This is a genomic window from Flavobacterium chungbukense (assembly GCF_020805785.1).
GTDB lineage: Bacteria > Bacteroidota > Bacteroidia > Flavobacteriales > Flavobacteriaceae > Flavobacterium > Flavobacterium chungbukense.
The window spans coordinates 1-57,671 of record NZ_JAJGZV010000004.1; the positions used below are offsets into that span (position 1 = coordinate 1).

The window sequence follows — 57,671 nt, forward strand, 5'->3', positions numbered from 1 at the left end:
GTATTTCTTTTTGTCTTCGCCTGTGTTTCAAAGCGGGTGCAAAAGTAGAAAACTTATTTCTAAATGGCAAATGTTTTTTGAAGTTTTTTTTAGAAAAATTTTCATTCTCATTTCTTCTCCAAATCTACCAATCTATCAATGAACTTTCCGTGTTTTGCGGGGTGCAAATGTAACATCCATTTTCAAATCTCACAAGCTTTTTTGAATCTTTTTTGAAAAAAAAATTTTCAGTTTCAATTCGTATGCCTGTCAGTATTTCAGTGAACGTCTTTCGTTGTTGCGGGTGCAAAAGTAGCACCTTTATCCAGTTAAACAAGCTTTTCAAGCCTCTTTTTTTGATGTTTTTCCGGATTATTTCTTAACTCCCTGATAACGGATTCTTTACAAAGCAGATTTTTTTGATGTTCCGTAGGTTTTTTCTGAATCGAGGCGCGGTTTTGCCAATTTCAAGGCTTTTTCGGATGCCCGTTTTATGGGATTTCCTGTATTCAGGGCTGTTTTCTGAAGAAAATTCACCTTTAGCAAAGACAGCTTACTGCCGTTTTGATCTCCAAGCGATGCGGAAAAACTGTTTTTTCCCCCTTTCAGGGCTGCTCTTCCTGCCCAAAACGTCTTTTTTTTTTCTGAAACCCCTTCTGAAAACAACTCTCCTAGCCCAGATAGAAGCGGAAATCCTTTTTGTGGCGGGGTCCGCCGCAAAAAGATTACTTCGTCAGTTCGCTATCGCTCGTGTGAAGCGGATAGCGGGAAACAGCTCCTTATTATATATAAGAAACATAAGGTAAGCATGAGACGCACTGCAGTGCGTCTCTACCGAAAATTGGGGAATTATTATTCTCTACATATATGTGCAAAAACAAACCCGACAGGTTTTGATAAACTGTCGGGTTAGTCGAATGAAATTTAATCTTATATATAATATACTTATATATGTATACTTTGATTTAAGCTATCGATTACTTCTTTTGTGATCTGAATGCTTTTCAATTTTGCTTCATGGTTGAAAATTGGGCTCGTTACCATAAGTTCGTCGATTTGTGCATAGTTAATAAACTTTCTCAAATCTGTTATTAATTGTTCTTTGTTTCCTGTAATTGTTCCACCTGTCATTTGATTTACGTGGAAACGTTCTGTCTCATTCATAATATCATCTAATGATGGAACTGGAGGCTGTAATCCTTTACGATCGTTTCTAATTAAATTTAAAAACATTTGATACAAGCTTGTAGATAATAATTCTGCTTCTTCATTGGTATCTGCTGCTATAATATTCAGACAAGCCATTGTTTTTGGTTTGTCTAAAAATTCTGAAGGCTGGAAGTTTTCGCGGTAAAATTCAAATGCCTGAATCATGAGCTTTGGCGCAAAGTGTCCGGCGAAAGCGTAAGGCAATCCATAAGCGGCAGCCAAAGCGGCACTGTCCATACTCGATCCCAGAATCCATATTGGAACTTTTAAGCCTTCGGCTGGGAAAGCACGTACTTTTCCTGTTGCGTTTTCACTTGAAAAATACTCTTGAAGCTTACTCACGTTTTGTGGAAAACGCTGTGCTTGTTCAAAAAAGTCTTTTCTAATAGCTTCGGCAGTTGGCTGATCTGTTCCTGGTGCTCTTCCTAAACCCAAGTCAATTCTATTTGGATAAAGTGTTTCTAGAGTTCCAAATTGTTCTGCTACTACTAAAGGAGAATGATTTGGCAACATAATTCCTCCTGAACCTACGCGAATATTATGGGTTTGACTAGCTATATAACCAATCAAAACAACTGTTGCCGTACTCGCAACATGTGCCATATTGTGATGTTCTGCCAACCAAATTCTTTTATATTCTAATTTGTCGGCTAATTGCGCAATGTCTTTTGTTTTTTGAAATGTTTTTGTTGCATCACTATCTTGATTGATAATGGCAAGTTCTAATATTGAGACTGAAATTGGTTTTTTCATATAAATTAAGGCTAAAATGCAAAATTAAGTCATTTATATGAATGCATTCCACTTTCTTCTGTTAAGAGATTTATAATATTTGTAACTACAACTATCACCACTACAATTGTATAAAAATCAATTTATGATTCGATTTGCCGTCATCTTTTATTGAAAGTTCTTTATTCGATTCGATTTCAAATCTAGAAGAGGTTTCAACATTTAATGAAATATCTCGATTTCTAAAAATTTCAGGAATATCAGGAAGCTGAATTGTTACGATTACTTCTTTGTTCTTTTGTTTGAAATTGATTTTAATTCGATCTCTCAGCCAAATATATTCATAAACTTCTTGCCATGGCGCCATCCAAATTGAATCGTTTCCTTTTAATCCATATTTATTTTGAAGTGTAGTCATATAATATTTAAACTCTGGGAAACGCATACTAAGATTCCACAAGTTTCCGTTTCCTGTTCCATGTGTAAATTCATTATACCAAATTGGGTTAGGCAATTTTGCAATTGAATCTACGGTTTTTAGAAAACGATCCATGGTCTTAAAAGTCGTTGTATCTTTTGAACTCAACACAAAAGTTCGAGCGGTAATCATTTTAGCTAAATCTATTTTTGAATATACTTTTAAAATTGGACCAACACCTGTGTAAGATGCTACAGACAAATGACCGTTTGCTAATGCATTTTTCTCATATTCGTAACGGTAATTTGGGTCTCCTTCTCCTCCAGGAACCACAAAATGAGACATAGTAAAATCTAGATTGTGTTTAATAGAAGCTGTATTTTCGGTTACCTCTGTTAAGAAATTGGTTCCAGGTTTTGTGAAATGATGAAAACTATGATTTAAAATATCCCATCCAGCATTGTACATTTCTTTTACCTCTGACCAAGAAAGATGCCCTCGATTCTTTGGCAGATCACCAATAGAAGCTCCGTTGATTGCTAATCCTAATTTGAACGGAATTTTATTCCCCATTCCATCTGAATAAAATAGTCCTTCTGAAATTGTTCCGTCTCCTCCTTGATCGATTTTCCACTCATTAATAGAAGAGCTACTTATCTTACCGCCATTCAATAATGGAAATGCAGTCAAATAAGCCGACCTGTACCCATCGTCGAGAGTAAAACTATACGCGAAATGTTTGTTGTACTTTAAAGGAGAAACTGCAATTTTGATTTTGTCTGTCGACTTTAGTTTTATTTTGAATGAAATAGTTTTCGATTTGGAAGAATCTTTTTTAATAATTTCGTTTGAAAAACTAGTAAAACTACCAATTATTACAGCAGTTATTAAAAGGATAATTCGTTTAGACATAATTTTTAGCGGTTTATTTTCGATTTAAAAATACATTTCTTTTTGAAAACAAAATTTTAAAACTGAATATACCATTAAAAATAATTTGTTCCGAATCAAAAAAGCGAACTAATTTAAAACCTAAATTTGTACATCAAATTTGGTTTTAGCTTAACTGTAAAAATGACACACAAAATTTTAATTATAGACGACGAAGAAAAACTGAGAAGTCTGCTGGCACGCATTATAAAATCGGAAGGATTTGAAGTTATCGAAGCAAAAGATTTAAAATCAGGTTTTAAGAAATTAGAACAAACCGAAATTGATGTTGTCTTATGTGATGTTAAACTTCCGGACGGAAATGGTGTTGATTTTCTACAAAACATAAAAGGAAGTTTTCCTTTAACAGAAGTTATTCTTTTAACCGCTTTCGGGAATATTCCTGATGGCGTTCAAGCAATGAAAAATGGTGCTTTTGATTATATTGTAAAAGGTGACGATAACGATAAAATTATTCCGCTTCTTTATAAAGCTGTTGAAAAAGTGCATTTGCAAAAGAAAGTAGAACAACTTGAAAAACGCATTAATGACAAATATTCTTTTAGTACCATTATCGGAAAATCAAAAGGAATTGAACAGGTTATTGATTTAGCTCAAAAAGTAGCCCAAACCGATTCGACTGTTTTATTGACAGGTGAAACTGGAACTGGAAAAGAAGTTTTTGCGCAGGCTATTCATGAAAACAGCAATCGTGTTGGAAAATCTTTTGTGGCATTAAACTGCAGCACCTTCAGCAAGGAAATTTTAGAAAGTGAACTTTTTGGTCATAAACAAGGTGCTTTTACCGGAGCTTTAAAAGATAAAAAAGGTTTTATTGAAGAAGCCAATGGCGGTACTTTATTTCTGGACGAAATTGGAGAAATGCCGATTGATCTTCAGGCGAAATTATTGCGTGTTTTAGAAACTTCAGAATATATTCCTGTTGGAGATACGACTCCAAAAAAGTCAAATTTTAGATTAATTGCGGCTACAAATCGAGATTTAAAGGAAGAAAGTGAAGCACACCGTTTTCGTTCAGATTTATATTTTCGTTTGAATATTTTCGAAATTAAACTGCCTTCATTACGAGAAAGAATTAAAGATATTCCTGTATTGACAAATTATTTCGTTAAACAGTTTTCTGAAAAAACAAATAAAAAAACATTAACAATCAGCGAAGATTTTCTGCAGAAATTAGAAAACTATTCTTGGCCAGGAAATATCCGTGAACTTAAAAATATTATCGAAAGATCGGTTATTTTGAGTAATGGAGATACTTTAACTTCAGATGTTTTACCTTATGAAATGCAGCATCAAGTGGAGAAAACTACCAAATCAATGTCGGCTTTCTCGATGCAGAGTGTTGAAAAACTGCATATCCAGAAAGTTTTAAATTATACAAAAGGAAATAAGGCGGAAACAGCGAGATTATTAGAAATTGGAATTGCGACTTTGTATAGAAAGTTGGAAGAATATGGGATTGAAAAAAATTAAATTTCAATTTCAATGGCAATTTCAATATCGATTTTTAAAAGCTTCGGAGAAGCGACATATTTATAGAAAAATAATTTAACCGCATTGATTAAAAGCTCCAGCGGAGCGACACCCACACAATCTAAAAAAATATGTCACCCCGCTGGGGTTCTGATAACATGGTTTCATTATTTTTCTATAAATATGTCGCTTCTCCGAAGCTTAAATAACATATCAAAACGAGAAAAGCTTATCAAAATGATAGGCTTTTTTTATGCTTGATTTTTGGCACAAAACCACATTCCTTTTATTGACAGCACTTTAGCTATAACTTAACTTTTTCGGAACATATTTTGGCATAAGGAGGAAGAACATTAAAAATTCATTCCAAATGAAAAATCAAGTAACCTCAATCTACAAACAAGCCGAACGGTTTGCTGAGATAACCAAAAAATCTATTATTTCTGGAAACATCGTTCGAGCAAAAAAATGCTTGGCACTTGCTGAACGTCTATTTATAACCGGAAGCATCGAAACTAAAAATGCCATTTCTAATGTGTATGTTTTTTCGGTTTCTTCTTTTATGGAAGTGCGTCACTGCAATATTTCACATCTTTTTCCACAAACACTTAAAGCGGAATATATCAAGCAGGTTAATGCTTCGGGAGTCTAAAAAGTTTAATCGGTTAACTGTTTAATCGTTTAATCGCTCCAAAACAATCTAAAATCTGTCCCGATGCTTCGGGACTAAAATCTAAAATAAATCCTATGATCACTTTTCTTTTACTCGGGCTAGCCGTTGTGCTCTTTGCCATTTGTTTTCTCTCTGTTGAATTTTTTGAAAAAATATAAATCATGACCGCACTATTTATTATTTCAATCGCCGTTTTCGTGTATTTGGTTTATGTACTAATCAAACCCGAAAAATTTTAAAATATGAATTTTTAGAATTTAAGATTGTCTCAAAGAAATCTAAAATCTAAAATCAACAATCTAATATTAAATATATGAACACAGAATTATTAGGCGTCATTGGTATTTTTATCCTAACCATTGTTTTAGCGATTCCTTTAGGAAAATATATTGCTAAAGTTTATTTGGGAGATAAAACACTTCTTGACCCGATTTTCAATCCAATTGAAAAATTTATCTTTAAAATCAGCGGTATTAATTCCACTGAAGAAATGAACTGGAAACAGCACTTAAAAGCACTTTTAAGTATCAATATGGTTTGGTTTTTTCTTTGCTTTTTTGTCTTATTGTTTCAAGGATCTTTACCTCTTAACCCGGATAATAATCCCTCTCTGACGCCTGATCTGGCTTTTAATACGGCTATTTCATTTTTAGTCAATTGTAACTTACAGCATTATTCAGGCGAAAGCGGAGTTTCTTACCTTTCACAAATCGTCTTGATGTTTCTTCAATTTGTTTCTGCTGGTATCGGAATGGCTGCTGCCGCTATGATTTTTACAGCAATGAAAGAAAGAACAACAGAAAAATTGGGTAATTTTTATAATTATTTCATCAAAAGCTGTACTCGTATTTTATTACCCCTTTCTGCAATTGTAGCTGTTTCGCTAGTATTTAGCGGAACTCCAATGACTTTTGAAGGTAAAAATGCTATTACAACACTTCAAGGTGATCATGTAGAAGTTTCTCGCGGGCCAGCCGCAGCATTTATTGCTATCAAACATATTGGTACAAATGGCGGTGGATTTTTTGGAGCCAACTCAGCGCATCCATTAGAAAACCCAACTTATTTTACGAATGGAGTTGAACTTTGGGCGCAGATGATTATTCCGTTTGCAATGATTTTTGCTCTTGGATTTTTCCTAAACAAAAGAAAACTGTCGAATATCATATTTGGTGTAATGACGGTTGGTTTCTTACTCTTGGTTATTCCAACAGTTATAAGCGAAATCAACGGAAATCCTGCTATCGAAAAAATGGGTATTGCGCAGGTAACCGGAGCGATGGAAGGAAAAGAAGTTCGGTTTGGCCCAGCAATGTCAGGTTTCTGGAGTATTGCTACAACCGTAATTTCTACAGGTTCTGTAAACAGTATGCACGATAGTTCAATGCCAATGTCTGGCGCTATGCAGCTATTATCTATGATGGTAAATGCCTTTTATGGCGGTTGCGGTGTTGGTATTCTAAACTATTATATTTTCATTATTCTGGCTGTATTTATCTCCGGTTTAATGGTTGGTCGAACTCCTGAATTTTTAGGAAAGAAAATCGAAGCGCGGGAAGTAAAAATTGCTGCTTTTATCGCCATTCTTCATCCTTTATTAATATTAGCCGGAACTGCTTTAGCATCTTATTTTGCTGCGCATGACACTGCAATGGGTTATTGGTTTAACGGAAATGCAACAGGCTGGTTAAACAATCCCGGTAATCACGGATTTTCAGAAATGTTATACGAATACACTTCCAGTGCTGCCAATAACGGTTCTGGTTTTGAAGGATTGGGAGATAATAATCCGTTTTGGAATATCACTACGGGAATTGTGTTACTGCTAAGCCGTTTTATTCCAATCATTGGTCCATTGGCAATTGCAGGTTTATTGGCAGGTAAAAAATACATTCCAGAAAGTGCAGGAACTTTAAAAACAGATACCTCAATTTTCGGAATCATGACTTTTGCCGTAATCGCAATTATCGCTGCTTTATCATTCTTCCCAGCGTTGGCTTTAGGTCCATTGGCAGAATTCTTTACTTTAAAATAACAATTCATTTTTCAATGCTGAAAACATTTTAAACACATAGAAACATAGTCTTTTCTTTATCTAAAAAAGAAAATCAAAAGAAACTAGTTTCTAACACATAGCTATGTGAATGTATGCAAGTGAAACGCCTTTACCACAAAGTAAAAATCTATGTCTCTATGTGTTTAAAAAAAATCAGTTAAACAAAATAATATAAAAAATGACAACTAATAAATCCACATCATTGTTTGAAAGTAAACAGGTAAAAGAAGCCTTAGCGCAGTCTTTTGTGAAGCTGAACCCAAAAATGATGATCAAAAATCCGGTAATGTTTACCGTAGAAATTGGAACTGCCATTATGTTTGCCGTTTGTATTTCCATTTTAATGGGAGCAACTGACCAAGGTAGTTTTATTTATAATTTAATTGTGTTTTTAATTTTACTGGCAACGCTTTTATTTGCCAATTTCGCCGAAGCAATTGCTGAAGCAAGAGGAAAAGCACAAGCCGATAGTTTGCGAAAAACAAGAGAAGAAACTCCTGCAAGACAAATTCTTCCAAACGGAGAAATAAAAAACATTAGTTCTTCGGCATTAAAAAAAGACGATATTTTCGTTTGTGAAGCTGGCGATTTAATTGCTGCCGATGGTGAAATTATCGAAGGTCTGGCTACAATCGACGAAAGTGCCATTACCGGAGAAAGTGCTCCTGTAATTAGAGAAGCTGGTGGAGATAAATCTTCAGTAACCGGAGGAACAAAAGTATTATCTGATAAAATTAAAGTAAAAGTAACTTCTGAACCAGGCGAAAGCTTTTTAGATAAAATGATTGCTTTGGTTGAAGGTGCAAGCCGTCAGAAAACACCAAACGAAATTGCCTTAACCATTTTATTAGCCGCATTTACTTTAATTTTCGTGATTGTGTGCGTTACGCTAAAACCGTTTGCCGACTATGCCAACGCACCCATCACGATTGCGGCTTTTATTGCCTTGTTTGTATGTTTAATTCCAACTACAATTGGAGGATTACTTTCTGCTATTGGTATTGCGGGAATGGACAGAGCTTTACGAGCTAACGTAATTACAAAATCGGGTAAAGCGGTTGAAACTGCTGGAGATATTGATGTTTTGCTTTTGGATAAAACGGGAACCATTACCATTGGAAACAGAAAAGCAACCAATTTTTACCCAACAAAAGGAATCTCTTTTGATGATTTCGTTAAATCGGCTGTTTTGAGTTCGCTTGCTGATGATACTCCGGAAGGGAAAAGTATTCTCGAATTAAGTGAAATGTTAGATGTAAAAAATGAAACGAAAGCGAGCTTTTTACAAACTACTTCTGACATCGCGCATACCATCAAATTTACTGCCGAAACCAGAACTTCTGGAGTCGTATTAAAAGACGGAACCAACATTAGAAAAGGAGCACAAGACGCTGCAAAAAACATTGCGCAGCAAGCCGGAAATTCTTTTCCTGAAGATACTGCGCAACAAGTAATCACAATTTCGTCTAACGGAGGAACTCCATTAGTAGTAATCAAAAACAATGAAGTTCAAGGTGTTATAGAACTTCAGGATATTATCAAAACCGGAATGAAAGAACGTTTTGAGCGCTTGCGCAGAATGGGAATCAAAACGGTTATGGTTACTGGTGATAATCCGCTTACTGCAAAATTTATTGCTGAAGCAGCTGGTGTTGATGATTTTATTGCCGAAGCTAAACCTGAGGACAAAATGAATTACATTAGAAAAGAACAAGCAGAAGGAAGATTGGTTGCTATGATGGGTGACGGAACAAATGATGCTCCTGCCCTTGCCCAAGCTAATGTTGGAGTTGCCATGAACAGCGGAACTCAAGCGGCAAAAGAAGCCGGAAACATGGTCGATCTTGACAATGACCCAACCAAACTAATTGAGATTGTTGAAATTGGGAAACAGCTTTTAATGACTCGAGGTACTTTAACTACTTTTTCTATTGCAAATGACGTTGCGAAATATTTTGCTATTGTTCCTGCTCTTTTTATTACTGCGATTCCTGCGCTTCAAGGTTTAAATATTATGCATTTGCATAGTCCTGAAAGTGCGATTTTATCGGCTGTAATTTTCAATGCGATTATCATTCCGATATTGATTCCGCTTGCGCTGAAAGGTGTTGATTACCGACCAATTGGAGCGAGTGCCATCTTAAAAAGAAATCTTTTAATTTATGGTCTTGGCGGATTAATTGTTCCTTTTATAGGAATAAAAGTTATTGATTTACTGGTTGCCTTATTTATGTAAAAATCAAACCTGACAGGTTTACAAAAACTCAATAAAAACATAGACTTTAGATTACTAAGCTTCAAAGAAAAAACTTAGAACCTTAGCAACTTAGTCCCTTAGAATCTCAAAAAAATGAAAAATCTATTTTCACTATTAAAACTTACCGTATTTACTTTGATTTTGTTTGCGGTTATTTATCCTTTAGCGATTTACGGAATCGCACAATTGGCTCCGAATCAAGGAAAAGGGGAAATTATTTCGGTTAACGGAAAAGTTGTTGGTTATCAAAAAATTGGTCAGAAATTCGATAAGTCGAATTATTTCTGGGGAAGACCTTCGGCTGTTGATTATAATGCTGCCGGAAGTGCCGGCAGCAACAAAGGGCCAAGCAACGCCGATTATTTGGCTTTGGTTCAAAAAAGAATTGATACCCTTTTATTGGTTCATCCGTATTTGAAGAAATCTGATATTCCATCCGATATGGTTACGGCTTCAGGAAGTGGTTTAGACCCGAATATTTCTCCGCAAGGGGCTTTGATTCAGGTGAAACGAATTGCTAAAGAAAGAAATTTAGCTGAAGCTAAAGTAAAAGCTTTGGTTGAATCTAAAATTAATACGGCTGTTGTTGGGCCTGAAACGGTGAATGTTTTGGAATTGAATGTGGCGCTGGATGCGCTTCGCTAAGATGCTATCCCGAGGCTTTGGGACTAAGATACTGAGATTCTAAGTTTTTCTATGCGCATTCTTGTCATTTCGACGAAGGAGAAATCTTCACAAGAAGCTCCACAAAGAATGTCAAATCTGTGGCGATCTAGCAACGAAGATTTCTCCTTCGTCGAAATGACAAACTATGGCGGGAATTGAAATAGAAAAACTAAACTTACAATAATACCTAACAGGTTTTGGAAACCTGTTAGGATATGAAAACATTAAAATACAAAACGCCTTTTTACCCCAAATGCCCTAGCCCCGATAGTAGTGGAAATCCTTTTTCTGGCTTCTTTAACCAGGAAAAGATTGAAACGTCCCGAAGCTTCGGGAGCGGGATTAGATCCTAAAAAATCTACTAATAAATAATTGAATACCACAAAAATGAAAAAAATAATACTTACTGCTTTAATCGCTTTTGGTTTTAGCAATTTACACGCACAAGAAGAATCAAAAAGTCCGTTTACGTTTTCAGGATATATAGACGCTTATTATAGTTATGATTTTGCAAAACCGGAAGATCATATGCGCCCGGGATTTTTTTACAGTTATAATAAAAGCAACGAGGTAAACCTGAATTTAGGAATGGCAAAAGTGAATTATTCGAAAGAAAATATTCGGGGGAATTTTGCCTTAATGGCGGGAACTTATGCCGAATATAATATGGCTGCCGAGCAAGGTTTATTGAAAAATGTTTACGAAGCTAATGTTGGTGTAAAGATTTCAAAAAGTCATAATTTATGGATTGATGCGGGAATCATGCCTTCGCATATTGGTTTTGAAAGTGCGATTGGAAAAGACTGTCAGACTTTAACGAGAAGTATTCTGGCTGAGAATTCTCCTTATTATGAAACGGGAGTTAAAATTGGTTATACATCTGAATCTGGAGAATGGTATTTAGCGGGAATGTACTTAAATGGCTGGCAGAGAATTGAGAAAGTGGAAGGCAATCAAACGCCTGCTTTTGGAACTCAAGTTACCTACAAACCATCTGATCGGATTGCTTTGAACTGGAGTACGTATGTTGGAAATGAACAGCCGGATATTGATAAAAAATGGCGTTATTTCAACAACTTTTACGGACAATTTAAAGTAACGGAAAAGACAAATATTACTGCTGGTTTTGATATTGGATCTCAGCAATCGGCTAAAGGAAGTGATAAATATGATACTTGGTTTTCGCCCGTTTTAATTCTGCAATATAAACCAGTTGACAAGATTCAGCTTGGGGTACGAGGTGAATATTATAGTGATGAAAAAGGTGTAATCATCTCAAAAGAAACACCAAACGGTTTTAAAACTTACGGATTTTCAGCTAACTTTGATTACTTAGTTACTGATAATGTTATGTTTAGAATTGAAGCCAGAAATCTTTCGAGTAAAGATGAAATTTTTACCAAAAACAATTTGCCAACGGACACAAATACATTTGTAACAACAGCATTAGCTATTAGTTTCTAGAAAAAGATCTTATTGATTAAAATTTATTTCACGCAGATTCTACAGATTAAAGCAGATTTAAATGGATTTTTAATTAAATAATCTGCGAATATCTGCTTAAATCTTTTAAAATCTGCGTGAAACAAAAAACTTGGCGACTTAGCACTTTGTGGCAAAAAACATGAAAGAAGAAAAAGAAAATAATGCACAGCACTTTCTCGATTTAATTCAGAAATCACGAAAGGGAAAGTTCAAAATCTACATTGGAATGAGTGCCGGTGTGGGCAAGACTTTTCGTATGCTTCAGGAAGCGCATTCGTTATTGAAAAACGGAATCGATGTAAAAATTGGCTACATCGAAACGCACATGCGAAAGGAAACGCATGAATTATTAGCAGGTTTGCCTATAATTCCGAGACGGACCATTTTCTATAAAGGAAAAGAACTTGAAGAATTGGATGTTCAAGCCATAATCAACCTTAGACCAGAAGTGGTTATTGTTGACGAATTGGCGCATACAAATGTTGAAGGAAGTAAAAATGAAAAACGCTGGCAAGATGTTTTAGAAATTTTGGAAGCTGGAATTAATGTGATTTCGGCGGTGAATATTCAGCATATTGAGAGTTTAAATTCAGCTGTAAAACGCATTACAAATATTGATGTTCAGGAAAGAATTCCGGATAATGTTTTGCGATTGGCGGATGAAGTCGTGAATATCGATTTAACATCTGAAGATTTGATTGCGCGTCTGAAGGAAGGAAAAATTTATACTCCGGATAAAATTCAGACGGCTTTAACGAACTTTTTTAAATCGGAACAGATTTTACAACTTCGAGAATTGGCTTTGAAAGAAGTAGCGAGTCAGGTCGTTCGAAAAGTTGAAAATGAAGTTCCGAATCTTCATGCTTTACGACATGAAAAATTGTTGGCCTGTATTAGCAGTAATGATAAAACGGCCAAAATTGTAATTAGAAAAGCGGCACGACTGGCTAGTTATTATAACGGATCGTGGTATGTTTTGTATGTAGAAACACCGCAGGAAAGCAGTACGAAAATTGCTTTAGATAAACAGAGACATTTAATTAATAACTTTAAAATCGCCGTACAATTAGGTGCCGAAGTTATTAAATTAGAAAACAAAAATATTGCCGATGCAATTTTGATTACGGCAGAAGAAAAACAAATTACAACTGTCTGCATAGGAAAACCGCATTTGAATTTATTTAAAGTAATTTTGTCTACAACAATTTTTAGGCGTTTGCTAAACAAACTGTCTTTATCAAATGTTGATCTTGTTATTTTGTCTTGAAAGATTTTTAAACCATATAAGTTATATAAGTTCATTTAAATTCGGGGCGTTGAAGTTTAACCGCAAAGGCGTTAAGTTTTACGCAAAGTTCACTAGAGTTTTTGATCGCAAAGTCGCAAGGGCGCAAAGTTTTTTTGTCTGTACTATGAAAAAAATCTTTGCGTGCTTTGCGAAACCTTAGCGTCTTTGCGGTTAAAAAAAGAAACTCTAATATTTCCTTATATCACTTATATGGTTCAAAAAAAATTAAATGTTTTATAAAATGAGAATTAAAACCAAATTGAATCTGGGAGTTGGATTGTTATTTTTAATGATCATTATACTTTCATTAGTTAGCGGCTATTCTGTTTTTTTAATAAAAGCAGATACTGAGAATATTCTGAAAGCGAATTATAATACGCTGGAATATTCGCGAAATATGATTTTGTCTTTGGATGAAATTAAAGCCAGTCCTGATAGCAAGATTCATGTTTTCAAGGAATATCTTGAAAAACAAACACAAAATGTCACCGAACCTGGAGAAAAAGAAGCGACTGCAAATCTGGAAAAAAGTTTTACGCTTTTAGAACAAAATGGTGCCAACGAAGCCATAAAAGCACAGATCAGACAGGATATTTTTGCCATTATGAAATTGAATCTGGATGCCATAAAACAGAAAAGCGACATTGCAAAACTAACTGCCGAAAATGCTAATTTATGGATTGCCATTGTGGGAAGTTTATGCTTTTTGATTGCTTTTAATTTACTGGTCAATTTACCTAATAACATTGCCAATCCGATTAAGGAATTAACGCTGAGTATTAAGGAAATTGCCAATAAAAACTATTCAGAACGTGTTCATTTTACGAGTCATAGCGAATTTGGAGATTTGGCCAAATCGTTTAATACGATGGCGCAGAAACTTCAGGAATATAACGATAGTAATTTGTACAAACTCTTTTTTGAAAAGAAACGACTGGAAACTTTAATCAATAATATGAACGATCCTATTATTGGATTAGATAATGAAGGAATTGTATTGTTTGCTAATGATGAAGCCTTGAAAATTATTGGTCTGAAATTGGAAGATGTTATTGGGAAATCGGCTTCTACTCTAGCCTTGTCGAATGATTTAATTCGTTCTTTGATTTTGAAAGATGAATCAGATTCTCTTAAAAAGCAACCGCTTAAAATTTATGCGCATGGAAAAGAAAGTTATTTTGAAAAAGAAATTCTGAATATTACCATAATTCCAACCGGTGAAGAAAAAGAAATTAATATTGGAGATGTTATTATTCTGAGAAACATTACGCTTTTTAAAGAACTTGATTTTGCGAAAACCAATTTTATTGCAACGGTTTCACACGAATTAAAAACTCCTATTGCGTCTATAAAATTAAGTCTTCAATTGCTTGAAAACAATAAAACAGGCGAAATGAACGATGATCAGAAACAATTGGTCGAAAGCATAAAAGATGACAGTCAGCGATTGCTTAAAATTACTGGTGAATTGCTTAATTTATCACAATTGGAAACTGGCAATATTCAGCTGAATATGGAAAAAAGCAATCCGCATCAAATTGTAAATTATGCCGTTGAAGCGGTAAAAGTTCAGGCTGATCAAAAGCAAATCAAGCTTTTAATTGATGCTGATGAAAACCTTCAAGACGTAAAAGCGGACAGCGAAAAAACAGGCTGGGTTTTGATTAATTATTTGTCGAATGCAATAAGATATTCTTCTGAAAAAAGCACGATTATCATCAAATTAAAAAAAGAAAAGAATCAAATCGTATTTCAGGTTATCGACACTGGAAAAGGAATTGACACACGATATAAAGACCGAGTTTTTGATAAATATTTTCAAGTTCCAGGAAGTCAGAAATCTGGAACTGGATTAGGTTTGGCTATTAGTAAAGAGTTTATTGAAGCACAGAATGGAAGTGTTGGAGTTGAGAGTAATTTGGGATTGGGAAGTACGTTTTGGTTTTCTTTGAAGGTTTAGATTTTTCTACCACAAATCTTCACGAATTATTGAAAAAGAGCCGTTGGCTCGAACCATATTGTAGGGCTGGATTTTAATCCAGTTGACAAAGAAATTCCGTAATACAAAAAGAGCCGTTGGCTTAATCATTAATAGACTGGATTGAAATCCAGCCCTACAATATGAATCGTCCCTACGGGACTTTAAATCTAGAAATTTTAGCCAATCTTAATTCAACTACCTCATTTAAAACTAACAAATTAAAGTTCGCTTAAGGTTCAATTAAGAGCAAAATACAAATTTTGAACATTCGTTACTATTGCAAAATATAACTACAAACAATGTTCAGTAAAACGATTTTCCTTGTATTTCTGTTCGGATTATTTTCTGCGAATGCACAAAATGATTCGATTACAAAAATTGACAGTACTTCACATCATTTAAAATTCAATTACAAACAATTAATTATTCCATCAGTTCTAATTGGTTATGGTGTAATTGGTTTAGAAAGTGATCAGCTTTTGAGTTTCAATCATCAAATTAAGGCGGAAGTTACTGAAGACATTGACGAGAAAGTGACTATTGATGATTTCTCGCAATACGCACCTGCTGCATCTGTCTACGCATTGAATGCTTTTGGCGTAAAAGGCAAAAATAATATGCGAGATCGTTCGATAATATTCTTGACTTCGTATGTTATTATGGCTTCAACAGTTTTGGGTTTAAAATCGATTTCACATGTAGAAAGACCTGATGGAAGTTCAAACAATTCTTTTCCTTCTGGACACACTGCAACTGCATTTATGGGTGCCGAATTTTTATATCAAGAATATAAAGACAAATCGATTTGGTACGGAATTGCTGGTTATGCCATTGCCACAGGAACAGGATTATTTAGAATTTACAACAACCGTCATTGGCTTACTGATGTTGCGGCAGGAGCTGGAATCGGAATTCTGAGTACCAAAATTGCTTATTGGATAAATCCTTATATCACTAAAAAGTTATTCAAATCATCAGCTGAAAGCAAATCAACTTCTATGATAATGCCTTTTTATAATGGGCAGCAATATGGTTTGGGATTTGCGAAAGTCTTTTAGTTTTTTTTTAGCCACAAAGGCGCTAAGTCACAAAGTTTTTTAAGCCACAGATTTCACAGATTAAAAGGATTTTAAATGGTTTTGATTTATCCGCCACGACCCGAGCGATAGCGAACAGGCGAAGCAATTACACAAATTTCCACGAATTATATTTGATAAAAAATTAGTGCAAATTTGTGTAATTCGTGGCAAAAAAATAATCCTTTTAATCTGTGCATCCCGATAGCTATCGGGAGTGGCCATCTCTTTTATGTATTCGACGTATTATTCTTAATCTCTCGAACTTCCCTTTTCAATTCCAAAAGCAAATCTTTCATTGCTCCAGTTTCTGTTATTTCTTGTTTTTTATCCGAACGGCCGATATTACATTCGTATTCCCAAATCTCTAAAATATCAGAAGCTTTCACTTCATAATTCGGATAAAAACTATTATCTGATTCTAGAACCAAAGCGTTCTTTTTGTTTTTATTGAGACGCTTATACACCATTCCTTCATTTTTAGTAATAAGAATATAGGTTTTGCCGTCCATCACCTCTCCTAGTTTTTCCACATAACGACCAATAATAATAGAACCGTCTTCGTGTGGAGGCATTGAATCGCCTTCAACGGGAAATCCGCGGTGTTTTCCAGGTCCTAAAAAAGGGAGTGTAATTTGCTGTAAACTTTCAATATATTCTGGATCAGCATATCCGTTTAGATAACCTGCTTTTGCTTTTTGAGATACAATTTCAATAAAATTTTCTCCAAAACTATCCACTTGAATGGGTAAAATAAGTCGGTTACCTTCTAGTTTTATCAAATTTTGCACATCAATTTTACGGATATCGACAGATAATATCAAATCGATACTCATATGAAAATATAATGCAATCTTCTTTAAAATGTCATACGGTGCTTCCGAAGTTCCGTCTTCGTATTTAACGTATCTTCCTCTTGTAATACTCAGGTTTCCAGCTAATTTCTCTTGTGATATTTTATGCTTAACCCTCAATGCTCTGATGTTATCTGAAAATAAGGACATAATTAATTTGTTATAATTTGGAACAGCAAATATACAAAAAAATGTTCTTGTCTGTGCTAATTTTGTTCCATACAAAAACAAAAGGAAAATGGCACGGGCAATTGTACATATGGATCTGGATACCTTTTTTGTATCCTGCGAAAGACGCACAAACTCTGAACTCAACGGAATTCCGCTTATTATAGGTGGCGGAGATCGTGGTGTTGTGGCTTCTTGCTCTTATGAAGCCCGTAAATTTGGAGTACGTTCTGCCATGCCAATTCGTATGGCATTAAAACTTTGTCCTGACGCAAAAGTGATGAAAGGCGACATGGAATTGTACTCGCAACTCTCTCATGATGTTACCGAAATTCTTCAGGAAAAAGCACCCGTTTTAGAAAAAGCAAGTGTCGACGAATTTTATCTGGATATTACCGGAATGGATAAATTTCACGGCAGTTATAAATGGACCAATGAACTGGCTCAAAAAGTGATTAAAGAAACAGGACTTCCGATTAGTTTTTCATTATCCATCAATAAAACCGTTTCTAAAATTGCGACTGGAGAAGGCAAACCTGTCGGAAACCTTCAAATTCCGGAGCAAGGTGTGCAAGATTTTTTAAATCCGTTATCGATTCAGAAAATTCCAATGGTCGGAGCTGTTACTTTTCAGCTTTTGTCTCGAATTGGTGTTCGTAAAATTCAGACTTTGGCCGAAATGCCTGCTGAAGTTTTACAACAGATGATTGGTAAAAATGGTCTAGAACTTTGGAAAAAAGCACACGGAATTGATCACACACCTGTTGAACCTTACACAGAAAGAAAATCAATTTCTACCGAAACTACTTTTTCTCAGGACACTATCGATCTTGCCAAATTGAGAAGAATATTATTAGGAATGGTCGAGAAACTGGCTTTTCAGCTTCGTGCTGAACAATGGTTAACCTCAACCGTTACCGTTAAAATACGTTACGCTAATTTTGATACCGAAACCAAACAATGCCGAGTGGCTTATACTTCAGCAGATCATGTTTTGACGAAAAATGTAATAGAGCTTTTTGAAAAAGTCTATCAGCGTCGTATGCGTCTGCGCTTGATTGGTGTTCGCTTTAGCGGATTGGTTCGAGGTACTTATCAAATTGATCTTTTTGAAGATACTCAGGAAATGTTATCCCTTTATGAAGCGATGGACAAGATGAAAAGCCGTTATGGTTTTGATGCTGTAATGCGCTGTGCAGGAGCTTCTTTTAAACCCAATACTAAAGACGAAATTTTAAAACGTAAAAAATAATGTATCTCAATTGTCATTCTTACCATTCATTACGTTACGGCACAATTCCGCTTCAGGAATTGATTGCTGAAGCTGTCTCGTATGGTGTAAAAACAATGGCATTGACGGATATTAATACCGTTACCGGAATTTATGATTTTATAAAAGCATGCCAAGAAAAAGAAATTAAACCTCTAATCGGAATGGAATTTCGATGCAATCATCAATTTCGATATATTGGTTTGGCTCAAAATGCAGAGGGTTTGGCCGAAATGAATGTTTTTCTAACTGAACATAATTTCAGTGGAGAAACTTTGCCATTGATTGCTCCCAAATTTAAGTCGGTTTTTGTGATTTATACTTTAGAAAATGCTCCAAAAGTGCTTCGCGAAAATGAATTTATCGGCATTCGTCCTGAAGAAGTTTCGAGGCTTTTTACATCGGAACATAAAAATAAAACCTCCCAAATGGTGGTTTTACAGCCTGTAACTTTTAGAACCAAAACAGAATACAATCTGCATAAAATTCTTCGAGCTATTGATACCAATATTATTTTATCCAAACTCACAGAATCTGATCACTGCAAGATTTCTGATGTAATGCAACCTGTAGAGTCTCTTTTGCCTTTTTATGAAAAATATCCTGAAATTATAATCAATACCCAGAAAATCATTGATTCCTGCCATTTTGAATATGAATTTGGTATTCCAAGAAATAAAAAATTCTATACCGAAAGCCGTCAGGAAGATTTAGAAAAGTTGACCGAATTGGCTTGGGAAGGATTTGAAAAACGTTATGGAAACGAAAATCCAGAAGCAAAAGCCCGTGTAGAAAAAGAATTAAAAGTGATTGATGAATTGGAATTCAGCGGTTATTTTTTAATTACTTGGGATATCATTCAATACAGCAACAGTCAAGGATTTATGCACATCGGGCGCGGAAGCGGAGCCAACAGCATTATAGCTTATTGTCTCGGAATTACGGATATCTGTCCAATCGAACTCGATTTATATTTTGAACGTTTTTTAAACCTCAACCGTAAAACTCCTCCCGATTTTGACATTGACTGGAGCTGGCAGGAGCGCAACGTAATTCTAGAATATATATTTAAAAAATACGGTAAAGATCATGTTGCTTTTTGTGGCACGAATGTCGAGTTCAAGTACCGATCTATTTATAGAGAAGTGGGTAAAGTTTTTGGACTTCCAAAAGAAGAATTAGACATTTTAGCCAAAAATCCGCAAGAACTTCATCCTACAAACAAAGTAGTGAGGATGGTTCAACAATACGGAAAAATGATGGAAAAATATCCAAACCAACGTAGTATGCATGCGTGTGGAATTCTGATTTCTGAAGAACCAATTACCAATTACACGCCTTTAGAAATGCCTCCAAAAGGATTTCCAATCGTGCTTTTTGACATGCATATTGCAGAAGAAATTGGTTTTGAAAAATTCGATATTCTGAGTCAACGAGGAATCGGTCATATTGATGACAGCGTAAAACTGATTATGAAAAACCGAGGGATAAAAGTGGATATTCGCAACACTTCGATTTCTAAAGACGAAGCGGTTTGCAATTCTTATTTAGCAAAAGGCCATACAATTGGCTGTTTTTATATTGAAAGTCCCGCGATGCGTGGTTTATTACGCCGTTTGAATTGTGATAATTATAAAATTCTAGTGGCTGCTTCGTCGATTATTCGTCCCGGAGTTGCGCAATCTGGAATGATGAAAGAGTATATCTTTCGCCATAATAATCCAACACAATTTGAGTATTTTCATGAGGTTTTCAAAGAACATCTGGGAGAAACTTACGGCATTATGGTCTATCAAGAAGATGTGATTAAAATTGCCCAGCATTACGGCGGACTTCCCGCTGCTGACGGTGATATTTTACGTCGCGCCATGTCTGGAAAAGGAAGATCTCTAGAGGCGCTGCAAAAAGTAAAAGATAATTTCTTTGCCAGCTGTGCTCAAAAAGGGCATCCGTTAGAATTAAGTCAGGAAATTTACCGTCAGATCGAATCTTTTGCTGGATATTCTTTCTGCAAAGCGCACTCGGCTTCTTATGCGGTTGAGAGTTATCAAAGTTTGTATTTGAAAGTAAATTTTCCTGTCGAATTTATGACCGCTGTAATCAATAATCAGGGCGGGTTTTATAGAACTGAAGTGTATGTACATGAAGCACGAATGTCTGGCGGAACAGTTCATAATCCGTGTGTGAATAAAAGCGAATACCAAACTACTTTATACGGTACCGATATTTATCTCGGTTTTATGCACATTCAAAGTCTTGAATCGAAAACGGCACATTTAATTGAAGAAGACCGAAATAAAAATGGCGATTATATTTCGTTGGAAGATTTTATCAATCGAATTCCAATAGGAATTGAAAGCATTAAAACTTTGATATTTATGGGTGCTTTCCGTTTTACAGAAAAAACTAAAAATCAGCTTTTGGTTATTGCAAGTTTGCTTTTAAACAATTTTAAACCTGAAAATAGAGCCTTAAAACTTTTGCAGGAACCTGTTAAAGAATACAAATTGCCAACCTTGGAACGTTCTGTTTTTGAAGATGCATTTGACGAAATCGAATTGTTAAGTTTTCCTGTTTCGTGTACTGTTTTTGACATTTTACAAACCAAATATCGCGGTGATGTGATGGCGAAAGATTTAGTAAAACACCATAAAAAACAGGTTAGAATGCTGGCATATTTAATTTCCAGAAAACATGTTCCGACTAAAAAAGGTACGATGTATTTTGGAACTTGGATCGATCATGAAGGCACTTATTTTGATACAGCACACTTTCCAGATAGTTTAGAGCAACATCCTTTTCAAGGTGGCGGCTGTTATCTATTGTTAGGAAATGTCGAAGTCGATTATCATTTTCCAACAATTACAATTATTAAAATGGCAAAAATGCCTTTTATTCCAGATCCACGTTATATGGATTCAAAAGATCAATATAGAACACAAAATCAGATTAAAGAAGATATAAGCCTAACCCATAGAAAACCTTATCCGTCTGAACATGAGATTAATTTGCCGAGACATAGAATGAAGTTTTAGTGTTCAGTCTCAGTCGCAGTATTCAGTAAAACACTGAGACTGAGAACTGCGACTTAAAACTGAAAACTAAAAAAAATAACTAAAGAAGAACCTACGTTATATAAAGATGAAAAATACGGAATATGCTATAGTCGATATTGAAACCACAGGCGGAAATGCAAGTGGCAGCCGCATTACAGAAATTGCAATTATTATTCATGATGGCAAAAATGTGCTGGATCGTTATGAAACACTTGTAAATCCAGAGAAAGAAATACCACTTTCTATTTTTGGTTTAACAGGCATTAATAACGAAATGGTAGCCAATGCGCCAATTTTTGATGATATTTCGGAGAAAGTTCTCGAAATGCTGACTGATCGTATTTTTGTTGCGCATAATGTCAATTTCGATTATTCATTTGTCCATCATCAGTTAGAACAAGCCGGCTTTAAATGGTCTGCCAAAAAACTCTGTACTGTTCGTGCAGCCAGAAAAATCAGACCCGGATTAGGTTCTTACAGCTTAGGAAATCTTTGCAACTCTTTGAATATTTCTTTAGAAAACAGACATCGCGCCGGCGGAGATGCAGATGCGACTGCAATGCTTTTTTCTCTCTTAATGGAATGGGACGATGCAGGAGAAATTGAAAAAATGATCAAAAAAACGGCACAAGATCAGCGTTTGCCTCCTAACCTGCCTCCTGATGATTTTAATAATTTGCCCGAAAAACCGGGAGTCTATTATTTTTATAATCAAGCGAAAAAAGTAATTTACGTTGGAAAAGCGATTAATTTAAAAAAACGTGTCACTTCTCATTTCACTGGAAATAATATTAATCCGCAAAGACAGCATTTTTTGCGAGATATTCACGGAATCTCTTTTGAAGTCTGTGCAACCGAATTAATGGCGCTTTTACTAGAATGCACCGAAATCAAAAAATTATGGCCGACTTACAACAGAGCCTTAAAACGTTTTGAAGCAAAATTCGGTATTTACCAATATGAAGCCCGAAATGGTTATAAATATCTTGCCATTGGAAAAGTAAGTAAATTTCAGGTTTGCATTCATGAATTTAGCACTTTATACGAAGGTATCAATTTACTTCGAAGTCTGGCAGAACGATTTGAAATAGATCATCGCTTCTGCAAATATTCAAAAACTGAAGAAGGAGAATTATTCTATAATAATGAAGTAAAAAGTCTGCCTGACGTTATATCCCATAATGCACAAGTCGATAACGCAATTGATTATTTGTTAAACAACAGACCTTCTTTTGCTATTATCGACAAAGGAAAATCAAAAGAAGAACGCAGTTGTGTCTGGATTGAAAACGGACATTTTTATGGCATGGGATATCTGCCTTCTGACATTTCCATTCATGAAGCTTCAGAAGTAAAAAATTATGTTACGCCTTATAAAAGCAATCAGTATATAGAACAGTTGATTTTTACCTACGCAGAAAAACATCCTGGAAAAGTATATTTTAAAAAGCATTTCTTAACCTAAAATCAAGTTAGAGAAAAATAGAGCTATAAAAAATCAAAATTATGACACTATTTAGCGACACCGAATTATTTACGACTGGACACGCAGGTAAAAAAATATTTGATCTTCCGGACTGTGACCTGATTCTGATTGATAATTTTTTTAGCAAAGAAGAATCAGATGCTTTCTATGAAAGAATACTGCGCAAAACTAAATGGAAAGAATATGAAATGGAAGTTTATGATAAAACGTATACTGTTCCCCGCATGATATCATGGTACGAAGACAAAGATAATCCTGGCGCAGATCCAAACGGACCTGACTGGACGTATGAATTATTAAAAATCAGAAGCCGTGTAGAGAAAGAAACCAAGCTTGATTTTAATAGTCTGCTGTTAAATTTATACCGAAACGGAAAAGACGGCGTAGGCTGGCACAGCGATAGGGAAGACAAATCTGGCAAAGACCCAATTATTGCTTCTGTGACTTTTGGAGAAACAAGAATGTTTAAACTTCGTCATAAATTTAGGAAAGATATTCCGTTGGTCGAAATACCGCTTCATCATGGTTCTTTCTTACTAATGGCGGGAACTACCAATAGTTTTTGGCAACACCACGTTCCTAAAACGGCACGTAAAGTTTTACCTAGAATTAATTTAACTTTTAGGCAAACGCAACGTAATACGTAAGTCATTAGGAACTAAAAACTAGCTGATTTATTAGCTCAATACCGATGAGGAAAATTCTGTCGAAAAAAGTTAAAATACTGATTGTATGAACGTTTTATTAGGCTGAACCCTCCTTTTTTACTATTTTTGCAACCTTTTAAAAATATATAATACCGTAATGGCTTATTCAAACAACGATTTATCGCGTTTTTTAGATGCGCAAAACAAACTTTATCTTACCGCTCTTTCTGAAATCAGTAAAGGGAAAAAAGAAACACATTGGATGTGGTTTATTTTTCCGCAAATTAAAGGTTTAGGCAAAAGCGATACAGCTAATCTTTATGCCATTAACGATTTAAAAGAAGCTACAGATTACTTGGGACATCCAATTCTTGGGAAACATTTAATCGAAATTTCAGAGCTTTTATTGACTTTTAAAAGAAAATCGGCTGATGGAATTTTCGGAGATTTAGATGCTCGAAAATTACGTTCGTGCATGACTTTATTTTCAGTGGTAGAAAATGCAAATCCGATATTTCAGGAAATTTTAGAAGCTTTCTTTTCGGGAGAAAAAGATCCGTTGACTTTGTCTATTATTAATTCAACTATAAAATCATCTACTGAGCCAGTTGTCGTTTAATCGATACACTCTATTTTTGATTGTTACATCAAAAGGCATTGCTTAATTGCAGTGCCTTTTTTTTTTGAATTATCGTTTCGTAAATAATCAATGTTTAGTAGAAATTATTCAATTTAAAGGAATTAGTCCTAACTTGCATAAATTCAACCTCAAACCTAAACCACATTATGACCGAAAAAATCAAAACATTACAAATTATTCATCTTGCTATTTGTGCTGGAACCATTCTTGCGTACTTTTTTGTTGGTGAAATTTCTCTTGAAAAATTAAAAATTCCTGACGTTAGCACTCTCTCCATTATTTATACTCTAATTCCGATTTTGGCTTATATTATAAGTACTTTTTTATTCCGATCACAAATCAAACAAATTGATCCTAAACTAAAACTCGAAGACAAACTACCTTTTTATCAAGCAGCTTCTATCATGCGATGGGCTATTCTTGAAGGTGCCGCTTTTATTCTTTTATTTTTAAAACCAGACTATATTTTATTTGGTTTTCTTATTATCGTTTATCTTATTTTCTTAAGACCAACTGAAGAAAGAATTAAAAATGATTTATCTGACAATAACTTCTAAATCTTATTAGAATCATAATAAAAAAAGCGTCTTGATAGTTACAAGACGCTTTTTTTATAATTCTTTTTCAACTAAAACCTTAGTCAAATTTAGTTTTCTTTCGGTTTCGTTAAATAATAAACTGGAATTCCTGTTAACATAATCAACACACCCCAACCACAAGTTGAGAATTTAGTTATCAATAAAGAAATACAAATCGCACTTGCAACAACAATGTACAACATTGGCAGAAATGGATATCCAAAAGCTTTATAAGGTCTTTCAGCATCAGGCATTTTTTTACGTAAAATAAAAATCCCATAAATTGTAAGGATATAGAAAATCAAAACGATGATGATCACAAAGTCTAGTAAATCGCCGTACTTACCCGTAAGACAAAGAGCCGATGCCCAGACACATTGCGCCCAAAGTGCCCATGCTGGTACACTTGATTCGTTTAAAACAGCTGCTTTTTTAAAAAACAAACCATCTTTTGCCATTGTATAATATACTCGTGCTCCGGCCATAATTAATCCGTTATTACAAGCAAAAGTCGAAATCATAATCATAATTGCAATAATAAGCGTTCCAATATTTCCAAAAATGTATTGCGATGCTACAACTGCAACACGATCAGACTTGGCTGTTGCAATTTCATCCAATGGAATTACGGCCAGATACATAATATTAGTTAATACATAAATAATGGTTACGATAAAAGTTCCCAGAAATAAACTCAAACCAACATTTCGCTGCGGATTCTTAATTTCACCCGCAATAAAAGTAACACCATTCCAGGCATCACTAGAGAATAATGACCCGACCATTGCGGCTGAAATTCCTGTTATCAACGCCGTTCCGCCAATTGGCAACCATGTTCCGCTTTCTGTATCAAACGCACGAGTACTCCAAGCATCTGTCCAGTTAGCATCCCAAACAGAAGCTTTTGCCGCCAATGTTAATCCGAAGACAATCAATCCAAGCAACGATAAAATTTTGATAATGGTAAGAACGGTTTGCAGAATCTTTCCGTTTTTTACGCCACGGCTATTTATATAAGTCAATAAAATTATCGTAAAAATCGAAACAAGCTGTGCTGCATTAAGTTTAAAAAAACCGATTTCATAAAGAATATTTTCATCGCTGAAAGGTTCGTATAAATAAGCAGCAAACTTAGAAAATGCTACACCCACTGCTGCAATTGTTCCCGTTTGTATTACAGCAAAAAAGCTCCATCCGTATAAAAAAGCAATTAATTTATTATATGCTTCTTTAAGATATACATATTGCCCTCCAGCTTTTGGAAACATAGAGCTCAATTCGCCATAACTTACGGCAGCGATTATTGTAATCAATCCTGAAATAAGCCAAATCAAGGTGAGCCATCCTGCAGATCCTACACGTCTTGCGATATCGGCGCTTACAATAAATATCCCAGATCCTATCATAGAACCTACTACAAGCATAGTTCCGTCTAATAATCCGAGTTCTCTTTTAAAATGTTCTTGTTCGTTTTCTTGCATTTTTATTGGTTTTGGGTTAGTTAAAGATATACTTTTTTTGGAAATACAAATCTTTTAATTCTAAATTCGCAATATTTTGAACCTATCCCTACGAGCCGGGCTTTCGGCTATATCTTTTATTCCAGTTTCCTTACATAAAAGCCCTTATACAAACAATACAATCACCTTTTTAATTCAATTAGAAAAAGTCAAATCATATAAAAGGGCTGTTATTTTTATCATCATGCAAGCAAATAAAAATCTGTTTTACGTCTTCACGTAAGTTTATACAATTTTACCCAGTTACATTTGTAATTATCTAAACCAAAAATTTTCCCATTTAAAGTAAACTTATTTTTAAAGAACTATGACTAAACAAAATCCTACCACCAAAAAGCTGTTTTTTCTTTTATTATTTTTTCTCACTGCAATGAAAGCTTCTTCTCAGCAAGATGATGCAAAAAAAATCGAAAAATTAAAAAAGAAATATGAATACGTTTCAAAACAATCACCTGAAGGAACTTTTTTAACTGCAATCAATGCAAAAACCACAAATCGAGTTACACTAGTTTTTGACAACCTGAAAGTGGTAGATATTAATGGAAAAGTGATTAAAGAAAAAGAATTGGCTCCTTATAAATTAGAGCTAACTATGGGAGATAAAAATGAAAACTTCCCTCATATACACTGTTTTGTTGGAACAAATAACAGAGTAGGATTAATGACTACAAATGGCGACATAATTCTTCCAGCAACTTATGTCCATATAAACGATTTTAATTCAAAAGGGCAAGCCATTACTTTTTTTGGAACTGATCTTCAAGTTATCAATACAAAAGGAGAACCTCTGCTAACAGAAAAATACAAATCTAACAGCGACGATATGAATATTTATTATGGATATACACCTGATAGAAAATACAAATACAATATTATAAACAATAATGTAATCTGCAGTATTGATGAAAAGCATTATGGTATGGTAAATGTAGTGACGAATAAAGTTGTTGTTCCCTTTGAATACGATAAAATTGGAGATATACCTTTAATCGATCAGAATGATACAATCGGTTATTTTGTTTCTAAAAATAATCGAGTAACCATTTTAGATTTTAAAACAAAGAAAGAAATTGCTCCTTTTCCTTTCGAAGAAATTCAAACCGCTTTTATCTTTAACAAATCCGTTTATATAGAAGGCAAAAATAATTCTAAAACAACTCGCGACAGAAATTATTATGATGTGAAAAATAAAAAAATGGTTTTTCAAAATAACATTTCTTTAGATAAAGCGACTCCCTTAGATCAAACCTTTTGGAAATATGAAAAAAATAAAATTCAACAGCTTTACAATACTGTAAAAAATGAAATTGTTAAAACTCCAGAAGAAGCAACTAGCATTGAGAGGTTAGCAGACAATCTGGCGCTTTATACTAATTATGAAAAAAAATCATCTTTTATCTTCGACCTTGCCCAAAATAAAGTAGTCAAACAATATTCTTCTGTTGTAGATGCATATAGTTTCCAATTAAAAAATGCTACAACTTCAAAAGAATATTTTTTCATTAAAGAAAGAAAAGTACCAAATGACGGTAGCTCGGAAGGTACTACCATGTACGACAGAAACTTAAAGACTTATTTTACGGATCTTAGTTTAAGTACGTCATATTATGAAAATGATAGAATCGTAATTAAAGAACGAATTGACGGTAATTATCCTCTCACTGCATACGACATTAATGGAAATGTAATTGGAACTGCGAGAGAATACAAAATAAAATAAGCTTGATTTTATTCTAAAAGTTTAAGCGAAATAAACACAAGACTGCAGATAAAAATTTGCAGTCTTGTATTTTTTATATTCTCTTATAACTTACAGTTACTATGTAAATTTGATAATACAACTAATATAATCTTGTATTTTTCTTATCTTTAAATAAAACAATAGATTATGACTTGGGATCCAAAAAAATACAACGAATTTAAAACAGAGCGTACCAAACCTTTTGATGATCTAGTAAGTCATATTGTGGCGCTTCCAAATCTAAAAGTTATCGATTTAGGATGCGGAACAGGCGAACTCACCAAAAAACTTTCTGAAAAACTCCCAAATTCAACTATCTTAGGAATAGATAATTCTGCTGAAATGCTGGCAAAAGCTCCTATTTCTAAAAATTTGACATTTAAAGAATTACCTATTTTAGATCAATTAAAAGAAGAAACGAAATGGGATGTCATTTTTTCAAATGCCGCATTGCAGTGGATTGATAATCATGGCGAACTATTTCCTAAAATTATCGATTGTTTAAATCCAGGTGGTCAATTGGCTGTTCAAATGCCGCAGCAAAATGAAAATATTCTGAACAGAATACTTTTAAACTTAGTTCAAGAAGAACCTTTTGCTACTTATTTAAATAATTGGACACGTCCTTCTCCTGTTTTAACTTTAGACGAATATGCCAAAATCTTTTTTGAAAATGGAGGAAGAGATCTTATTATCTATGAAAAAGTATATCCTCAGATTTCATCTTCAAAAAATGATTTTTTTGATTTCATTTCTGGTTCTGCACTTACAGTTTATGAGGAGCGTTTAAAAGAAGATGAATTCAAAGAATTAGCTACTGAATTTAAAATCCGAATAAACAAATATTTTCCTATCGTTCCTTCTATTTATGCCTTTAGACGATTAATTCTTTATGCAAGATTTTAGTTAAATTCATCATCGTATTCAAAAAAACACATTCAACATTTACTTTATAATAGTTTAAACAAAAAATATACTTTTCAAAATTAACTTCTTTTTTTTGAAAAATACATAAGGTAATTTTTACTACATTTGAAAAAATCATTCTAATAACATTTTTATAATCTTAAAATCTTTAACAAGTGTTTAATTAAAAACATAAAACAATCTTTCCCCAAAGTTGGTTTACAAATTAATCAAATACGCAAAAGGCACTTTATCATTAACCTACTAATTTTAAATTTATGTCTAAGTTGCAAGCTTTAAAAAACTTTCGTTTTCCGAATGTTTTTGTTCTTATATTGATCATTTTTATCTCCTGCGCTTTACTGATTTGCATCAATTTCTTCACCATTAAAATCTTATCTGCAAATAGAGCTTATATAAATGGAGAATCTCATTATTCAAAAAGTCAGAAAGACGCCTCTAGACATCTGATTACTTATCTATATACCAAAAATCCTAATCAATGGAAATTGTATTGCGAGGAATTGAAAGTTCCTCAAGGCGATGGTATTGCTCGTATTACACTTTTAAAAGCTGGAGATAATGAAATAGCTCGAAAAGGTCTCCTTACTGGACGAAACCACGAAGAAGATTTAAATGATATTATTTGGCTTTTTGACAACTTCAAAGAGGTTTCTTTTTTATCCAAAGCAATAGAAGAATGGGGAAAAGGCGACAAACTAATTTTTAAATTATTTGTAATTGGCGAACAAATTAATGCCAAAATCAATCGTAATCTCTTAACTGCAGAAGATCAAAAGAAATTTTTAAAAGAGATTAGTTCCATCAGTGATAGTTTAACTATTAACGAGCGTAATTTCTCTAATCTTTTAGGTGAAGGAACTAGAAAAATAAAAGACCTGCTGATTTTTACAAATGTCTTTTTTGTTCTAGTTATAATCTGCAGCGTTTGCTTGTATTATTCTATTATGGTTAAAAGATTACTTATTTCTAAAAAAGAAACCGAGGCAAAAAATGAAAACTTAATCATCGTAAATCGCGAATTAGATCGATTTGTTTATAGTGCATCTCACGATTTGAGATCTCCAATAACCTCTCTAAAAGGTCTTATCGAAATTACAACTTTAGAAGATGATGTAACTCAAATTCGAAATTATCTCCAAATGATGCAGCATAGTCTGGCGAGACAAGATCAATTTATCAGTGATATCATAGATTATTCTAAAAATAAAAGGAAAGAAATAATCATGGAACCTGTAAGCCTAAAAGAGCTATTTAATGAAGCTATTCTTCAATTGATGCACATTGAAAATGCCAGCAGAATAAAATTTACACAAGAACATTTAGTTGATCAAATTGAAAGTGATGGCCTTCGTTTAAAAATCATTATTAACAATTTAATTTCGAATGCTATTAAATATTCTGACACAAACAAACAAGAAATGTTTATCTCTATAAAAACCTATTTTAGTGATGGTTTAAACAAAATTGAAGTTACAGATAACGGAATAGGAATTAATGATAAAGACAAAGAAAACATCTTTGAAATGTACTTTGGAACTAACAAAAATAAAGGATCTGGATTAGGTCTTTATATTGTAAAAGAAGCCGTAGAAAACATTAAAGGAAATATTTCTGTTATTTCGGAAAGTACTGTCGGAAGTAAATTTATAGTAACAATACCACCTTCACATGCCATCTAAAACTGACTTTTTACTAATAGAAGATAATTTAATTGATCAATTTGTAACTAAAAAACTGCTTAAAAAAGGATTAAATATTAATCCGCTGTTTATTGCTAACAATGGTAAAGAAGGAATTGAATGGCTGTTAAAGAATTTAAACCATAGCTCTTTAATTATCCTTTTAGACATTCAGATGCCAATTATGAATGGATTTGAATTTTTAGATGAATTCGCCAAACTTGCTGAAAAAATAAATGGCAAAGTAGAAATTTTTGTTCTTTCTTCTACACTAGATACAGATGAAATTAGAAAAGTGAAAGAAAACAAATATGTAACTGATTTTTGGAGCAAACCTTTTCGATTAGAAATATTAAAAAATACTTTTCTTTAATATTATTCTAAAACTCGATTTACTTGAGAAAAAGCTCTTGTATAGTATGGCTCTTTTGTAGAAGAAATCATTACGCCACCGTGAGTAGAAGAATGCACAAATTTAATTTCTCCATCGACCACCTCAACAATCATCCCAACATGATTAATATGGCGTCTTCCGTTTGTTCTAAAGAATATTAAATCCCCTTTTTGAGCTTCATCTGTAGTTACTTTTGTTCCAATACGCGATTGTTCTATGGAACTTCTAGGAAGTTTAATATCAAAATTATTAAAAGTACAAATCATTAAACCTGAGCAATCAAAACCTGCTTTTGTTGTTCCTCCCGATCGATATCTAATTCCGATATTCTCGGTCGCATTTGCAATTAGCTGGTCTATTAATTCTGAATGGCTTCCTGTTGCCATTTTTACAAATGTAGAATCTCTTTTAATCTCCGCCGCTTCTGCAATTTGCACTGGTGCATTTACTACTGCTTTTTGCGATTCTTCAAGTACTTTAGCTGATTGAATTGCATCTGCTTTTTCTTTTGGAACTCGAATTTTAAGAAGATAACCAACTGGAACTTTCCCTTTTATGGATGGATTTTGACGTTCTAATTCTGCAACTGTAATTCCATATTCTTTCGAAATACCGTATTTAGTTTCTTTCGCTTTAACTTCTCTGAAAAGTTCTACCTCCGAAGATGCAATTTCTTGTATAACTGGTTTGTCGTTTGGCAATGAATTAGCCGAAGGAATTACTATTTTCTGGCCGATTTTTAAACCTTCCGTTTCCAAAAGCGGATTTGCTTTCTTCAATTCATCAACCGTTACATTGTATTTTTTTGAAATTCCCCAAAGTGTTTCTTTTGACAGAACTTCGTGAGAACCAGAATTATCCTTTACAATTGCTTCGGATTTTGATTCCGTTTTAGCTTCTGATTTATTTTTCCCTTTGGCAATCTCTTTGTTTTTAGAAGGAATTAAAAGTATTGAATTTAATTTTAGAATCTTAGGAGCATTTGGGTTTGCATCGTTAATATCCTTTACTTTTACCCCATATTTTTTAGCTATAATAGAAAGGTTTTCACCTTGCGAAATTTTATGTTTGGTGAAATTGTCTTGTGCAAAAGCTCCAACACTACAAAAAATCAAAACTATTATAAATCTAAAAACCATAATCACTTCTTAAGTTAGTATCCCTTTTTTTTTAAGTTTAGTTACATAATTAAACTTAAAAATTATAAATATATTACCTCAAAGGCGAATTTAACTCTAAAAACAATAAAATCCATAATTTTTAACAATTAATTTCATCTAAATTAAGACTTTGAGAATAAAAATCGATCCAACTTTTTGAAATGCAGTTTTTTAAACAATTACCGTAAATTAAGATTTAATGTTGATTTAACTTTCAAAAAAAACATTCATTTATTCTATTTTTCAATTACTCAAAATATATAAGATAAATTTTCAGCTGTAGCAAATATTTATAAAAATGCTAGATCATAAAAAAAATGCCCTGAAAAAACAACAGGGCATTTTTGATTTGAATATATAAAATCTTACTATTAAGCTTTTCCGGCTGCAATTAAGTTTAATGCAGAACCTGCAACAAACCAGCCTATCTGACCAGCGTTGTAAGTATGATTTGCTAAGATTATATCTTTTGTTCCATCCGCATGAACAAATTCTAATGTCAATGGTTTACCTGGAGCAAATTCAGTTAAATCTAAAAAGTTGATAGTATCATCTTCCTGAATTTTATCATAATCAGCTTCATTCGCAAAAGTCAACCCTAAAAGACCTTGTTTTTTAAGGTTAGTTTCATGGATACGTGCGAAAGATTTCACCAAAACCGCTTTAACACCTAAGAAACGTGGCTCCATTGCAGCGTGCTCACGAGAGGAACCTTCACCATAGTTATGATCACCGACAACAATAGACGGAACACCAGCTGCTTTATATGCACGAGCAACAGCAGGAACAGCATCATACTCTCCAGTTAATTGATTTTTAACAGAATTTGTTTTTTGGTTGTAAGCATTTACCGCACCAATCAGCATATTATTAGAAATATTATCTAAATGTCCACGGAAACGCAACCATGGTCCAGCCATAGAAATATGATCGGTAGTACATTTTCCAAATGCTTTAATTAACAATTTAGCACCAGTGATATTTTTACCATCCCAAGCAATAAATGGAGCCAATAATTGTAAACGTTCTGATGTAGGACTAACTACAACCTGAACTCCTGATCCATCTGCTGCTGGAGCTTGAAATCCTGGATCTTCTGCGTAGAAACCTTTAGCAGGAAGTTCATCTCCCGTTGGAGCATCTAATCTTACTTCTTCCCCATCTTCATTGATCAATGTATCTGTTAATGGATTAAAACTTAAATCACCCGCGATAGCCAAAGCCGTTACTAATTCTGGAGAACCAACAAAAGCCAAAGTATTTGGATTACCATCTGCTCTTTTTGAGAAGTTACGGTTGAAAGAGTGTACAATAGTATTTCTTTCTTCTTTTTCTGCTCCTTCTCTATCCCACATACCAATACATGGTCCGCAGGCATTGGCAAAAACCGTTGCTCCAATTTTATGGAAAGTATCAATAAAACCATCTCTTTCAATTGTAGAACGAACTACTTCAGAACCTGGTGTAATCGTAAATTGAGATTTAGTTTTTAAGTTTTTATCTGCAACTTGTCTTGCTAAAGATGCTGCACGAGATATATCTTCATAAGAAGAGTTTGTACAAGAACCAATTAAACCAACTTGAATTTGTAATGGCCAATTATTTTTAATTGCCTCTTCTTTCATTTTAGAAATCGGAGTTGCTAAATCTGGCGTAAAAGGACCATTTAAATGAGGTTCTAAAGTTGATAAGTTAATTTCAATTACTTGATCAAAATATTGTTCTGGATTTGCATATACTTCTGGATCTCCTGTTAAATAAGAAGCTACCTTATCTGCCGCGTCAGCAACATCTGCTCTATTTGTAGAGCGCAGGTAACGACTCATAGAATCATCATACCCAAAAGTTGAAGTTGTAGCTCCAATTTCAGCTCCCATGTTACAAATTGTTCCTTTACCCGTACATGACATAGCCGTTGCACCTTCACCAAAATACTCAACAATTGCACCAGTACCACCTTTTACAGTAAGAATACCAGCAACTTTTAGAATAACATCTTTAGGAGCTGTCCATCCTGATAATTTTCCAGTTAATTTCACTCCAATTAGTTTAGGAAATTTCAATTCCCAAGCCATACCAGACATAACATCTACAGCATCTGCACCACCAACACCAATGGCAACCATTCCTAAACCACCTGCATTTACAGTGTGCGAATCGGTACCAATCATCATTCCACCAGGGAAAGCATAATTCTCCAATACTACTTGGTGAATAATTCCTGCTCCAGGTTTCCAGAAGCCGATTCCATATTTATTAGAAACAGACGACAAAAAGTCAAAAACTTCATTACTTTGAGTTTTTGCTCTGGCCAAATCAGTTACGGCATCTACTTTTGCTTGAATCAAGTGATCACAGTGAACCGTTGTAGGTACCGCCACTTTAGATTTTCCCGCATGCATAAACTGTAATAACGCCATTTGCGCCGTTGCATCTTGACAAGCAACGCGATCTGGTGCGAAGTCAACGTAATCAACTCCTCTTCCAAACGCCTTAGTTGGATTTCCATCCCAAAGGTGATTGTATAAAATTTTCTCTGTTAAAGTAAGTGGACGACCAACAATTTCGCGCGCTTTATCAACACGCGCAGGCATATTCTCGTACACTTTTTTAATCATTTCGATATCAAAAGCCATAGATTTTTTGTTTTTATTATTCTTTTTTGAACATCACAAGTTACAAAAAATAGAGCAATTATTACAAAAAAAGCCCGAGTATTATGACTCGGGCTCTTGAATTATATTGAAAAAAATCTATTGATTACATAACCAACTGTTTGTTAGATGGCGCAAACTTAGTTAAGTTGATACCTTCTACTGCAGCTGTATATTCATCCATAGTAGGAGTTCTTCCTAAAATAGTAGAAAGAACCACAACTGGCGTAGACGAAAGCAATGATTCTCCTTTTTTACCTTCTGTATCTTCTACAACTCTTCCTTGAAAAAGACGCGTTGAAGTTGCCATTACAGTATCTCCTTTTGCAGCCTTTTCTTGGTTACCCATACAAAGGTTACATCCTGGACGTTCTAAGTACAACATGTTTTCATATTCAGTACGAGCTGCACCTTTTGGAGCATTATCGTCAAATTCAAAACCTGAGTATTTTTGTAAAACTTCCCAGTCACCTTCTGCTTTCAATTCATCTACGATATTGTAAGTTGGAGGAGCAACTACAAGAGGAGCATTAAACTCAACTTTTCCTTTTTGCGCTTCAACATTTTTCAACATCTGAGCAAGGATTTTCATATCTCCTTTATGAACCATACAAGAACCAATAAATCCAAGATCTACTTTTTTCTCTCCACCATAGAAAGATAAAGGTCTGATTGTATCATGAGTATAACGTTTAGAAACATCTTTATTATTTACGTCTGGGTCAGCAATCATTGGTTCTGCAATAAGATCCAAATCTACTACCACTTCAGCATAATATTTAGCGTTTGCATCTGGAGTAAGAGCTGGTTTTTCAGCAGATTTAATTTCTGCGATTCTCTTATCTGCCTTATTGATCAATCCTTGAAGAACTTGTTTTTCGTTGTCCATTCCTTTATCGATCATAATCTGGATTCTTCCTTTTGCAATTTCCAATGATTCGATTAAAGTATCATCTTCAGAAATACAGATAGAAGCCTTCGCTTTCATTTCTGCAGTCCAATCCGTAAATGTAAAGGCTTGGTCAGCAGTTAATGTTCCAATATGAACCTCAATGATTCTTCCTTGGAATACATTTTCACCACCAAATTTTTGAAGCATTTGCGCTTGAGTTGCATGAACCACATCACGGAAATCCATATACCCTTTCATATCTCCTACGAAAGTAACTTTTACAGATTCTGGAATTGGCATAGAAGCCTCACCTGTAGCCAATGCAAGAGCAACTGTTCCAGAGTCAGCACCAAAAGCAACACCTTTAGACATTCTTGTATGAGAGTCACCACCGATAATGATTGCCCATTCGTCAATTGTTATATCGTTAAGTACTTTATGAATAACGTCTGTCATTGAATGATAAACTCCTTTTGGGTCACGAGCTGTGATCAATCCGAAATTGTTCATAAATTTCATTAATTTAGGAATATTAGCCTGAGCTTTTTTATCCCAAACAGAAGCTGTATGACAACCTGATTGATAAGCACCGTCAACGATCGGAGAAATCACTGTAGCCGCCATAGATTCTAATTCTTGAGCAGTCATAAGACCTGTAGTATCTTGAGAACCTACAATATTTACTTCTACACGAACATCTGAACCAGCATGTAAAACTTTACCTGGAGCGATACCTACAGCATTTTTGTTGAAGATTTTTTCAACCGCAGTAAGACCTTGACCTTCATTAGAAATTTCTTTAGATGGAGCAAACACATTCGGAGCTTCAACATCTAATACTTTAGCTGCAAAAGTCTGTAATTTTTTACCGAATACAATTGCATACGATCCTCCAGCTCTAATGAACTCTTTTTTCTGAGGCGTAAATGATCTAGAAATATCAATTAATTCTTGATCACCATTATATAACTTTTTAGTCTGTGTATTAATCGTAAGAACAGTTCCTGTTGCAACAGAATATGCTTCTTCAAGAATTGGTTCGTTATTTTCGTTACGAAGAATATTTCCGTCTGCGTCTACTTTTTTAACCCAGTTTTTAAGGTCAATTCCAATACCTCCAGTAACATCAACTGTAGTTAAGAAAATAGGAGAAATACCATTTGTTCCTCCAACAATTGGAGCAATATTTACGAATGGAACATATGGACTTGCCTGTTTTCCTGTCCAAAGTGCCACGTTATTTACACCTGACATTCTAGAAGAACCAACACCCATTGTTCCTTTTTCTGCAATTAACATCACACTTGCATCTGGATGTTTTGCCTGAAGCGCTTGAATTTCTTTTTGAGCTTCTGGAGTAATCATACATTTTCCGTGAAGTTCACGGTCAGAACGAGAGTGTGCTTGGTTTCCTGGAGAAAGCAAATCCGTAGAAATATCTCCTTCACCAGCAATATAAGTAACAACCTTAATTTCTTCAGCTATTTCTGGAAGTTTAGTAAAAAATTCCGCTTGTGCATAGCTTTCAAGAATTTCTTTTGCAACTGCATTATCATTTTTAAATGCCTCTTTTAAACGATCAGTATCAGCTTCGTAAAGAAAAACTTGTGTCTTAAGAACATCTGCTGCCTGTTTTGCGATTGCAACATCATTTCCTAAAGCTAAATCAAGTAACACTTCAATAGAAGGTCCTCCTTTCATGTGTGACAATAATTCGAAAGCAAAAACTGGAGTGATTTCTTTTACTTCAGATTGACCTAAAATAATCTCTTTTAAGAACTTTGCTTTTTCACCTGCAGCACTTGTTGTACCAGGTAAAGTATTGTAAATAAAAAACTTAAGAGAATCTTCGCGATGCGCGTTATCAACATCTTTAATTTGAGCAATGATTTCGCTTAATAATTCAGCTCCATCAATTGGTTTAGGGTGTAACCCTTGATTTTTTCTTTCTTCAATTTCTTGAATGTAATCCTGATAAATATTCATAATAAAAGCGGATTTATTTTTTTGAGGCAAATTTAAGCATTAAACCCGATAATTAAAAAAAATATAATAGAAGTAGCCTTTTCAAAAATTATTATTGCTAAAAAACGATTTTCACTGCTTGTTTTTGTCAAAAAATCAATTTTAAATTAAAATAATGAATTATTAATATTTAAAAATCTTTTCTTTAACAAAGTCGAAATTCAATGTTATAAAGTAAGTGAGATTTTACCTCTATTTTCACTAAGAACATTTCTAAATAAGCAATTATAACGTTATAGTTGAAATATCAAACGTCATTTCTACAAGATTATCTAACGTATAAAAAACAAAAATCCTGATAATAACTTATCAGGATCTTTATCAATATAATAGTATTTTTTACAACAGTTTTTGAATTATAACTTCTTCTGTTATACCTTCGGCATCTGCTTTATAGTTTTTAATAATTCTATGTCTTAAAATTCCAGTTGCTACAGCTTTAACATCTTCAATATCTGGAGAAAACTTACCATTGAATGCTGCATGAGCTTTGGCTGCTAAAATCAAATTCTGCGAAGCTCTTGGTCCTGCTCCCCAATCTAAATAGTTTTTCACAAAATCATTTGATAATGAATTATCTGGTCTTGTTTTACTAACCAAAGTTACCGCATATTCAATAACGTTATCTGCAACAGGAATTCTACGAATTAAATGCTGAAAATCGATAATTTCCTGTGCGCTAAACAAAGGATTAATCACCGTTTTCTCATCAGAAGTAGTTCGTTTTACAACTTGAACTTCTTCTTCAAAAGTTGGATATTCTAATTTAACCGCAAACATAAAACGGTCTAATTGCGCTTCTGGTAAAGGATAAGTTCCTTCTTGTTCAATTGGGTTTTGAGTTGCTAAAACAAAATAAGGCAAATCTAATTTGTGATGCTGACCTGCAATAGTTACCGATCTTTCCTGCATAGCTTCAAGTAAAGCAGCCTGCGTTTTAGGTGGCGTTCTATTAATCTCGTCTGCAAGGATAATATTAGAAAAAATTGGACCTTTTATGAATTTGAAATTCCTGTTTTCATCCAAAATTTCACTTCCTAAAATATCAGAAGGCATCAAATCTGGCGTAAACTGAATTCTTTTAAAATCTAAACCTAAAGCCTGAGACAATGTATTTATCATTAAGGTTTTTGCCAAACCTGGAACCCCTATTAAAAGAGCATGTCCTCCAGAAAATATGCAAAGTAAAATTTGATCTACAACGGCGTCCTGCCCTACAATGATTTTCGCTATTTCTTTTTTTAGTTCATTTCTTTTTTGAACTAAATTGTGAATTGCTGTTACGTCAGACATTTATGAATATATTTAAATTAAAAAGAGTTAGTTCTACGAATTCATAAAACTAACTCTTTTTATTATTTAATAAAAATTATTTTTTTAACCAGTTGTTTGCGAAAGCACATTCTTTATACTCTCCAATAATTTTGATGTAAGTATCTTTAATCTTTGTATCAAACCATTTTGCAATGGCATTAATCTGCTTTTCTTTTAATGCTAATTCTTTAATTTTTGTGTAATCTTTAGCGTAGTCAGCCGTGTGATCTTCGATTCTATTGGTAACTGTAATTAACTTATAAGTCTTTTTTCCTTTATCATCTGTATTTAAAAGTGGCTGAGAAACTTCGTTTCCTTTTAAATTAGAAACTTGGCTATATAACGTTGGATCCATTTTTGTCAATTCAAAACGAGTATCTTGAGTTGTAGGATTCATTAAAGTTCCTCCATTTGCTCTGGTTTCTTTCTCATCAGATTCTGTTCTAGCAGCGTCAGCAAATGAAACTTCATTTCCAACAATTTTATTTCTGATATTGGTAATTCTTTCCTTAGCTTCCTTTAAAGCTGCGTCTGAAACAGTTGGAGAAATTAAAATGTGACGAAGCTCTACTTCTTGTCCTTTTATCTTTTCTACCATTATAATATGGTAACCAAAATTAGTTTCAAACGGCGCAGAAATCTCTCCAGCTTGTAAACTAAAAGCAACATCTTTAAATTCTTTTACAAAAGGTGTTTTTCTTGTCATTTTGTAATACCCTCCATTTGGGGCAGAACCTGGATCTTGAGAATATAAAACCGCTTTAGTTGCAAAGCTAGAACCTTCCAAAACATCTTGTCTTATAGCATTTAGCCTATCAATAACTTTTTGTTTGTCTTCTTTAGAAACCTTAGGCTCAACAACAATTTGTGCAACTTCCATTTCTGCACCAAAAGTTGGTAATTCATCTTTTGGAATTTTCTTAAAGAAATTACGAACTTCCTCTGGAGTAATTTCAACATCTTTAACGATTTTATCTCTCATCTCCGATGCTAATTTTTGCTCTTTTAATATATCCGCAAAATAAGTTTTGAATTCTTCAACAGAGCTCTTTTTATAGTATTCAACAACTTTATTGATGTCTCCACCAACTTGCTGTGTCATATAGTTTAAACGCTCCTCCATCATACTTCTAACTTCAGCATCACTTACAATAATACTATCTTGTATGGCTTGGTGGGCATATAATTTATCTTCTAGAAGTTTTCCAAGCATTTGGCATCTTGTAATATCTTTAACAGATCCTCCTTGGGCAGTAATTTCTAAAAATCCTTTATCAATATCCGAATCTAATACAATATAATCTCCTACTGTGGCGATAATACCATCGATTTTCAATTTACCTCCCGAAGGTTTCTCAGCAGGTTTTTCAGCAACAACATCAGGAATTATTTCTTGTGCTGCAACAATTGGAGCAAAAAAAAGAAAAAAACAAACTGTTAGAACAAACTTGTAATCAATTGTTTTTAGCTGTAATTTTTTTAATAACATTATTTTAAATTTTATTTGAATGTAAAGCCTGCTTTAGATAACTCGCCAAAGTTATTTATATTTTTTAAAATACTTACTGAAACATAAATAATTAGTAAAGCTCTTATATAACTTATAACGAACAAAAATAACAATTCAATTACATAATACAACTATCCGATATACTATTAACAAAAAATTATAGGATAGCTTTTTTCAATCTCTTTTAAAGATTATTTTCTTCTCTCTTTCCATATTATTAATAAAGACCAGAAAATCGCTTCAATCATTACATTTTGAGCGTTAATTAAAAGCTTATAATTAGCTAAATAAAAAAAGTTCTTAACACTATAACGTTTTCGTGATAATATATTTTCTTACAAAATACAATTAAATCAAAAAAAACATACTTTAGATGCGTAATTGATAATTTACCTATACCTATAAAAACAATATTTCAATTTTATTGGCATTAAATCAACAATTACAAAAAACTATTTAACTCAACCACATCTATTATGAAAAAACCTATTTTAAAAATCTTCTGTATTACTGCGTTTACAGGATTATTATTTTCCTGTTCAACAAACGAAATCAACGAACTCGATTCAAAAGCAGAAAGTGAGCAATTTAAAATTATTGAAGTCACTCATCACGACGGAAAACCTTTTAGCACAGGAACTTCTAGTTCTTCTTCGACCGCTAAATATGTAGACAATCCTGGCGGTGGTGTTATGATGCAAGCTTTTTATTGGGATGTTCCTGCTGGAGGAAACTGGTGGAATACAATTAGCAATAAAGTAACTGCCTGGGGAAATGCTGGAATTGGATCAATCTGGCTTCCACCAGCTTCTAAAGCACAGAATGGAGCATTTTCAATGGGTTATGACCCTACCGATTATTTTGATTTTGGAGATTACAATCAGAATGGAACTACCGAAACAAGATTTGGATCAAAAAGTGAATTAGTAAGTCTGATCACAAATGCACATACTCAAAATATTAAAGTATACGCTGATATTGTAATTAACCACAACAGTGGAGGACAATCTGAAGCAAATCCGTTTACAGGAACAAATACCTGGACTAATTTTAATGGAATTGCTTCGGGAAAATTTAAGAGAACTTATGCTAACTTTTATAAAAATAGTTTTGGCAATAATGATGAAGGCTCTTTTGGAGGATTTCCGGATTTATGTCATGCAGATCCTTATGTAAAAGATTGGTTGTGGCTTCGTGCTGATGGAGTTGGTAAATACTACAAAAACACCATGAAATTTGACGGGTGGAGATTTGACTATGTAAAAGGTTTTGGCGCTTGGGTTGTAAATGCATGGAATGCCAATGTTGGAGGATTTTCGGTTGGAGAATTATGGGATTCGAATGTAAATGTTTTAAATGATTGGGCAAACGCAGCTAATAGTTCTGTATTTGATTTTGCTTGCTATTATAAAATGAACGATGCATTTGACGGAAACAATCTAGCTTTATTGAATGATGACATGATGTGGAAAAGAAATCCGTACAAAGCGGTAACTTTTGTAACCAATCATGATACTGACGAAATTTGGAGCAAAATGCTGGCTTACTCCTACATATTAACTCACGAAGGTTATCCAACAATTTTTTACAGAGATTACGAAGAATGGTTAGATAAAAATAAATTGAATAATCTGATCTGGATTCACAACAATAAAGCAACTGGAACAACTTCGATATTATATGCTGACAATGATGAATATTTGGCAAGAAGAAATGGATATAACGGAAATCCAGGCTTAGTGGTTTATATAAATAATTCTGATGTTTGGCAGGAAAGATGGATACAAACTAACTGGGCAAATACGCAGATTAAAGATTTTACAGGAAACTCAACATGGTATCCAACAACTCAAGCGGATAAATGGGTAAAAATACAATGTCCTCCTAAAGGATATTCGATTTGGTCAATTAATCAGTAATTTAAAATGACTATGATAAGGCTGTTGTATAACAGCCTTATTCTTTTATAAAAGTATCGCACGAAAATTATCTCTTTCAAATTAAGAAGTGAATATTTTTATTAAGCCGTAATTAATAGTATTTTTGCAACCTATTTATACGAAATATGAGCTTTTTAAAAGAAATACAACGCAGAAGAACATTCGGAATTATATCGCATCCCGATGCTGGTAAAACTACATTAACAGAGAAATTATTATTATTTGGAGGTGCTATTCAAGAAGCCGGTGCTGTAAAGAATAACAAAATTAAAAAAGGAGCAACGAGTGACTTCATGGAAATCGAACGCCAAAGAGGTATTTCGGTTTCGACTTCTGTGCTTGCTTTTAATTATAAAGATAAAAAAATCAATATCCTTGATACTCCAGGACACAAGGATTTTGCTGAAGATACATTTAGAACTTTAACTGCGGTTGATAGCGTAATTGTAGTAATTGACGTTGCAAAAGGGGTTGAGGAACAAACTGAAAAATTAGTATCTGTTTGTAGAATGCGCAACATTCCGATGATTGTTTTCATCAACAAGTTAGACCGTGAAGGTAAAGATGCTTTCGATTTGATGGATGAAGTGGAACAAAAATTAGGATTAAAAGTTACGCCACTAAGTTTCCCTATTGGAATGGGTTACGATTTCCAAGGAATTTACAATTTATGGGAAGAAAACATCAATCTTTTCAGCGGAGACAGCCGTAAAAATATCGAAGAAACTATTGCTTTTTCTGATGTACAAAATAATCCTGAATTAGATAAAATTGTTGGCCAGAAAGCGGCAGAAAAACTTCGTGAAGAATTAGAATTAATTGATGAAGTGTATCCTAAATTTGAACGTCAAGATTATTTGGATGGAAAAATTCAGCCTGTATTTTTTGGTTCAGCTTTAAATAACTTTGGAGTTCGTGAATTATTAGATTGTTTCGTTACTATCGCTCCGTCTCCAAGACCTAAAGATTCTGAAACTCGTTTGGTTGATCCAGCAGAAGAAAAAATGTCTGGTTTTGTTTTTAAAATTCATGCTAACATGGATCCAAAACACCGTGACCGTTTGGCTTTTATCAAAATTGTTTCTGGAACTTTTGAAAGAAACAAACCCTATTACCACGTTCGCCAAAAGAAAAATTTAAAATTTTCTAGTCCGAATGCCTTTTTTGCGGAGAAAAAAGAAATCGTTGATATTTCTTATCCGGGAGATATTGTTGGTTTACACGATACTGGAAACTTTAAAATTGGAGATACTTTAACTGAAGGTGAAGTAATGAGTTTCAAAGGAATTCCAAGTTTCTCTCCAGAGCACTTTAGATACATCAATAATGCTGATCCGATGAAAGCTAAGCAATTAGAAAAAGGTGTTGACCAATTGATGGATGAAGGTGTTGCGCAGTTGTTTACTTTAGAAATGAATAATCGTAAAGTAATTGGAACGGTTGGAGCACTTCAATACGAGGTAATTCAATACCGTTTAGAACACGAATATGGAGCAAAATGTACTTATGAAAATTTCCCTGTACATAAAGCTTGTTGGGTAAAACCTGATGATGCTAAAAATGAGGAATTCAAAGAATTTAAGCGTATCAAACAAAAATTCTTGGCTCATGATAAGTACGGTCAGTTAGTATTTCTTGCTGACTCTGATTTTACAATTCAAATGACTCAAAGTAAATATCCAACTGTAAAATTATACTTTACATCTGAGTTCGACTAAGTAAAAAACTTAAATATAAAAAAAAGCGCTAATATAAAATTAGCGCTTTTTTTTTATTCGAATTAATTCAACCTTACTAAATCATATATTTATTCTGGAAACTTCTATTATTAAGAACAGCTACTAAAGTATATCAATATCTGTCCAAAGAAAAAAATAGCCGATGAAAGTAAAGCTAAATCTGTTTAACTACACTTTAAAAAAATATAGTCATAAAAAAAGCCCCTTAAAAAGGGGCTTTAAAATTTATGCTTGTCCTGTTGGACCAAAATTAAGCGGAATTGGCGCCTGTTCCGTTTCTTTGATTTCGCCATGAGCTGCCTCAAATCTATGGATGTTTTCACCTATTGCCTTCAATAATCTTTTAGCATGTTGTGGTGTCAAGACAATTCTTGACTTTACCTTGGCTTTAGGAATACCGGGCATAATGCTCACAAAATCTAAAACAAACTCTGATGATGAGTGATTAATAATCGCAAGATTAGAATAAATTCCCTCTGCAATAGTTTCGTCTAACTCAATATTAATTTGCTCTTGTTGTTGTTTCGGATTACTCATAGTTTCCTAATTAATAAATATATTCTTCTTTATTAGCCATCATTTCATTGTAATCGTCTTTAGATCCTACGATAGTATGATCGTACTCTCTCATACCAGTTCCCGCAGGAATTCTGTGTCCAACAATTACATTTTCTTTCAATCCTTCTAAATCATCTACTTTACCAGCTACTGCTGCTTCGTTAAGTACTTTCGTCGTCTCCTGGAATGAAGCCGCAGAAATGAATGATTTAGTTTGTAACGAAGCTCTTGTAATACCTTGTAAAACTGGCGTTGCAGTTGCAGTGATTACATCTCTTGCTACAACAAGATTTTTATCTGTACGTTTCAATAATGAATTTTCATCACGTAACTCACGAGGTGTAATGATCTGACCTGGTTTCAATACTGAAGAATCTCCAGCATCTTCAACCACTTTCATACCGTATAATTTATCGTTTTGAACGATGAAATCTTTAGTGTGAATTAATTGGTCTTCTAAGAATAAAGTATCACCTGGATCCTGAACTCTTACTTTACGCATCATTTGACGAATAACTACCTCAAAGTGCTTATCATTAATTTTTACCCCTTGTAAACGGTAAACCTCTTGAATTTCATTTACCAAGTACTGTTGAACAGCAGCTGGCCCTTGAATTCTTAAGATATCATCTGGTGTAATTGCACCGTCAGACAATGGAACTCCCGCTCTTACGAAGTCATTTTCTTGTACTAAGATTTGGCTAGAAAGTTTAACTAAATACTTTTTAATCTCTCCAAATTTAGACTCGATAACGATCTCACGGTTACCTCTCTTAATTTTTCCAAAAGATACAACACCATCAATTTCAGATACAACTGCTGGGTTTGAAGGGTTACGAGCCTCAAGCAACTCAGTAATTCTTGGTAAACCTCCCGTGATATCGCCTGCTTTAGAAGAACGACGTGGGATTTTCACTAATACTTTACCTGCTTTAATTTTCTCACCATTTTCAACCATTAAGTGTGCACCTACTGGTAAGTTGTAAGAACGAATCAATTCACCTTCTTTACCATAAACTAATAAAGTTGGGATTAATTTTTTGTTTCTAGCCTCAGAAATTACTTTTTCTTGGAAACCAGTCTGCTCATCGATCTCAACCATGAACGATTGTCCTTGCTCTAAATCCTCGTAAGCAATTTTACCAGTAAACTCAGAAACAATTACACCGTTATATGGATCCCATTTACAGATTACAGTTCCTTTAGCAACAGTATCTCCATCATTAACAAAAATACTAGATCCGTAAGGAATGTTATGTGTATTTAAAACAATTCCAGTTTTCTCGTCAACTAATTTCAACTCAGTTGAACGTGAAACTACGATATCAACAGAGTTACCTTCTCCGTCTTCTCCTTTAACTGTTTTTAAATCTTCAATTTCAAGTCTACCTGCGAATCTTGTAACAATGCTAGACTCTTCAGAAATACCTCCAGCAACCCCTCCAACGTGGAACGTACGAAGTGTTAACTGTGTACCTGGCTCTCCAATAGACTGAGCTGCAATAACTCCGACAGCTTCACCTCTTTGTGTCATCTTACCAGTAGCTAAGTTTCTACCGTAACATTTAGCACAAATACCTTTTAAAGCCTCACAAGTTAATGGAGATCTAACCTCTACTTTTTCAATTGGAGAAGCTTCGATAGTTCTCATAATTGCTTCAGTAATTTGTTGGCCAGATTGAACCATTACTTCATTAGTAAGTGGGTTTATAACATCTTGCAATGCAACACGTCCTAAAATTCTTTCTCCTAATGATTCAACGATTTCCTCATTTTTCTTCAATGCAGAAACTTCAACACCTCTTAAAGTTCCACAATCTTCGATGTTAACAATAACATCTTGAGAAACGTCATGAAGCCTTCTTGTCAAGTAACCGGCATCGGCCGTTTTAAGAGCCGTATCCGCAAGACCTTTACGAGCACCGTGAGTAGAAATGAAGTACTCAAGAATCGAAAGACCTTCCTTAAAGTTAGAAAGAATCGGGTTTTCAATAATCTCACCACCACCAGCAGTAGATTTTTTAGGCTTAGCCATCAAACCACGCATACCAGTTAACTGACGAATCTGTTCTTTAGAACCCCTCGCCCCAGAGTCAAGCATCATATATACAGAGTTGAAACCTTGTTGGTCTTCTCTAATATTTTTCATTGCTAATTCTGTTAACTGAGCATTTGCTGAAGTCCATACGTCAATAACTTGGTTGTAACGCTCGTTATTTGTAATAAGACCCATATTATAGTTAGTTGAGATACCTTCAACTTGCTCTCTAGCATCTGCAATTAACTTCGTTTTTTGTTCTGGGATTCTAATATCACCTAAAGAGAACGATAAACCTCCTCTAAATGCGAATTTATAACCCATATCTTTCATATTGTCCAAGAAAGCTGCCGTTGTAGGTACATCAGTCACACTTAAAATGTGTCCGATAATATCTCTAAGGTTTTTCTTAGTCAATACGTCATTGATATATCCAGCTGCTTCAGGTACTACTTCGTTAAATAATACACGTCCTGCAGTTGTTTGAATAATTTTGTACACTAATTCTCCAGCATCATTAAAATCTTTTGCTCTAATTTTCACACGAGCATTCAATTCTAATCTTCCTTCGTTTAATGCAATGTTTACTTCTTCAGCAGAATAGAAAGTCAAATCCTGACCTAAAATAATGTGATCTTCTGTAGAAATACGCTCTTTGGTCATATAATATAGACCCAAGACCATGTCTTGAGAAGGTACAGTAATTGGAGCACCATTTGCAGGGTTCAAGATATTGTGAGAAGCCAACATTAATAATTGTGCCTCTAAAATAGCTTCTGGTCCTAATGGTAAATGAACCGCCATCTGGTCACCATCGAAATCGGCGTTGAAAGCCGTACATACTAATGGGTGTAACTGGATCGCTTTTCCTTCAATTAATTTTGGTTGGAAAGCCTGAATACCAAGTCTGTGCAAAGTAGGAGCACGGTTCAGTAATACTGGGTGTCCTTTAATTACATTTTCTAAAATATCCCAAACTACCGGCTCTTTTTTGTCTATGATTTTCTTAGCGGATTTTACTGTTTTCACAATACCTCTTTCAATCAATTTACGGATAACGAAAGGTTTGTATAATTCAGAAGCCATATCTTTTGGCAATCCACATTCGAATAATTTTAACTCAGGACCAACAACAATTACCGAACGAGCAGAATAATCCACACGTTTTCCAAGTAAGTTTTGACGGAAACGTCCTTGTTTACCTTTTAATGAGTCAGATAATGATTTTAATGGTCTGTTAGATTCTGTTTTAACAGCAGAAGCTTTACGAGTGTTATCAAATAACGAATCTACAGATTCTTGTAACATACGTTTCTCGTTTCTTAAGATAACTTCTGGAGCTTTAATCTCCATTAATCTTTTCAAACGGTTGTTACGGATGATTACACGACGGTATAGGTCGTTCAAATCTGAAGTTGCAAAACGACCTCCATCAAGTGGCACAAGAGGACGTAATTCTGGTGGGATAACTGGAACCACTTTCATGATCATCCATTCTGGACGGTTTTCGCGGTTTTCGTTAGACTCACGGAAAGACTCAACAACTTGTAATCTTTTTAAAGCTTCAGTTTTACGTTGTTTAGATGTTTCGTTGTTAGCGCTGTGTCTTAATTCATAAGATAAAGCATCTAAGTCAATACGAGCTAATAAATCCATAATACACTCTGCTCCCATTTTGGCAACAAATTTATTAGGATCTAAATCATCTAAATATTGATTTTCTTGCGGAAGAGTATCTAAAATGTTTAAGTATTCTTCTTCAGTTAAGAAATCTAATCTTTGTAATGATTCTCCATCTGCATTTTTAGCAATACCAGCTTGGATTACTACGTATCTTTCGTAGTAAATAATCATATCTAATTTCTTAGATGGAAGACCAAGGATATAACCAATTTTGTTTGGAAGAGAACGGAAGTACCAGATATGAGCAATTGGCACAACAAGGTTGATGTGTCCTACTCTATCACGACGTACTTTTTTCTCAGTAACTTCAACACCACAACGGTCACAGATGATACCTTTGTAACGAATTCTTTTATACTTACCGCAAGCACATTCGAAATCTTTTACTGGTCCGAAAATTCTTTCGCAGAAAAGTCCGTCACGTTCTGGTTTGTGCGTTCTATAGTTAATAGTTTCTGGCTTTAAAACCTCTCCTCTTGATTCTTTCAAGATAGATTCTGGCGAAGCCAATCCAATAGAAATTTTGTTAAATCTTTTTACAGGATTTTTATCTTTATTGTTTCTGTTATTCATCATAGTTTTTACTATTGATTTATTTGCAATTAAAAAATTGAATTTAGATTTATAATCTACTCTCTAAAAACTAAAGAGTTAATCATTCAGCTACTACCTCGGATTACTTCTCTAAACCTCAAAATTAAATTTGAAGTGCTAGTTATAAAATGCATTGCATTGTTATAAAAAATCGGAACGGGTTACGGGTATAAATCTTTAAAAACTTGTAACATTTAGTAAACAATCTCAGTCCCAGTTTTCAGTGCTAAACTGAATACTGAGACTGTGACTGAAATTTTTTATTTATTCTTCCAAACGAAGATCTAATCCTAGACCTTTCAATTCGTGCATTAATACATTGAATGATTCTGGTAAACCTGGTTCTGGCATAGTTTCTCCCTTAACGATAGCTTCGTAAGTTTTAGCTCTACCAATAACGTCATCAGACTTAACAGTTAAGATTTCACGTAGTGTACTAGAAGCTCCATAAGCCTCAAGTGCCCAAACCTCCATCTCTCCAAAACGCTGACCTCCAAATTGAGCCTTACCTCCAAGTGGTTGCTGCGTAATCAATGAGTATGGTCCGATAGAACGTGCGTGCATCTTATCATCAACCATGTGTCCTAATTTAAGCATGTAAATTACACCCACAGTTGCCTTTTGTGCAAAACGCTCTCCAGTTCCACCATCATAAAGATAAGTATGTCCGAAACGTGGCACGTTAGCTTCATCAGTCAAAGCGTTGATCTCGTCTAGAGAAGCACCGTCGAAGATTGGAGTAGCAAATTTTCTACCCAAGTTCATACCAGCCCATCCAAGAACAGTTTCATAAATCTGACCAATGTTCATACGTGAAGGTACCCCAAGTGGATTCAATACGATATCTACCGGTGTTCCATCTTCTAAGAAAGGCATATCTTCATGACGAACGATTCTAGCAACAATACCTTTGTTACCGTGACGTCCCGCCATTTTATCACCAACTTTTAACTTACGTTTTTTAGCGATATAGATTTTAGCCAATTTCAAGATTCCAGATGGTAATTCATCTCCAACTGTAATAGTGAATTTTTCTCTTCTTAAAGATCCTTGTAAGTCGTTCAGCTTAATTTTATAGTTATGAATTAAATCATTAACCATTTTATTAGTAGCATCATCAGCAACCCATTGACCTTTGCTTAAGTGAGCAAAATCTTCTACTGCGTAAAGCATCTTTTGAGTATATTTTTTACCTTTTGGTAAAACTTCTTCACCCAAATCATTCATTACACCTTGAGATGTTTTTCCGTTAACGATTAAGAATAATTTCTCTACTAATCTGTCTTTTAATTCAACAAATTTAGTTTCGAATTCCATTTCTAAAGCGCCCAAAGCATCTTTATCTTGAGTACGTTTACGTTTATCTTTTACGGCTCTTGCAAATAATTTTTTGTCAAGAACTACACCATGTAAAGATGGAGAAGCTTTTAATGAAGCATCTTTTACATCACCTGCTTTATCCCCGAAGATTGCACGAAGCAATTTCTCCTCTGGAGTAGGATCTGATTCTCCTTTTGGTGTAATTTTTCCGATCAAAATGTCGCCAGGTTTAACCTCTGCTCCAATTCTAATCATACCGTTTTCATCTAAATCTTTAGTAGCTTCTTCAGAAACGTTAGGAATATCGTTTGTTAACTCTTCATTTCCTAACTTAGTATCTCTAACCTCTAATGAATAATCATCAACGTGGATAGATGTAAAAATATCATCACGAACTACTTTTTCAGAAATTACAATCGCATCCTCGAAGTTGTACCCTTTCCATGGCATGAACGCAACTTTTAAGTTTCTACCTAAAGCTAATTCTCCATTTTGAGTAGCATATCCTTCTGATAATACTTGTCCAGGAATAACTCTATCACCTTTTCTTACGATTGGTTTCAAGTTAATACTTGTACCTTGATTGGTTTTTCTAAATTTAATAAGGTTGTATGTTTTCTCATCAGCATCAAAACTAACCATTCTCTCGTCTTCTGTACGATCGTATTTAATAGTAATGATATTTGCATCAACATATTCAACAGTTCCATGCCCTTCAGCATTGATTAATACTCTTGAATCTGAAGCTACCTGACGTTCTAAACCTGTACCTACAATTGGTGCTTCAGGACGGATCAAAGGAACTGCCTGACGCATCATGTTTGATCCCATCAACGCACGGTTCGCATCATCATGTTCCAAGAAAGGAATCAATGAAGCAGAAATCGATGCAATCTGGTTAGGTGCAACGTCTGTATAATGAACTACAGATGGTTCAACAACTGGGAAGTCACCTTCCTCACGAGCAATAACATTGCTAGCTGTAATTTTACCAGTTTCGTCCATTTCAATGTTTGCCTGAGCAATCATTTTACCTTCTTCTTCTTCAGCACTTAAGTAAATTGGAGTACTTTCTAAATCAACTACACCATTAGTTACTTTACGGTATGGAGTTTCGATGAATCCCATTCCGTTTACTTTTGCATAAACACCAAGAGATGAAATCAAACCAATGTTTGGTCCCTCAGGAGTTTCAATCGGACATAAACGACCATAGTGCGTATAGTGAACGTCACGAACCTCGAAACCAGCTCTCTCTCTCGAAAGTCCACCTGGTCCAAGTGCAGAAAGTCTTCTTTTGTGTGTAATCTCAGCTAATGGATTCGTTTGATCCATAAATTGAGATAACTGGTTAGTTCCAAAGAAAGAGTTGATAACTGATGACAATGTTTTAGCATTGATCAAATCAATTGGTGTAAACACCTCGTTATCTCTAACGTTCATACGCTCTCTAATAGTTCTAGCCATACGTGCTAAACCTACACCGAATTGTTGAGACAATTGTTCACCAACTGTTCTAACACGACGGTTTGATAAGTGATCAATATCATCAATCTCTGCTTTAGAGTTGATCAACTCGATCAAATATTTTACGATTGTAATGATATCTTCTTTGGTAAGCACTTGCTTATCCATAGGGATATCTAAATCTAATTTTTTGTTCATTCTGTAACGACCAACTTCACCTAAGTTATAACGTTGATCAGAGAAGAACAATTTATCTATAATACCACGAGCAGTTTCCTCATCAGGCGGTTCAGCGTTACGCAACTGACGGTAAATGTGCTCTACAGCTTCTTTTTCAGAGTTTGTTGGATCTTTTTGTAACGTGTTGTGGATAATAGCATAATCTGCTTGATTGTTATCCTCTTTGTGTAACAAAATAGATTTAACGTTAGAATCGATGATCTCTTCAACATTATCTTTGTCGATAATAGTGTCACGATCAAGGATGATTTCGTTACGTTCGATAGAAACTACCTCTCCAGTATCTTCATCAACGAAATCCTCGTGCCATGTGTTCAATACACGTGCAGCAAGTCTTCTTCCAATATATTTTTTAATTCCTGTTTTAGAAACTTTAATTTCTTCAGCTAAGTCGAAAATTTCAAGGATATCCTTATCTCTTTCGAAACCAATAGCACGGAATAAAGTTGTTACAGGTAATTTTTTCTTTCTATCGATATAAGCGTACATTACGCTGTTGATATCGGTAGAGAATTCTATCCAAGATCCTTTAAAAGGAATTACTCTTGCAGAATAAAGTTTGGTTCCATTTGCGTGGAATGACTGTCCAAAGAAAACCCCAGGAGAACGGTGTAATTGTGATACTACAACACGCTCGGCACCATTGATTACAAAAGTACCACTTGGAGTCATGTAAGGTATTGTTCCAAGATAAACATCTTGTACAATTGTTTCAAAATCTTCGTGTTCTGGATCTGTACAGTATAGTTTTAACCTAGCTTTTAAAGGCACACTATAAGTAAGACCTCTCTCTATACATTCTTGAATTGTATAACGTGGCGGATCAACAAAATAATCTAGGAATTCCAATACAAAGTTGTTTCTTGTATCTGTAATTGGGAAGTTTTCCATGAAGGTGTTGTATAACCCTTCGTTGCCTCTTTCGTCAGATTTCGTTTCTAATTGAAAGAAATCTTTAAAAGATTTAACCTGAACATCTAGAAAATCTGGATAATCAGGGATATTTTTTGTAGAGGCAAAATTCAATCTTTCAGTCTGATTTGTTATCATCAATGGACAAAATTTTGATTAAAAAAAAGTAATTTTTTTGTGTAAGACACACTGTTTAATCTATACTTTCTTATTATAATCAATACATCTTTAAAAATAAACCGTAAATGAAGTTCAATTTTTTTTCTTCGTATTGATCAAAAACTTTTTCGTATTTTAAACTATTTGATAATAAAACTTGATATATTTTATTATACGAAAAATGGTTTAGACCCTTGGATGGTTACATCCAAGGTCTAAACCTAGTTCTAAACTGTGTTTTGTTATTTTAACTCAACAACAGCTCCAGCTTCTTCTAATGATTTTTTAAGACCTTCAGCCTCTTCTTTAGAAACACCTTCTTTAACAGTACTTGGAGCACCATCAACTACATCTTTAGCTTCTTTAAGACCTAAACCTGTAAGTTCTTTAACTAATTTTACAACTGCTAATTTAGAAGCACCAGCTTCTTTTAATACAACTGTAAATTCAGTTTGTGCTTCTTCAGCAGCACCTTCTCCACCACCAGCAGCAACTACTACAGCTGCAGCAGCAGGCTCGATACCATACTCGTCTTTTAATATTGTTGCTAATTCGTTAACTTCTTTAACTGTTAAGTTAACTAATTGTTCTGCGAATTGTTTCAAATCTGCCATTTTCTCTATCGTTTAAAATGATTTGTAAAAAATATAATTTATTTATTGTGCGCTAATTAAGCAACAAGGAAGCAAGCTTCCCTGCTTCGATTATTATGCTTCCGTTTCTTCTTCGCTACCTGCGAATTTGTTTTGTAAAGCAGAAATAATTCTTTGAGCTGGAGATTGTAATAATCCAATAAGTTCTCCAAGTAACTCTTCTTTAGATTTAATAGTTGCTAATGCATCTAATTGATTATCTCCAATGTAGATTTCATTATTAATGAAAGCACCTTTTAAAACTGGTTTATCAGATTTCTTACGGAAATCTTTAATAATTTTTCCAGGAGCGTTAGCTACATCAGAAATGAAGATAGCACTATTACCAGTTAAAACTGTAGGTAAATCACCATAATCATTTGCAGAAGCTTCCATTGCTTTTGCAAGCAAAGTGTTCTTTACAACTTCTAATTTGATACCTGCTTTAAAACAAGCTCTACGTAAGTTTGAAGTTGTTTCTGCGTTTAAACCAGAAATATCAGATACATAAATGATATTTGTACCAGCTAACTGCGCAGTTAAATTTTCAATCGCGATTGATTTTTCTTCTCTAGTCATACTAAAAATTTTTAACTACCAATTATACTGCTTTTGGGTCTAATGCAATAGCAGGACTCATAGTGCTTGTAAGGTGAATACCTTTAATGTATGTACCTTTAGCAGCAGTTGGTTTAAGTTTTATTAATGTTTGAATAATTTCGTGTGCGTTGTCAACAATTTGCTCAGCTCCAAAAGAAACTTTACCAATTCCTGCGTGTACGATACCAGTTTTATCAACTTTAAAGTCAATTTTACCAGCTTTAACCTCTGCAACAGCTTTTGCAACATCCATAGTTACAGTACCTGTTTTAGGGTTTGGCATTAAACCTCTAGGTCCTAAAATACGACCTAATGGACCTAATTTACCCATAACAGCTGGCATAGTGATGATAACATCAACATCTGTCCAACCATCTTTAATTTTTTGTAAATAATCGTCAAGACCTACATAGTCTGCACCAGCTTCTTTAGCTTCCGCTTCTTTATCTGGAGTAACTAATGCTAATACTTTAACATCTTTACCAGTTCCGTGAGGTAATGTAACTACACCTCTTACCATTTGATTCGCTTTTCTTGGATCAACACCCAAACGAACTGCGATATCAACAGACTCGTCAAATTTTGCAGAAGCAACAACTTTCAATAATGCCGCAGCATCTTTTAGAGAGTATAATTTGTTCTTTTCAATTTTTGAAGCAGCCTCTTTTTGCTTTTTTGTTAATTTTGCCATTTCTTTTTCTTAATTAAAAAGGAGCATCTCCTGATACAGTTATACCCATAGATCTAGCTGTTCCAGCAACCATACTCATAGCTTTCTCAATAGTGAAAGCATTTAAGTCCGGCATTTTGTCTTCAGCAATAGTTCTAATTTGTTCCCAAGTAACGCTAGCTACTTTTTTACGATTAGGCTCACCAGAACCAGATTTTAGCTTTGCAGCTTCCATTAACTGAACTGCTGCTGGAGGAGTCTTAACAACAAAATCAAATGATTTGTCTTTGTACACAGTGATTTGCACTGGACAAATTTTGCCAGGTTTATCCTGAGTTCTAGCATTAAATTGCTTACAAAACTCCATGATATTAACCCCAGCAGCTCCTAAAGCAGGTCCAACCGGTGGCGACGGATTCGCAGCACCTCCCTTAACTTGTAGTTTAACTACCTTACTAATTTCTTTAGCCATTTTTAAAAAATTTAACACTGCAATCAATGGAAGCGATTACAATGGTTTATTATAGTGTAACAAAAAATTATACTTTTTCTACTTGCATAAAACTTAATTCTAATGGAGTCTTTCTTCCGAAAATCTTAACCATAACCTCAAGTTTACGCTTTTCTTCATTGATTTTTTCAACCGAACCATTAAATCCGTTGAAAGGACCATCAATAACCTTAACAGTCTCTCCAATACTAAATGGTATCGACCTAGTATCTGTATTTACAGCAAGTTCATCAACTTTACCTAACATACGGTTTACTTCTGAAAGCCTTAAAGGAACAGGTTCTCCGCCTTTAATCTCTCCTAAAAATCCAATAACACTAGTAATTGACTTAATAATATGAGGGATTTCACCAACTAAGTTAGCTTCAATCATAACATATCCAGGAAAGTAAACTTTATCCTTAGACGATTTTTTCCCATCTTTTACAGTAACTACTTTTTCAGTAGGAACCAAAACCTGAGAAACATAATCCTCCATACCTAGTCTAGCAATCTCAGTCTCGATATAAGCTTTCACTTTATTCTCTTGACCACTAACCGCTCTAACTACGTACCATTTTTTCACATTATTATCTGCCATCACAAAAAAATTATCCTTTTAACCAGTTAAAAAATCCAGCCAAAGCTTTTGCAAAAAATTCGTCTACTCCCCAAGTTGCCAAAGCGAATAAAATCGAAAATACAGCCACGACAATTGTCAATTTTTGAACCTCAGCCCAAGCTGGCCAAGTAACATTTGACTTTAACTCCTCGAAAGCCTCTGATAAATAATTAGTAACTTTTGTCATTTGATATATTTTTTATTGCACGGGCGGAGGGATTCGAACCCCCATCAACGGTTTTGGAGACCGCTATTCTACCCTTGAACTACGCCCGTAATTAAAGCCAGTGATAATTAAATATCAACTGGCTTTTTTATTTATTTTGATAGAATTACTCTACGATTTCAGTAACCTGACCAGCACCAACTGTTCTACCACCTTCACGGATAGCAAAACGTAAACCTACGTTCATAGCGATTGGGCTTAATAAAGCAACTTCAATAGTTAAGTTATCACCTGGCATTACCATCTCTACACCTGCTGGTAAAGAAATAACTCCTGTTACATCAGTTGTACGTACGTAGAACTGTGGACGGTAGTTATTGTGGAATGGAGTATGACGTCCACCTTCTTCTTTTTTCAAGATATAAACCTCAGCTTTGAATTTAGCGTGTGGTTTTACTGAACCTGGCTTAATAATAACCATACCTCTTTTGATATCAGCTTTATCAATACCTCTTAACAATAAACCTACGTTATCTCCAGCTTCACCTCTATCAAGGATTTTACGGAACATCTCAACTCCTGTAATAGTAGAAGTTAATTTTTCAGCTCCCATACCAATGATTTCAACAGGATCTCCAGTGTTAGCAACTCCAGTTTCGATACGACCTGTAGCAACAGTTCCACGACCTGTAATTGTAAATACGTCCTCAACTGGCATCAAGAATGGTTTAGCAACGTCACGCACTGGCTCTTCAATCCAAGCATCAACAGCTTCCATTAATTCGATAATTTTAGGCACCCAGTTTGGATCATTGTTTAACCCTCCTAAAGCAGAACCTTGAACTACAGGACCATTATCTCCATCATATTCGTAGAAAGATAATAAATCTCTAATTTCCATTTCAACAAGCTCTAATAACTCAGCATCATCAACCATATCCACTTTGTTCATGAAAACAACGATTCTTGGAATACCAACCTGACGACCTAAAAGGATGTGCTCACGAGTTTGTGGCATTGGACCATCTGTAGCAGCAACTACTAAGATAGCTCCGTCCATTTGAGCAGCTCCAGTAACC

The 57,671-nt window shown here is 34.3% G+C and carries 42 protein-coding genes and 1 tRNA gene (1 of these 43 running past the window's edge); 22 read left to right on the top strand and 21 right to left on the bottom strand.

The features are described 5' to 3' along the window. Nucleotides 1-381: 381 nt before the first annotated feature. The 3 genes from LL966_RS13955 to LL966_RS13965 all read right to left on the bottom strand — a co-directional run bounded on the left by LL966_RS13955 (nucleotide 382) and on the right by LL966_RS13965 (nucleotide 3,250). Nucleotides 382-645 carry a hypothetical protein gene (locus tag LL966_RS13955; protein WP_229354122.1) on the bottom strand — a complete coding sequence of 88 codons (264 nt, stop codon included), beginning with the start codon at nucleotides 643-645 and terminating at the stop codon, nucleotides 382-384. 279 nt (nucleotides 646-924) lie between these two features. Further along, the gene (locus LL966_RS13960) at nucleotides 925-1,941 is read right to left on the bottom strand and encodes an LLM class flavin-dependent oxidoreductase (protein WP_229354124.1); all 1,017 of its coding nucleotides are present in this window, start codon (nucleotides 1,939-1,941) and stop codon (nucleotides 925-927) included. Between the two features lie 100 nt (nucleotides 1,942-2,041). Then, nucleotides 2,042-3,250, bottom strand: coding sequence for a polysaccharide deacetylase family protein (locus LL966_RS13965; protein WP_229354129.1), 1,209 nt, complete (start codon nucleotides 3,248-3,250; stop codon nucleotides 2,042-2,044). 162 nt (nucleotides 3,251-3,412) lie between these two features. Between LL966_RS13965 and LL966_RS13970 the strand changes: the two genes are divergently transcribed. The 10 genes from LL966_RS13970 to LL966_RS14015 all read left to right on the top strand — a co-directional run bounded on the left by LL966_RS13970 (nucleotide 3,413) and on the right by LL966_RS14015 (nucleotide 16,226). Further along, nucleotides 3,413-4,762, top strand: a complete 1,350-nt coding sequence (locus LL966_RS13970) for a sigma-54-dependent transcriptional regulator (RefSeq protein ID WP_229354130.1) — start codon at nucleotides 3,413-3,415, stop codon at nucleotides 4,760-4,762. A gap of 370 nt (nucleotides 4,763-5,132) precedes the next feature. Next, nucleotides 5,133-5,414 (top strand): DUF7674 family protein, encoded by a 282-nt coding sequence (locus LL966_RS13975; protein ID WP_026730398.1) that lies wholly within the window; start codon nucleotides 5,133-5,135, stop codon nucleotides 5,412-5,414. A gap of 182 nt (nucleotides 5,415-5,596) precedes the next feature. Further along, the gene (gene kdpF / locus LL966_RS13980; protein ID WP_081909388.1) at nucleotides 5,597-5,674 is read left to right on the top strand and encodes a K(+)-transporting ATPase subunit F; all 78 of its coding nucleotides are present in this window, start codon (nucleotides 5,597-5,599) and stop codon (nucleotides 5,672-5,674) included. Nucleotides 5,675-5,748: 74 nt separating this feature from the next. Beyond that, on the top strand, nucleotides 5,749-7,470 hold the full coding sequence (gene kdpA / locus LL966_RS13985; protein ID WP_229354131.1) for a potassium-transporting ATPase subunit KdpA: 1,722 nt from the start codon (nucleotides 5,749-5,751) through the stop codon (nucleotides 7,468-7,470). Nucleotides 7,471-7,669: 199 nt separating this feature from the next. Then, nucleotides 7,670-9,727 (top strand): potassium-transporting ATPase subunit KdpB, encoded by a 2,058-nt coding sequence (kdpB, locus tag LL966_RS13990; RefSeq protein ID WP_229354132.1) that lies wholly within the window; start codon nucleotides 7,670-7,672, stop codon nucleotides 9,725-9,727. Nucleotides 9,728-9,841: 114 nt separating this feature from the next. Further along, a complete protein-coding gene (locus LL966_RS13995) occupies nucleotides 9,842-10,393 on the top strand; it encodes a K(+)-transporting ATPase subunit C (RefSeq protein WP_229354133.1) in 552 nt (183 codons plus the stop codon). A gap of 408 nt (nucleotides 10,394-10,801) precedes the next feature. After that, on the top strand, nucleotides 10,802-11,878 hold the full coding sequence (locus tag LL966_RS14000) for a porin (RefSeq protein ID WP_229354134.1): 1,077 nt from the start codon (nucleotides 10,802-10,804) through the stop codon (nucleotides 11,876-11,878). A gap of 160 nt (nucleotides 11,879-12,038) precedes the next feature. Beyond that, on the top strand, nucleotides 12,039-13,166 hold the full coding sequence (locus LL966_RS14005) for a sensor protein KdpD (protein WP_229354135.1): 1,128 nt from the start codon (nucleotides 12,039-12,041) through the stop codon (nucleotides 13,164-13,166). A gap of 262 nt (nucleotides 13,167-13,428) precedes the next feature. Then, nucleotides 13,429-15,147: an ATP-binding protein gene (locus tag LL966_RS14010; RefSeq protein ID WP_229354136.1), complete on the top strand. Its 1,719-nt coding sequence runs from the start codon at nucleotides 13,429-13,431 to the stop codon at nucleotides 15,145-15,147. A 320-nt stretch (nucleotides 15,148-15,467) separates the two neighbouring features. Then, a complete protein-coding gene (locus LL966_RS14015; RefSeq protein ID WP_229354137.1) occupies nucleotides 15,468-16,226 on the top strand; it encodes a phosphatase PAP2 family protein in 759 nt (252 codons plus the stop codon). A gap of 248 nt (nucleotides 16,227-16,474) precedes the next feature. Here LL966_RS14015 and LL966_RS14020 read toward each other — a convergent pair whose 3' ends face one another. After that, entirely contained in the window at nucleotides 16,475-17,248 is a 774-nt protein-coding gene (locus LL966_RS14020; protein ID WP_229354138.1) for an XRE family transcriptional regulator, read from the bottom strand. 88 nt (nucleotides 17,249-17,336) lie between these two features. On the opposite strand from LL966_RS14020, the gene dinB reads away from it, so the two are divergent. The 6 genes from dinB to LL966_RS14050 all read left to right on the top strand — a co-directional run bounded on the left by dinB (nucleotide 17,337) and on the right by LL966_RS14050 (nucleotide 24,922). Beyond that, entirely contained in the window at nucleotides 17,337-18,518 is a 1,182-nt protein-coding gene (gene dinB, locus LL966_RS14025) for a DNA polymerase IV (protein WP_229354140.1), read from the top strand. Then, on the top strand, nucleotides 18,518-21,571 hold the full coding sequence (locus tag LL966_RS14030; RefSeq protein ID WP_229354141.1) for a DNA polymerase III subunit alpha: 3,054 nt from the start codon (nucleotides 18,518-18,520) through the stop codon (nucleotides 21,569-21,571). The genes dinB and LL966_RS14030 overlap by 1 nt, the downstream gene beginning before the upstream one ends. 106 nt (nucleotides 21,572-21,677) lie before the next feature. Next, nucleotides 21,678-23,057, top strand: a complete 1,380-nt coding sequence (locus LL966_RS14035) for an exonuclease domain-containing protein (RefSeq protein WP_229354142.1) — start codon at nucleotides 21,678-21,680, stop codon at nucleotides 23,055-23,057. 41 nt (nucleotides 23,058-23,098) lie between these two features. Next, the gene (locus tag LL966_RS14040) at nucleotides 23,099-23,725 is read left to right on the top strand and encodes an alpha-ketoglutarate-dependent dioxygenase AlkB family protein (RefSeq protein WP_229354143.1); all 627 of its coding nucleotides are present in this window, start codon (nucleotides 23,099-23,101) and stop codon (nucleotides 23,723-23,725) included. Nucleotides 23,726-23,882: 157 nt separating this feature from the next. Next, on the top strand, nucleotides 23,883-24,344 hold the full coding sequence (locus LL966_RS14045; RefSeq protein WP_229354144.1) for a DUF1810 domain-containing protein: 462 nt from the start codon (nucleotides 23,883-23,885) through the stop codon (nucleotides 24,342-24,344). 167 nt (nucleotides 24,345-24,511) lie between these two features. After that, nucleotides 24,512-24,922 carry an MFS transporter gene (locus LL966_RS14050; protein WP_229354145.1) on the top strand — a complete coding sequence of 137 codons (411 nt, stop codon included), beginning with the start codon at nucleotides 24,512-24,514 and terminating at the stop codon, nucleotides 24,920-24,922. 89 nt (nucleotides 24,923-25,011) lie between these two features. Here the strand turns inward: LL966_RS14050 and LL966_RS14055 are convergent, their stop codons facing one another. Beyond that, complete coding sequence (locus tag LL966_RS14055) at nucleotides 25,012-26,424, bottom strand: APC family permease (protein WP_229354146.1); 1,413 nt, start codon at nucleotides 26,422-26,424, stop codon at nucleotides 25,012-25,014. Between the two features lie 346 nt (nucleotides 26,425-26,770). On the opposite strand from LL966_RS14055, the gene LL966_RS14060 reads away from it, so the two are divergent. From LL966_RS14060 to LL966_RS14075, 4 genes are all read left to right on the top strand, one after another. Then, nucleotides 26,771-28,183: a hypothetical protein gene (locus LL966_RS14060; protein WP_229354147.1), complete on the top strand. Its 1,413-nt coding sequence runs from the start codon at nucleotides 26,771-26,773 to the stop codon at nucleotides 28,181-28,183. A 168-nt stretch (nucleotides 28,184-28,351) separates the two neighbouring features. Then, a complete protein-coding gene (locus LL966_RS14065) occupies nucleotides 28,352-29,110 on the top strand; it encodes a methyltransferase domain-containing protein (protein WP_229354148.1) in 759 nt (252 codons plus the stop codon). A 278-nt stretch (nucleotides 29,111-29,388) separates the two neighbouring features. Then, nucleotides 29,389-30,813, top strand: a complete 1,425-nt coding sequence (locus LL966_RS14070) for a sensor histidine kinase (protein WP_229354150.1) — start codon at nucleotides 29,389-29,391, stop codon at nucleotides 30,811-30,813. Further along, a complete protein-coding gene (locus LL966_RS14075) occupies nucleotides 30,803-31,186 on the top strand; it encodes a response regulator (protein ID WP_229354152.1) in 384 nt (127 codons plus the stop codon). The genes LL966_RS14070 and LL966_RS14075 overlap by 11 nt, the downstream gene beginning before the upstream one ends. Nucleotides 31,187-31,188: 2 nt before the next feature. Here LL966_RS14075 and LL966_RS14080 read toward each other — a convergent pair whose 3' ends face one another. The 5 genes from LL966_RS14080 to LL966_RS14100 form a co-directional block, all read right to left on the bottom strand. Continuing rightward, complete coding sequence (locus LL966_RS14080) at nucleotides 31,189-32,346, bottom strand: C40 family peptidase (RefSeq protein WP_229354154.1); 1,158 nt, start codon at nucleotides 32,344-32,346, stop codon at nucleotides 31,189-31,191. Nucleotides 32,347-32,738: 392 nt separating this feature from the next. Next, the gene (locus LL966_RS14085) at nucleotides 32,739-35,003 is read right to left on the bottom strand and encodes an aconitate hydratase (protein ID WP_229354156.1); all 2,265 of its coding nucleotides are present in this window, start codon (nucleotides 35,001-35,003) and stop codon (nucleotides 32,739-32,741) included. Between the two features lie 124 nt (nucleotides 35,004-35,127). After that, entirely contained in the window at nucleotides 35,128-37,899 is a 2,772-nt protein-coding gene (locus LL966_RS14090) for a bifunctional aconitate hydratase 2/2-methylisocitrate dehydratase (protein ID WP_229354158.1), read from the bottom strand. Nucleotides 37,900-38,277: 378 nt separating this feature from the next. Then, nucleotides 38,278-39,231 carry an AAA family ATPase gene (locus LL966_RS14095; RefSeq protein WP_229354160.1) on the bottom strand — a complete coding sequence of 318 codons (954 nt, stop codon included), beginning with the start codon at nucleotides 39,229-39,231 and terminating at the stop codon, nucleotides 38,278-38,280. A 76-nt stretch (nucleotides 39,232-39,307) separates the two neighbouring features. Next, complete coding sequence (locus LL966_RS14100; protein WP_229354162.1) at nucleotides 39,308-40,741, bottom strand: peptidylprolyl isomerase; 1,434 nt, start codon at nucleotides 40,739-40,741, stop codon at nucleotides 39,308-39,310. 497 nt (nucleotides 40,742-41,238) lie between these two features. Between LL966_RS14100 and LL966_RS14105 the strand changes: the two genes are divergently transcribed. Together LL966_RS14105 and LL966_RS14110 are read left to right on the top strand one after the other, a co-directional pair. Next, nucleotides 41,239-42,681: an alpha-amylase gene (locus LL966_RS14105; protein ID WP_229354164.1), complete on the top strand. Its 1,443-nt coding sequence runs from the start codon at nucleotides 41,239-41,241 to the stop codon at nucleotides 42,679-42,681. 146 nt (nucleotides 42,682-42,827) lie between these two features. Beyond that, the gene (locus tag LL966_RS14110; RefSeq protein ID WP_229354174.1) at nucleotides 42,828-44,420 is read left to right on the top strand and encodes a peptide chain release factor 3; all 1,593 of its coding nucleotides are present in this window, start codon (nucleotides 42,828-42,830) and stop codon (nucleotides 44,418-44,420) included. A 246-nt stretch (nucleotides 44,421-44,666) separates the two neighbouring features. Here LL966_RS14110 and LL966_RS14115 read toward each other — a convergent pair whose 3' ends face one another. From LL966_RS14115 to tuf, 11 genes are all read right to left on the bottom strand, one after another. Continuing rightward, nucleotides 44,667-44,978 (bottom strand): DUF3467 domain-containing protein, encoded by a 312-nt coding sequence (locus LL966_RS14115; protein WP_055094614.1) that lies wholly within the window; start codon nucleotides 44,976-44,978, stop codon nucleotides 44,667-44,669. 10 nt (nucleotides 44,979-44,988) lie between these two features. Then, a complete protein-coding gene (gene rpoC, locus LL966_RS14120; protein ID WP_229354175.1) occupies nucleotides 44,989-49,296 on the bottom strand; it encodes a DNA-directed RNA polymerase subunit beta' in 4,308 nt (1,435 codons plus the stop codon). Between the two features lie 282 nt (nucleotides 49,297-49,578). Then, nucleotides 49,579-53,391 carry a DNA-directed RNA polymerase subunit beta gene (rpoB, locus tag LL966_RS14125; protein ID WP_053472304.1) on the bottom strand — a complete coding sequence of 1,271 codons (3,813 nt, stop codon included), beginning with the start codon at nucleotides 53,389-53,391 and terminating at the stop codon, nucleotides 49,579-49,581. A 263-nt stretch (nucleotides 53,392-53,654) separates the two neighbouring features. Beyond that, nucleotides 53,655-54,026 carry a 50S ribosomal protein L7/L12 gene (gene rplL / locus LL966_RS14130; RefSeq protein WP_025572412.1) on the bottom strand — a complete coding sequence of 124 codons (372 nt, stop codon included), beginning with the start codon at nucleotides 54,024-54,026 and terminating at the stop codon, nucleotides 53,655-53,657. A 93-nt stretch (nucleotides 54,027-54,119) separates the two neighbouring features. Continuing rightward, nucleotides 54,120-54,623 carry a 50S ribosomal protein L10 gene (gene rplJ / locus LL966_RS14135; protein WP_017496726.1) on the bottom strand — a complete coding sequence of 168 codons (504 nt, stop codon included), beginning with the start codon at nucleotides 54,621-54,623 and terminating at the stop codon, nucleotides 54,120-54,122. Between the two features lie 22 nt (nucleotides 54,624-54,645). Further along, a complete protein-coding gene (gene rplA, locus LL966_RS14140) occupies nucleotides 54,646-55,335 on the bottom strand; it encodes a 50S ribosomal protein L1 (protein ID WP_017496725.1) in 690 nt (229 codons plus the stop codon). Between the two features lie 13 nt (nucleotides 55,336-55,348). Next, a complete protein-coding gene (gene rplK, locus LL966_RS14145; protein ID WP_008466923.1) occupies nucleotides 55,349-55,786 on the bottom strand; it encodes a 50S ribosomal protein L11 in 438 nt (145 codons plus the stop codon). A gap of 67 nt (nucleotides 55,787-55,853) precedes the next feature. Then, entirely contained in the window at nucleotides 55,854-56,405 is a 552-nt protein-coding gene (gene nusG / locus LL966_RS14150; RefSeq protein WP_229354176.1) for a transcription termination/antitermination protein NusG, read from the bottom strand. A 10-nt stretch (nucleotides 56,406-56,415) separates the two neighbouring features. After that, on the bottom strand, nucleotides 56,416-56,613 hold the full coding sequence (secE, locus tag LL966_RS14155) for a preprotein translocase subunit SecE (RefSeq protein ID WP_008466927.1): 198 nt from the start codon (nucleotides 56,611-56,613) through the stop codon (nucleotides 56,416-56,418). Nucleotides 56,614-56,631: 18 nt separating this feature from the next. Beyond that, nucleotides 56,632-56,702, bottom strand: a tRNA-Trp gene (locus tag LL966_RS14160). Between the two features lie 56 nt (nucleotides 56,703-56,758). Beyond that, a protein-coding gene (tuf, locus tag LL966_RS14165; protein ID WP_026730432.1) for an elongation factor Tu crosses the window boundary here: on the bottom strand, nucleotides 56,759-57,671 show its 3' portion. 275 nt of this gene lie beyond the right edge of the window; the window shows 913 of its 1,188 coding nt (coding positions 276-1,188); the start codon falls outside the window, past its right edge; it ends in the stop codon at nucleotides 56,759-56,761.

Coding starts and splice junctions, on each gene's coding strand:
- LL966_RS14035 (WP_229354142.1), top strand. CDS start 21,678: ATGAAAAATACGGAATATGCTATAGTCGATATTGAAACCACAGGCGGA.
- LL966_RS13960 (WP_229354124.1), bottom strand. CDS start 1,941: ATGAAAAAACCAATTTCAGTCTCAATATTAGAACTTGCCATTATCAAT.
- LL966_RS14075 (WP_229354152.1), top strand. CDS start 30,803: ATGCCATCTAAAACTGACTTTTTACTAATAGAAGATAATTTAATTGAT.
- LL966_RS13965 (WP_229354129.1), bottom strand. CDS start 3,250: ATGTCTAAACGAATTATCCTTTTAATAACTGCTGTAATAATTGGTAGT.
- LL966_RS13995 (WP_229354133.1), top strand. CDS start 9,842: ATGAAAAATCTATTTTCACTATTAAAACTTACCGTATTTACTTTGATT.
- LL966_RS14090 (WP_229354158.1), bottom strand. CDS start 37,899: ATGAATATTTATCAGGATTACATTCAAGAAATTGAAGAAAGAAAAAAT.
- LL966_RS14015 (WP_229354137.1), top strand. CDS start 15,468: ATGTTCAGTAAAACGATTTTCCTTGTATTTCTGTTCGGATTATTTTCT.
- rplA (WP_017496725.1), bottom strand. CDS start 55,335: ATGGCAAAATTAACAAAAAAGCAAAAAGAGGCTGCTTCAAAAATTGAA.
- LL966_RS14115 (WP_055094614.1), bottom strand. CDS start 44,978: ATGAGTAATCCGAAACAACAACAAGAGCAAATTAATATTGAGTTAGAC.
- LL966_RS14070 (WP_229354150.1), top strand. CDS start 29,389: ATGTCTAAGTTGCAAGCTTTAAAAAACTTTCGTTTTCCGAATGTTTTT.
- LL966_RS14080 (WP_229354154.1), bottom strand. CDS start 32,346: ATGGTTTTTAGATTTATAATAGTTTTGATTTTTTGTAGTGTTGGAGCT.
- rplL (WP_025572412.1), bottom strand. CDS start 54,026: ATGGCAGATTTGAAACAATTCGCAGAACAATTAGTTAACTTAACAGTT.
- nusG (WP_229354176.1), bottom strand. CDS start 56,405: ATGGCAGATAATAATGTGAAAAAATGGTACGTAGTTAGAGCGGTTAGT.
- rplJ (WP_017496726.1), bottom strand. CDS start 54,623: ATGACTAGAGAAGAAAAATCAATCGCGATTGAAAATTTAACTGCGCAG.
- kdpF (WP_081909388.1), top strand. CDS start 5,597: ATGACCGCACTATTTATTATTTCAATCGCCGTTTTCGTGTATTTGGTT.
- rpoC (WP_229354175.1), bottom strand. CDS start 49,296: ATGATGAATAACAGAAACAATAAAGATAAAAATCCTGTAAAAAGATTT.
- LL966_RS14100 (WP_229354162.1), bottom strand. CDS start 40,741: ATGTTATTAAAAAAATTACAGCTAAAAACAATTGATTACAAGTTTGTT.
- LL966_RS14095 (WP_229354160.1), bottom strand. CDS start 39,231: ATGTCTGACGTAACAGCAATTCACAATTTAGTTCAAAAAAGAAATGAA.
- LL966_RS14065 (WP_229354148.1), top strand. CDS start 28,352: ATGACTTGGGATCCAAAAAAATACAACGAATTTAAAACAGAGCGTACC.
- kdpB (WP_229354132.1), top strand. CDS start 7,670: ATGACAACTAATAAATCCACATCATTGTTTGAAAGTAAACAGGTAAAA.
- LL966_RS14005 (WP_229354135.1), top strand. CDS start 12,039: ATGAAAGAAGAAAAAGAAAATAATGCACAGCACTTTCTCGATTTAATT.
- LL966_RS14030 (WP_229354141.1), top strand. CDS start 18,518: ATGTATCTCAATTGTCATTCTTACCATTCATTACGTTACGGCACAATT.
- LL966_RS14085 (WP_229354156.1), bottom strand. CDS start 35,003: ATGGCTTTTGATATCGAAATGATTAAAAAAGTGTACGAGAATATGCCT.
- LL966_RS14000 (WP_229354134.1), top strand. CDS start 10,802: ATGAAAAAAATAATACTTACTGCTTTAATCGCTTTTGGTTTTAGCAAT.
- LL966_RS13970 (WP_229354130.1), top strand. CDS start 3,413: ATGACACACAAAATTTTAATTATAGACGACGAAGAAAAACTGAGAAGT.
- LL966_RS14055 (WP_229354146.1), bottom strand. CDS start 26,424: ATGCAAGAAAACGAACAAGAACATTTTAAAAGAGAACTCGGATTATTA.
- kdpA (WP_229354131.1), top strand. CDS start 5,749: ATGAACACAGAATTATTAGGCGTCATTGGTATTTTTATCCTAACCATT.
- LL966_RS14040 (WP_229354143.1), top strand. CDS start 23,099: ATGACACTATTTAGCGACACCGAATTATTTACGACTGGACACGCAGGT.
- LL966_RS14110 (WP_229354174.1), top strand. CDS start 42,828: ATGAGCTTTTTAAAAGAAATACAACGCAGAAGAACATTCGGAATTATA.
- LL966_RS14010 (WP_229354136.1), top strand. CDS start 13,429: ATGAGAATTAAAACCAAATTGAATCTGGGAGTTGGATTGTTATTTTTA.
- rpoB (WP_053472304.1), bottom strand. CDS start 53,391: ATGATAACAAATCAGACTGAAAGATTGAATTTTGCCTCTACAAAAAAT.
- LL966_RS14105 (WP_229354164.1), top strand. CDS start 41,239: ATGAAAAAACCTATTTTAAAAATCTTCTGTATTACTGCGTTTACAGGA.
- LL966_RS14020 (WP_229354138.1), bottom strand. CDS start 17,248: ATGTCCTTATTTTCAGATAACATCAGAGCATTGAGGGTTAAGCATAAA.
- LL966_RS14060 (WP_229354147.1), top strand. CDS start 26,771: ATGACTAAACAAAATCCTACCACCAAAAAGCTGTTTTTTCTTTTATTA.
- LL966_RS14045 (WP_229354144.1), top strand. CDS start 23,883: ATGGCTTATTCAAACAACGATTTATCGCGTTTTTTAGATGCGCAAAAC.
- secE (WP_008466927.1), bottom strand. CDS start 56,613: ATGACAAAAGTTACTAATTATTTATCAGAGGCTTTCGAGGAGTTAAAG.
- rplK (WP_008466923.1), bottom strand. CDS start 55,786: ATGGCTAAAGAAATTAGTAAGGTAGTTAAACTACAAGTTAAGGGAGGT.
- dinB (WP_229354140.1), top strand. CDS start 17,337: ATGGCACGGGCAATTGTACATATGGATCTGGATACCTTTTTTGTATCC.
- LL966_RS14050 (WP_229354145.1), top strand. CDS start 24,512: ATGACCGAAAAAATCAAAACATTACAAATTATTCATCTTGCTATTTGT.
- LL966_RS13975 (WP_026730398.1), top strand. CDS start 5,133: ATGAAAAATCAAGTAACCTCAATCTACAAACAAGCCGAACGGTTTGCT.